This window comes from Tardiphaga sp., from assembly GCF_041424195.1.
Classification (GTDB): Bacteria; Pseudomonadota; Alphaproteobacteria; order Rhizobiales; family Xanthobacteraceae; genus Tardiphaga.
This window is the reverse complement of record NZ_JBGMOE010000169.1, coordinates 1-46,709: the sequence shown is the minus strand read 5'-3', so window position 1 is coordinate 46,709 and position 46,709 is coordinate 1. Positions and strand designations below refer to the sequence as shown.

Genomic DNA, 46,709 nt, shown 5'->3' with positions numbered 1-46,709 from the left:
TGCCGACCTGGGCGATTTCCTCGTTCGAGGTGACCTTCTTGGAGTTCTTGACGAGATCAGCGACCACGGCTTCCACAGCCAGGTCGATGCCGCGCTTCAGATCCATCGGGTTCATGCCGGCGGCAACCGACTTGGCGCCTTCACGGACGATGGCCTGGGCAAGCACGGTCGCGGTGGTGGTGCCGTCGCCGGCTGCGTCGGCCGACTTCGAGGCCACTTCGCGCACCATCTGGGCGCCCATGTTCTCGAACTTGTCGTCGAGCTCGATTTCCTTGGCGACGGTGACGCCGTCCTTGGTGATGCGGGGAGCGCCGAACGACTTGTCGATGACGACGTTGCGGCCCTTGGGACCGAGGGTGACCTTCACCGCGTTGGCGAGAATGTCGACGCCGCGCAGCATCTTGTCGCGGGCATCAACGCCGAATTTCACTTCTTTGGCTGACATGTTTTGCTTCCTTGAAAATTAAGGGGAGAGAGGAAAGGCGCTTAAGCGGCCTTCTTCTTGGCGGGAGCGGCGCCTTCGAGAACGCCCATGATGTCGCTTTCCTTCATGATCAGAAGGTCCTGACCGTCGATCTTGACCTCGGTGCCCGACCACTTGCCGAACAGCACGCGCTCGCCGACCTTCAGATCGATCGGGATCAGCTTGCCGGCTTCGTCGCGGCCGCCCGGGCCGACGGAGACGATCTCGCCCTGGGAGGGCTTCTCTTTGGCGCTATCCGGAATGATGATGCCGCCAGCGGACTTCTCTTCGGCGTCGATACGCTTGACCACAACGCGATCGTGAAGCGGACGGAATTTCATGCAGTCCTCCTAAGTTTCTGTAGATGCTTGAGAAATTTCAAATTGGCAGTCTGCGCCAACAAGTGCCAGCGCAGCTGGTCCGGACATAGGCCGAACGTTCCCCACCGGCAAGGGTCTGTATCAAATATTTTGGCACTCAAATATGACGGGTGCCAGAATTGGTTAAGAACCCCGAACGGTGGACGTCCAGTCCACTAGCACCCGCGGTAAGTGGCTGCTAACACTCGGCTTTCAACGCATTGTTAAACTTTTAAGCTTGTGATGAAGCCGTTGCTTGCGTCACATTTCATGCATCGTGTTGTCACGGGCGAAGTGGAAGCCGGTTCGCTGCAGCCAGCACGGTCACAGGAGAGCAGAGCGAAGTTCGACGCCAAACCGGAAATCCACTTAGCCGAATGCGCTCTGTCCATGGAGGTTGAACATGGTCTCGAGAAATGCAGCTTCTGACGATTTCAGAAAGCAGGTGCTTGGCTACGGCCTGACGACGGCGCAGATCCTCTACCGGATGCCCGACCACCCTTCGCTGCTGCAAACCTATGTCTGGCAGAACTACGATCTGTTTCCGAAGTTTCCCGCGCTGAAGGATTTCCTGGATTTCTGGCAAGAGAAGCTCGATGGCCCACTATTCGCGGTGACCGTCGCACATTCGAAACTGATCAAGCCGGCTGAGCTTCGTGCCGTCGATGGCGTGTTCCGGTTGCATTAACACGCGCCTCTCAACGCGCCGGATGAATTGCCGCTGTGCTGAACTACAGCTAGGTTCCCGGGTGCGCTTGCCGTTTGTTCGGCACTGCGCCGGGTGGGAAACACGACATGGCGAAGCAGAAGCGGACGTTAAAGAGCGCGGCGAAAACGGCTGCGACGAAGAAGCCAGCGAACCGGGCGGTCGCGAAAGCAGCAAACAAGCTCTCTGTTGGTAAGCCGACCAAGGCGGGTACAAAAGCTGTCGCCAAAGCCGTGGCGAAACCCGGCAAGCGTCGCAAGCAACGCGTTGCGATCAGTCATTATCTCGAAGAAGCATTTCTCGGCGATGGCCTGCGTGCCTACGCGAAGTATCGCGATCTCGGCGTCGCCGCTGCGACGGGCGGCTTGGCGCAGGCGCATGTCATCCGGCTGATCGGACCTTGCGATCCGAAAGAGGTCTCCAAGCTTCACTATCACGATGCCGAATTTCAGCTGGTCTATGTGCTGAACGGCTGGGTGAAGACTTACATGGAGGGCGAGGGCGAGACACTGATGCGCCAGGGCTCGAGCTGGACCCAGCCGCCGCGCATCAGGCATCTGATCCGCGATTATTCCGACAATTGCGAACTACTGGAAGTGATCCTTCCGGCGGAGTTCAAGACCGTTGAGGTCAAGGGCTGAGCGTCACGTCAGGACGCCCACGACCGCGCCCATCAGGCAGGTCGTCAACGTCCCCGAGACGATCGACTTCACACCGAGCGCGTTGATTTCGTCACGACGTTCCGGCGCCATCGTGCCCAAACCTCCGATCATAATTCCGAGGCTGGCAAAATTTGCAAATCCGCACAGCGCGTAAAGCATGATGAGGCGCGAGCGCGCATCTAGCGCATCGGGGCCGAGCTTCGCCAATTGAACATAGGCGATCAACTCGTTGAGGATCGTCTTGACGCCCATCAACGAGCCCGCGGTCAGCGCCTGGTCCCACGGCAGGCCCATCAGCCAGCACACCGGTGCCATCACGTAACCCAGCATGCGCTGCACGGACAGCGAGTTGCCTCCCACGGTCGGCATCATCATGAGGATCGCGTTCATGAGATACATCAGCGCCACGAAGACCAGCAGCAGGGCGATGATGTTGACGAGCAGTTCGATGCCGGCACTCGTGCCCTTGACGATGGCATCTATCGTGCTCGTGGCCGATGCGTCCGGATTGGAGAGCAATCCACCGGTGCGACGATCCTCCGTCTCCGGCACCATGATCAGGCTGACAAGGATCGCCGCTGGCGCCGAGAGCACGGAAGCAATCACGAAATGCGCCGACGCATCGGGGATCAGCGGGGCCATGAAAGTGGCGTAGAGCACCAGCACGGTACCGGCGATCCCCGCCATGCCGCCCGTCATCACCAGAAACAGTTCGCTGCGCGTGAGCTGGGAGAGGTAAGGGCGAATAAACAGCGGGGCCTCGACCATGCCCAGAAAGATATTCGCGGCCGTTGATAGCCCGACGGCGCCGCCGATGCCGAGCGTGCGCTCGAGCAGCCACGCCATGCCACGCACGATCGGCGGCAGGATACGCCAGTAGAACAACAGGCTGGTCAGCACGCTGATGACCAGCACCACAGGGAGTGCCTGCAGCGCGAGCACGAAATCCGCGCCGGGATTCTTGAGATCGAACGGCAATGCGCCGCCGCCGAGATAACCGAACACGAAAGAGGTGCCGGCGCGCGACGCCGCGGCGATGGTGCTGACGGCGTCATTGATGCTGCCGAAGGCGCGCGTCAGGACGGGAAGCTTCAGCAGGGTCACGGCAGTGACGATCGTCAATGCGAGGCCGATCGCGGCTTGTCTCAGCGACACCTTGCTGCGGTTCTCACCGAGCGCCCAGGCGATTGCCAACAGTGCGATAACGCCGAACGCCGATTGTAGCTGAAGCATGAATCCCCCGAAACCGCGGCGATGATGCCGCGGCTTCCCATGTCATGCAATCGCAATGCCGTTGAGGCGGGTTACGTTTTAGCCGCGTCCGACGAACGGCATCTTCGTGGCCATGACCGTCATGGTCAGGACGTTGGCATCGAGCGGCAGGCCGGCCATATAGGCCACCGCATCGCCGACGGCCTTGGCGTCCATACGTGGCTCCTGCTTCGAGGTGCCGTCGGGCTGCAGCACGCCGGGGCCGTTGACCATGCGGTCGGTCATGGGTGTAGCAGCATTGCCGATATCGATCTGGCCGACGGCGATGTCATAGGCGCGGCCGTCGAGATTGCTGGCCTTGGTGAGGCCGGTGATGGCGTGCTTGGTCGAGGTGTAGGCGGCCGAGAACGGGCGCGGCGCATGCGCCGAGATCGAGCCGTTATTGATGATGCGGCCGCCGCGCGGGGTCTGGTCCTTCATGATGCGGAAGGCGTGCTGTGTGCACAGGAACGGCGCGGTGAGGTTGGTGTTCACCACGGCCTGCCACTGCTCGAGGCCGAGATCCTCGAACGGGATCGCGGGCGCACCCATGCCGGCATTGTTGAACAGTACGTCGAGCCTGCCGAACTCCTGCATGGTCCTGGCGAACAGTGCTGCGATGGAAGCAGGGTCCGCCATGTCGGCGCTCACGGGAAGGCTCTTGCCGCCATTGGCCGCGCCGAGCTTCTGGGTCTCCTGCAGCAGTTCGATGCGGCGGCCGGCGAGCACGACGGTGAAGCCGCTGTTCATCAGTGCTAGCGACGCGGCGCGGCCGACGCCGGTGCCTGCTCCGGTCACGAGTGCGATCTTGTTGGTCATCTGTTTCGTCCCTGTTTTCTTTTTACGAGAGGTCTTTTTAAGCGAGGTCCCGGACCATGAAACGTGCGTTGTCGCCGTAGCTTTGCAGTTTCTGATCCAGTTCGGAATCGCGCATGATGGTGAAATCGTGCCGCTGCCAAAAATGAACCGAATTATTGACGGCAACAAGCGTCATATTGGGCAATTGCATCAGCCTGGCCCATGCCGCCATCATGTCGACGGCCATGGTCGCCGCGCCGGATCTGCGGGTCTCGGGCAGCAATGCAAGATCGTGAACGTAATAGGTCGATGGCGAAGCGGGCATCGTCAACAGGCTGTTCAGTTCCGGCGGCGCCTTGAACTGCCAGGGATGGCTGATGAGATAACCCTTGATCCCGTCTTCGGCTTCGAGCACGGCGCAACCGCCTGGATTCAGTGTCAGGCGGTTCGCGAACACGACCTCATCTTCGGGGAAATCGGGATGAACGGCATCGGCGATGGCGAGGACAGCCAGCAGGTCGGCCTCCGTCATGATGCGCCATTTTATCGGAGCTGCGGTCATCGCGGCCGCGCTCAATTGTCTTTCTTGTAGGGCGGGCGTGGAATGCTTTGATGTGCCGCGCGCAGTGCAGCGGACCAGCGCGAGCGCAGGTCGTGGAAATAGGGCTCGCCGGCTTCGATACGGTGGTTGAGATCGGCATCGCAGACATCGGCGCGTACCACCAGCACATCGATCGGCAGGCCGACGCCGATATTGGACCGCATGGTCGAGTCCATCGAGATCAGCCCCGTCTTGAGCGCCTCATAGAGTTCGACGTCGTAATGCATCGCGCGGTCGAGCACCGGCTTGCCGTATTTATGCTCGCCGATCTGCAGATAGGGCGTATCCACCGTGCATTCGATGAAGTTGCCGGCCGGGTAGATCATGAACAGTCGCATCTTGGCGCCCTTGATCTGGCCGCCGAACAGGAACGAGACGTCGAAATTGATGTCCTCGGCCTCGAGCGCTTTGCCTTCGCTGGCGTTGACGTGCCGGATCGCGCGGCCGATGCGCTGCGCGGCCTGAAACATCGTCGGCGCGTTCAGCAGGGTTTCCAATTCACCGGTCGTTGGATTCTCCAGCCCTTCGCTGAGCGTGGAGAGCACCGACTGGCTGATCGCCAGATTGCCGGCGGAGGCCACGGCCATGATGCGCTCGCCGGGCTGGTTGAAAATGTGCAGCTTGCGGAAGGTCGAAATGTTGTCGAGCCCGGCATTGGTGCGCGTGTCCGCGATCATCACCAGGCCGTCCTTGACGAGAATTCCGCAGCAATAGGTCATCTTGGGTCCCTTGCGAGCGCGATCAGCAAAAGTGGACCACGGTTTTGCGTCCGATCGCGCTCCAAAATAATACAGGGAAGCGTCTTACGCGGTGGGTCTCGACCGGGCAACCTCGGAAAACCAGTTTGACGTAGTTCAGGACTGGCTTTGCGACTGGGACTGGCCGCGGCCATTGGCCTGATCGACCTTGACGGCGACGGTCAGGGTTTCCGTGCCGCCGCCATAACGGGTGCCGCGGACAGGGGCTGCGCCGAGGTAGTCCAGCCCGATGGCAACGCGGGCATGGGCGTCGGTGGTGCAGATGGCATTGGCGGGGTCGAAGCCGACCCAGCCGAGATCAGGCACATAGGCCTCGGCCCAGGCATGGCCGGCCTGCTGGTTGATCTCGCCGTCGGCACGCCAGAAATGGCCGGAGACGAAGCGGGCGGGGACCCCGGCCGAACGGGCGCAGGCGATGAATATATGCGCGTAATCCTGGCAGACGCCGCGCTTGCCGATGAAGGCCTCGCTGGCCGAAGTACCTGTGCTGGTCGGATCGATGTCGAAGGTCATGTGCTCATTGATGGCCATCATCAGCGCATGCAGGAAGCCGAGCACGTCGGTCTCGGCGCTGGGCACGAGATCTTTGGCAAAGGCCTGCATCGCTGTGCTGGCGCCGGTCAGGTCGGTCTGGCGCAGGAAGAAGCTCGGCGGAAACCGCTCGTCGGTGCCCTTCAGCACGCCGCCAGTGTCCTGGGTATCGATCAGGCCCTCGACGGTCACGGTGAGGTCGGCGATCGGCCCATGGGTCAGCACATGGGTGACATTACCGAATGCGTCCTCATGCAAATCGAGGCGCGAATCCGTGGACACGTCGATCTGCCACTCGGCGACATACTGGCCGTCATGGCTGCCCGGCGTCATCCGCAGAATCTGGATCACGCCCGAAGCCGGCGGCTCGTAGCGATAGGTGGTCGAATGGGCGATACGCAGGCGCATGGCGACATGTCCGAATCTGCAGATGAGCCGGGACGCTAAAGCCTTTTCCGTTCCGATGAAATCAGAACGGGGCTTCAGCTTCTTGGTTTTGACGCGTTTTCTTCACGGGAACCGGTGCCCACTTCGCTTGAAAACGCTTTCACTCAAATCAGGTACTGTTTGGCAATGATGTCGCCCAGACGGCTGTTGTCTGCAATGAATTCCTGGATGAATTCATGCAACCCGTGCTGGAAGATATCCTGCATGTTGCTGTGTTCGAGCCGGTTTCGCACGCCGCGGGCGTGGCGTTGCGCAGCGCCCTGACGGCCATAAGACACGCCGATCTGGTCGAGATTGCGGACGAGATTGCCGTAGCAGCTCGCCAGCGAGCGCGGCAGCGTGTCGTTGAGGATCAGGAGGTCGGCAATCAGCCACGGCTTGAGCGTCTCGCGATAGACCCAGTGATAGGCCGTCAAGGCCGACACCGAGCGCAGGATCGAGGTCCATTGATAGTAATCGAGCGGGCCGCCGACATGTTCGTCTTCGGGCAGCAACAGATGATATTTCACATCGAGAATGCGCGCAGTGTTGTCGGCGCGTTCCAGATGCAGGCCGAGCCGCGAGAACCAGTAAGCGTCGTTGCGCAGCATGGTCCGGTAGGCCGAGCCGTCGAAGCGCAGCGAGGTCTCCTGCACGAAGCGCAAGAAATTCGCCAGCTGCTCGCGTGTCTTGGCGCCGCCGCTCCAGACCGACTGCAGCTCCAGCCACGCGCTGTTGATGGTGTCCCACATCTCGCCGGTCAGTGCGGTGCGGACGGAGCGCGAATTCAGCCGCGCGGCTTCGATGCAGTTGCGGATCGATGAGGGATTGGCCGTCGAGAACGAGAGATATTCGACGACGTTGGTTTCGTTGGCTTCCTCATAGATCTCGTAGAAGGCCGCGCTGACACCGGCAGTCAGTAGCGCCGAGTCCCATTCATTGGTCTGGCCGATATACGCATTCGGCAGCGCGGTGACGCGCAGAGTTGCTTCGATCGTGCGCGCGAGATATTCGGCGCGTTCGACATAGCGGGCTAGCCAGTACAGGTTTTCAGCAGTGCGGGAGAGCATGTGGGGTACCGGGCGAGGGGCGAATGGTGAGTAGCGAGTGGCGAACGGCGAGTGGCGAACAGGTGATGAAGGGCGACCATTGAGGCGCGGGTCCGTCAAATGTGGCATAGCGGCGGGCGCGCACTCGCCATTCGCCACTCGCTATTCGCATAACCTTATTCATCCAGAATCCACGTATCCTTGGTGCCGCCGCCCTGGCTGGAATTCACCACCAGGGAACCTTCCTTGAGCGCCACGCGGGTCAGGCCGCCGGCCACGATGGACACGTTCTTGCTGCCGGTAAGCACGAAGGGGCGGAGATCGACGTGCCGCGGCGCGAGACCTGACTCGGTGCAGGTCGGGCAGGTCGACAGCGCCAGCGTCGGCTGGGCAATGAAACCTTCCGGCTCGCGCTTCAGCTTGTCGCGGAACGCCTCGATGGTCGCCTTGGTCGCGGCCGGGCCGATCAGCATGCCGTAGCCGCCGGAGCCGTGGACTTCCTTGACGACGAGTTCGCTCAAGTGATCGAGCACGTAAGCGAGATCGCCGGGCTCGCGGCAGCGCCAGGTCGGAACGTTCTTCAGGATCGGCTCTTCGCCAAGATAGAATTTCACCACTTCCGGCATGTAGCTATAGATCGCCTTGTCGTCGGCGATGCCGGTGCCGACCGCATTGGCCAGCGTGACGTTGCCGGCCATATAGGCCGACATCAGACCGGGAACACCAAGTGCCGAATCCGGGCGGAAGGTGAGGGGATCGAGGAAATCGTCATCGACCCGGCGATAGATCACGTCGACGCGTTTCAGGCCTTCGGTGGTCCGCATGAAGACTTCATCGTTCTTGACGATGAGGTCGCGGCCCTCGACCAGCTCGACGCCGAGCTTGTCGGCGAGGAACGAGTGTTCGTAGTAAGCCGAGTTGTAGACGCCGGGGGTCATCAGCGCGACGGTGGGCTCCGTGGAGGCCGAGCGTGGTGCGACAGAACGCAGGCAGGACAACAACTCATCCGGATATTTCTCGACCGGCGCGACGCGATGCCGCGCGAACAGATCCGGGAACAGCCGCATCATGATCTCCCGGTTCTCCAGCATGTAGGAGACGCCGGAGGGCGTGCGGGCATTGTCCTCGAGAACGAAGAACTCGTCCGGATTGGTGCGGACGATGTCGATGCCGGCGATGTGCACATAGACGTCGTGGGGGACGTCCTGGCCGTTCATCTCCGGACGGAACACGGGGTTCTGGAAGATCAGGTCATCGGGGATCAGGCCGGCACGGAGAATTTCGCGGCCGTGATAGATGTCCTTGAGGAACATGTTGATGGCGCGGGTGCGCTGTTTCAGGCCCTTTTCCAGCAGGGTCCATTCCTTGCCGGAAATGATCCGCGGGATGACGTCGAAAGGAATCAGCCGTTCGGTGGACTCGGAATCGCCGTAGACTGCGAAGGTAATGCCGATGCGGCGGAACAACAGCTCCGCCTCCTGGCGGCGATGTTCCAAAGCGTCCGGAGGCGTCTCCTTGAGCCAGCGGGAGAGTTCTTCATAGGCCGGGCGGAGCTCGCCTTGAGGCCCGTTCATTTCGTCGAACGCGACTGCCATGTACCCTGACTGTTGTTTCGAGGCCGTACGGAGATTGCACGACTAAAAGGGATGGTAGCAAGGGGCGGGCCAGCACGATATGCATCCCACAAGAGCAATTCGTAGGGGATGCGCAAAAGGCTGCCTGAAAAAACGGCTGGACGCTGCACGTTTCAGCAGCAAAACCCCGTGACATCAGGACGTTGCCTGCGCATGGTCCCCGGAATGGTGAGGAACGACAAATGACCGAGATTGTAACCGCGGGCATCCTGGTGATCGGCGACGAGATTCTGTCGGGTCGGACCAAGGACAAGAACATCGGCTTCATCGCCGAGTATCTCACCAATATCGGCATCGACCTCAAGGAAGTCCGTGTCGTGTCCGACGACGAGCCGGACATCATCGCGGCCCTCGATGCGCTGCGGAAGCGCTACACCTACGTTTTTACCACCGGCGGCATCGGGCCGACCCATGACGACATCACCGCGGATGCGGTGGCCAAGGCATTCGGCGTCAAGATCGATCATCATCCGGAAGTGGTGGCCCGTTTCAAGGAGCGCTTTGGCGCAGACCTCAACGAAGCGCGGCTGCGGATGGCCCGCATTCCCGACGGCGCCGACCTGATCCAGAGCGCAACGATTTTGGCGCCCGGCTTCAAGCTCGACAATGTGATCGTTATGGCCGGCGTGCCATCAATCATGCAGGCGATGATGGACATCGTCGCGCCAAAGCTGAAGTCCGGCGTGCGGATGCTGTCCGACACCGTCAAAGCCAATGCGCGGGAAGGCGATGTCGGCGGTCCGCTGCGCGAGATCGCCAATGCCCATCCCGACACGATCATCGGCAGCTATCCGTTCCTGGACGATCAGGGCAAGCCGAACACCAATCTGGTGGTACGCTCGCGCGATCAGGATAAGCTCAATGCGGCAATGGAAGCCGTCAAGGCGATGTTGGCGACGCTCAACGCACCCAAGTGAAATTAAGAGTGAACTGCCGAGTAGATCAATATAAGTCCGGCCGCCCCAGGGCGACCGATGTAAGGAGACGAATATGGCCGATCATCCGGAATTGAGTGCGCAGGAGCGCGCCGGCAAGGCGTTCCCGGTGTCCTGGGATCAATTCCATCGCGATTGCCGTGCGCTGACCTGGCGACTGAACAGCGCCGGTCCGTTTCACGCGATCATCGCTATCACCCGCGGCGGCCTAGTGCCGGCAGCGATCGTGGCGCGCGAGCTCGGCGTGCGCGTCATCGATACGGTTTGCATCGCGAGCTATGAGCATAACAAGCGCGGCGAATTGCAGGTGCTGAAGGGGCTCTCGGCCGACGCGTTGAAACTCGGCGGCGGGGACGGCAAGGGCCTGCTGATCATCGACGACCTGGTCGATACCGGCAAGACCGCGCGTATCGTCCGCGACATGCTGCCCAAAGCGCACTTCGCGACTGTCTATGCCAAGCCGATGGGGCGACCGCTGGTGGATACGTACATCACCGAAGTCTCGCAGGACACATGGATCTTCTTTCCGTGGGATCTCGGCCTGTCATTCCAGCCGCCGATGCGCGAAGGCGCGGGCTAGGCGCTCGTTGCGAGGAGACGCGATTGCCGCTGCAAAATCGTGTCACGCCGGCAGGCGACATCGTCGCGACACCGGAACGCGGAACGTTCACTGGCAATCGTGGCATCATCCATGATCCCTCGAGCAAAACACTCCTGAACAGGCGCTGGTCCAATCCGGCCTGGATCACCTGCGTCTGCGAATTTCGCGGGCGTCGCCGCGATGTGATGGCGACGCGCAGCTGGACCGAGCTGTTCTTCCTCGACGAGGCCACATCCTTCGCCGCCGGCCATCGCCCGTGCTTCTATTGCCGCCGAAACGATGCCAACCGTTTCCGTGCGGCGTGGGAGGAGGGCAACGGCGTCACGCGTGTGCGGGCGACGGAGATCGATGCGGTGCTGCATCGGGAGCGGCTGGATCACAGGAAGAAGCGGTTGCATCCGGTGGATGGACCGATCGCCGCGCTGCCAAATGGGGCGATGGTGCAGGCGGGTGGTGAGAGCTATCTGATCGCGCAGGGGCGGGCGTTGCGATGGTCGTTTGCGGGATATAGCGCCTCGGTCGGCGAACTCGTCGACGCGCAATTGCTGACACCACCATCCACGCTGAATGCGTTTCGCGCCGGTTATCGTCCGGCGCTGCATGTGAGTGCTGCCGCAGGAAACTAGAATTCGTCATGGCCGGGCTTGTCCCGGTCATCCACGTCTTTCCTTGTTTGGCGCCAAGACGTCACGCCCGGCACAAGGCCGGGCATGACGGCGTTTGTTGCGGCGAAGTACCTTAGCCCAGCTTCTCTCTCGCCAGCTTCGCACCCGCACCCAGCGCCTTCAGCTTCGCTTCGGCAATATCGCGCTGCATCGGCGCCATGCCGCAATTGGTCGTGGGTACGATCCTGTCCTTCGGCACGTGCTTCATCACGGCCTCGATGGTGGCCACCACATCTTCCGGCGTCTCGACGATATCACTGGCGACATCGATCACACCGGCCTGCACGATCTTGTTTTTCAACAGCCCCAGCAATTCCAGCGGCACGCGCGAATTGCGGCACTCGATGGCGACCTGCTGGATCGGGCTGGCATCGATGGCCGGGAAGATCTCTTCGTACTGCCGCCATTCGCTGCCGAGGGTTTCCTTCCAGTCGGTATTGGCCTTGATGCCGTAGCCGTAGCAGATGTGAACGGCTGTGGCGCAAGTGAGGCCCTGTGCCGCGCGCTCCAGCGCCTTGACGCCCCAGTCGGCGGCTTCGTCCATGAAGACGTTGAAGGCCGGCTCGTCGAACTGGATCATGTCGACGCCGTCGGCCTGCAATGCGAGAGCTTCCTGGTTCAGCAGTTCGGCGAAGGCGAAGGCCATCTTCACGCGGTCGCCGTAATAACTGTCCGACAGAGTATCGATGATGGTCATCGGGCCGGGCAGCGTGAACTTGAACTTGTTCTTTGTGTGCGCACGGGCGGCCTGCGCTTCGAAGGCGTGGACGCGGCCCTTGAGCTGCAGCGGCGCGATCACCTGCGGCACCATCGCCTTGTAGCGATCCTTGCGGATGCCCATCTCGACCTTGTGGGCGAAGTCGATGCCGTCGACCTTTTCCAGAAAGCCATGGACGAAATGCTGCCGCGCCTGTTCGCCTTCGGTGACGATATCGACGCCGGCGTCTTCCTGTATCTTCACTGCCAGCAGCGTCGCGTCGCGCTTGGCGCGGGCGAGTTCGTTGCCCGACGAGCGCCAGGTGGGCCACAACTTGTTCGGCTCGGCGAGCCATTCGGGCTTCGGTAGCGACCCGGCGATGGTGGTCGGAAACAGCATTGTTCGCTCCCCGGAAATTGTGTTTTGCGGTGGCTTGTCTGCCACGTTCCTGATCCCGCGTATACGGGATTGCGCCCCCTTGGGAGAGGGCTAGGATCGGTTAAAACACGTCGAGGAAAGCCATGATCGATCTGCACTACGCGCCGACGCCGAACGGCTGGAAAATCTCGATCATGCTGGAGGAGTGCGGGCTGCCTTATACGGTCGTCCCCATGCAGCTCGGCCGCGGTGACCAGCATCAGCCGGAGTTCCTGAAGCTTAGCCCGAATGGCCGGATGCCGGCCATCGTCGATCGCGCGCCGGCCGACGGCGGCGATGCGGTGTCGATCTTCGAGAGTGGCGCGATCCTGATCTATCTTGCCGAGAAGTCCGGTCAGTTCATGCCGGCCGAGATGCGCAAGCGGTTCGACGTCTTGCAGTGGCTGATGTGGCAGATGGGCGGTCTCGGCCCGATGCTCGGCCAGAACGGGCACTTCCTGCTCTACGCACCCGAGAAAATTCCCTATGCGATCGATCGCTACACCCGCGAGGCCAGGCGGCTGTATGGCGTGCTGGATGCGCATCTCGGGGAAGGCCGCGACTACATAGCCGGCGATTACTCGATCGCCGACATGGCATGTTTTCCCTGGATCATGACCCACAAGGCGCAGGGGCTGACGCTGGATGATTTCCCGAACGTGAAACGCTGGTTTGCGCTGGTCCGCGCGCGGCCGCAGGTGCAGGCCGGGCTTGCGGTCGGCAAGCAGGAGAAGAAGCCGATGGATGAGCAGGCGCGCAAGATCATGTTCGGTGTCGATGCACCGGCGCATGCGCAGGCGCAGCAGCAATAAAATTCGTCATGCCGGTCACGCCCCGGAATGACAGATAAAAAAATACAAAGAGGAAACACCCATGATCGAATTCTTCTTCGACTGTTCCAGCCCCTGGACCTATCTCGCCTTCCACAACATCCAGCCGCTCGCCAGGGAGTTTGGCGAGGAAATCTCGTGGCGGCCCATTCTGGTCGGCGGCATCTTCAATTCGGTCAATCCCAGCGTCTATGAATCGCGCAAGACGCCGGTGCCGGCCAAGGCGCGTTACATGAAGAAGGACCTCGGCGACTGGGCCCGCTCGGCGGGCCTTGCCATCAAGATGCCGCCAACGGTGTTTCCCGTGAACAGCGTCAAGGCGATGCGCGGCTGCATCTGGCTTGGGAACGATGCCATGGTACCGTTTGCCCGCGCGGTGTTCGAAGCCTATTGGGGCGACGACAAGGATATTTCCAGGGACGATGTGCTGACCGGGATCTGCACGCGCACCGGCATCGATCCCGCCCAATTCTTCGCAGGCATTGGCGAGCAGGCGATCAAGGATCAGCTCAAGGCGAACACCGATGAAGTGATTGCGCGGGGCGGCTTTGGCTCGCCGACCATCTATCTCGACAAGACCGACATGTATTTCGGCAATGATCGCCTGCCGTTGATCCGTGAGGCGCTGCAGCGCCGCCGTGTTGGCGCCGCAAGCGCCGAGAGCGCCGCCTGATGCCGAAAGCGATTGTCTGCCGAGAGCTGGGACCGCCAGAAAGTCTGCGGCTCGAACAATTTACATCACTGCCGCTGAAGCCGGGACAGGTGCGCGTCGCCATCCGGGCCGCCGGGATCAATTTTCCTGACATTCTGATGGCGGCCGGGGAATATCAGCTCAAGCCCGAACTGCCGTTCACGCCGGGCATGGAAGCTGCGGGCGATATCAGTGAGATCGCCGATGACGTGAAGGGATTCAAGCCCGGTGATCGCGTCATCGTCAAGCTGCGCCATGGCGGCTATGCCGAGGAAGTCGTCGTCACGCCATCGCAACTCACGCCGCTGCCATCGACCTTCGATTATGCCGAAGGCGCGACCTTCCTGGCCGCCCACGGCACCGCGCATCATGCGCTGGTCGATCGTGGGCAGATCAAGCGCGGTGAAGTGCTGCTGGTGCATGGTGCCGGGGGGGGCGTCGGCCTCGCGGCGGTGGAGATCGGCAAGCTGCTCGGCGCCACGGTGATCGCCGCTGCGTCATCGGAAGAGAAGCTCGCCGTCGCCAAGGCGCGCGGCGCCGATCATGGCGTGCTGTATGGCTCCGGGCCGTTCAGGGATGCCGTCAAACGCATCACCGATGGCAAGGGCGTTGATGTGGTGTTCGACCCCGTCGGCGGCGAGATCTTCGAGCAGAGTTTGCGCTGCATCAATTGGGGCGCGCGGCTGCTGGTGATCGGCTTCACAGGTGGTATCGGCGTCGCGAAGACCAATCTCGTGCTGATCAAGGGTGCCAGCGTGCTGGGCGTTCGCGCCGGCGAAGCCGCGCGCAGGGATCCAGCCATCGGCGAGGCGCGGATTGCGCAACTGCTCGCATGGGCGGAAGCCGGACAGATCCGTCCCAATGTCTCGCATCGGCTGCCGCTCGCCAGTGTTGCACAGGCAATGCGCTTGTTGACTGATCGAAAGGCAATTGGGCGCGTAGCGCTGCTGTTGGGGTGACCAAAATTTAGTCACTCCAATCAGGCGATTCCTTTACGACTATACGCGTACAACGTGTGTCATAGGGGAGGGTGACCATGTTGAAGCACACCAGGATTCTTTATCGCATTGCTCTGTCCGCCATTCTTCCTTTGATCATCGTCGCCGCTTTGGCGGCTTATGAAATCGCCAGCAAGGCGAGGGTCTATTCCGAGATGGACCGGCTCGAGCCGGTCGCCGTAGGCGTTACCAAGCTTAGCCGCCTCGTGCATGAATTGCAGAAGGAGCGCGGCATGACCTCCGCCTTCCTCAACAGCAAGGGCGCGCAGATGCGCAGCGAATTGCCGGAGCAGCGCAAACGCACCGATGCGGAGCGGGTTGTCGCTGTCCCCGTCCTGGGCGAGTTGAAGCGCGCAGCAGCGAGCGATCTCGCGACGTTCGCGGATCGCGCCAGCGATGTGATGGGCAAGCTCGACGCGCTGCGCAGCGAAGTGGACAGCCTCGCCATCGCGCCGCCTGCCGCCGTCGGTCGTCTGACCGAGACCATCGCAAGGCAGATCGCCGTCATCACCGCCATCGCCAAGCTCAGCACCGACGACGATATCTCCAAGGCGGTTTCCGCTTATGCCAATCTGATCGAAGGCAAGGAGCGTGCGGGGCAGGAGCGTGCGCTCAATGCCGGTGGCATCGCTGCCGGCAAGTTTGAACTGCCCGCATTTTCGCGCGGCATTGGCCTGGCTGCCGGTCAGGAAGGTTTCTTCGCGGCCTTCCGCGCTTCGGCGACGCCGCAAGCGCTGGAGTTGTTCACGCGCACCATGTCCGGTCCGGCAATCGAGCGCGTCGATGCCATGCGCAAGACCATCGAGCAGGGCGGCCTTACCGGCGATTTCAAATCGCTCGACAGCAAGACCTGGTTCGACGCGAGCACCGCGCGCATCGATCTCCTGAAAGCAGTGGAGGACGGTCTCGCCGATCAGCTCGCGAAGACCGTCGCGACCAAGAAAGCCGATGCGGCCAGCACGCTCACCATGGCCTCGGTACTGATGCTGCTGGCGCTTCTGATCAGCGGTGCGGCGGTGCTGGCCATGGCGCGCAGCATCACGCGCCCGATCGGTGCGCTGTCGGCCTCGATGACCGATCTTGCCAATGGCGATGTGACCGCCGAGATCGGCGGCACCGATCGCCGCGACGAGATTGGCGGCATGGCGCGCGCTGTGGCTGTCTTCAAGGACAATATGATCAGGACCAATGAGCTGAGTGCACGCGAGGCCGACGAGATCAATCGCCGCAGCCAGCGCACCGCGCGTGTGACGGAACTCAGCGGCTCGTTCGACGACGAGATCAGCACCTTGCTGTCGGCGCTGACCACGGCATCGTCGCAGCTTCACGGCACTGCGGAGTCGCTGACGACCACGGCGGGCGAAACCATTCGTCAGGCGACCGTCGTGACTGCGGCATCGACCGAGACCTCCACCAATGTGCAGACGGTCGCTGCGGCTACGGAGGAATTGTCGAGTTCGGTGGTCGAGATCGGCCGTCAGGTCTCGCATTCTGCCGCCATTGCCCAGAAGGCGGTGGAGGAAGCCGGCCGCACCAACGATACCGTGATGGCGCTGTCATCCGCAGCCGAGCGCATTGGCGATGTCGTCAATCTGATCACCGAAATCGCCAGCCAGACCAACCTGCTGGCGCTGAATGCGACCATCGAGGCTGCCCGTGCCGGCGACGCCGGCCGCGGCTTCTCGGTGGTGGCGTCCGAGGTGAAGAGTCTTGCCGGCCAGACGGCGAAGGCCACCGAGGAAATCCGCGCCCAGATCGCCGCGATCCAGTCGTCGTCCGGCGATGCCGTCGATGCCATCCGCGCCATCACGGGCACCATCGGCAGTATCAACGAGATCGCATCCTCCATCGCGAGCGCGGTGGAAGAGCAGAGCGCCGCGACGCAAGAAATCGCGCGCAATGTGCAACATGCCGCGCTAGGTGCGAACGAGATTTCGCGCACCATCAGCGGCGTAGCGGATATGGCTGGCGATACCGGTTCGTCGGCAGGGCAAGTGCTGTCGGCCTCGGATGAGCTCGCCCGACAGTCTGGCAAGATGCGCGATCAGGTGGAGAGATTCCTGGCTGCGATCAAGGCGGCTTGAGACAAACATTAGTCGATCTGCCCGCAGATGCTTGGCGCATCGCGTATGGAACTGCTATCGGACCGTCTGGAATCGTCCATCCTTCAGGAACGCGATCGTCTGTGCGATCGCCTCCTTGTTCCGGATCATCAGTGCGTGCGAGGCGGGGATCACGATGTGATCGGTCATGCCGTCAAGCCTGGTGCGCGCGACGGTGACACGGCCGTCGTCTGCGCCGGGCAGCATGAAGCGTGAGGCGATGGGATCGAGCGAGCGGTCGCCGGCGATGATACCGACCGGATAATCCACGGCGGGCAACAGTGTTTCGGTGGCGGCATCGCGCGCGGTCACGAGCTGCTGCCCGGCGGGGCCGAAATACATCCGATACAGCGGCCAGTCCTTCAGCCGATCGGCGATCTCGCTGCCGCCGTTGGGCGTGCCCAGCATGACCACACGGCCCAGACGCGATGGACGGTGCCGCGCCAGATAGGCACGCGCCAGCAGGCCGCCCATCGAGTGGCAGACGAAATGCGTGCAGCCTTCGTTGGCTTCAGCGAACGGCATTATGGCCGGGTGGATGTCATCGGCCAGTGCCGACAGCGCCTTTTGGCGGCTGGGATAGCCGACGTTCCGTGTGGCGAAGCCGGCGGCTTCGACCGCCAGTTGCATCTTGATGAGAGATCGAAACGACCGGCTGATGCCGTGCAGAAAAACGACGCCCTCGGACGGACGACGGGAGGGCGTCGGATTCATTCGTTGTCCTACTTGTAGTCGCGCTCGTCCCACCACGGGAAATAGCTCGGCATATCCGTGCTGACCTTGTTCTTGAACTCGGCCGGGCGCTTTTCGAGAAACGCCACGACGCCTTCCTTGACGTCCTCGGAGCGGCCGCGCGCATAGATGCCGCGGCTGTCGATCTTGTGCGCTTCCATCGGATCGTCGGCGCCCATCATGCGCCACATCATCTGGCGGATCAGGGCAACCGAGACCGGCGCCGTCTTGTCGATGAAGGTCTTGGCCAGCGCACGCGCGGCCGGCAACAGATCGTCTGGCGCCACCACCTTGCTGACGAGACGGCCGGCAAGGGCCTCCTGCGCCGGGAAAACGCGGCCGGAATAGCACCATTCCAGTGCCTGCGAGATGCCGACGAGGCGCGGCAGGAACCAGCTCGACGCCGCTTCCGGCACGATGCCGCGCTGGGAGAACACGAAGCCGAAGCGCGCCGCCTCCGAGGCGATGCGGATATCCATGGCGAGCTGCATGGTGGCGCCGATGCCGACGGCGGGGCCGTTGACGGCGGCGATCACGGGCTTGAGGCATTTAAAGATACGCAGCGTCACCTGACCGCCGCCGTCGCGCACCATTGGATCGCTGTAATCGACGTCGCCATCGGCGAGCCGCTTTACCGGTCCGCGCCGCGCGTCGCGATCGAAGGTGTTCGCGCCCGATGAGAGGTCGGCGCCTGCGCAAAAGCCGCGGCCTGCGCCGGTCACGATGATCGCGCGCACATTGTCGTCGGCATCGGCCTTGTCGAACGCGTCGATCAGCTCGGCCTGCATGGTGGCGTTATAGGCGTTGAGCTTGTCCGGGCGGTTGAGCGTGATGGTGAGGATCTGCTCGTCGACGCTGTAGAGGATGGTCTCGTAGGCCATGGCGTTTCTTCCCTGTTTTTTTGTTTTCGTTTCACTCGTCGTTCCGGGGCGCGCCATTTGGCGCGACCCCGGAATCCCGAAGAGTCCAGCCACTTCCGGATTCCGGGTTCGCGTGCAGCTGACGCTGCTCGCGCCCCGGAATGACGATGTGGGGTGCACGATTGTAGGATGGGTAGAGCTCTTGCGAAACCCATCAATCGCAAACGCCGCAAGATGGGTTTCGCGAAAACGCTCTACCCATCCTGCGGAATGGCTTAGATCGGCAGCCGGGTTTCGACGATGCGGGCGAACATGCTGGCGCCGATGGGCAGGATCTTGTCGTCGAGATAATAGCCCGGATTGTGCACCGGCACCGAACCTTCATGGCCGACCCAGAAATAGGCGCCCGGCACGGCATGCAGCATGTCGGCGAAATCCTCGGAGCCCATTTTGGGCTTCGACGCGGTGATCACGTTGGCGTCGCCGACGATGGTGCGTGCGACGTCCTCGACGGCCTTGGAATGTTCTTCCTGATTGACCAGCACGCTGAAGCCGTCGCGGATATCGACCTTGATCTCGCAATCGAACGCCGTCGCCATGCCGGCGGCCAAGGCGTGCATCCGCTCGCGGATCTGCAGACGGACCTTCTCCGAGAAGCAGCGCACGGTACCGCAGAGCTTGGCGTCGTCAGGAATGACGTTATAGGCCGAGCCCGAATGGATCTGGGTGATCGACAGCACGGCGGATTCGAACGGATTGACGTTGCGGCTGACGATCGACTGCATCGCCTGACCGAGCGACATGGCAATCACGACAGGATCCTTCGAGCGTTCCGGCATCGCACCGTGGGCGCCGTAGCCGCGGATGGTGATGTCGAAGAAGTCGGCGGCAGCCATTGCGGGGCCGGGGAAGATGCCGACTTCGCCGTGATTCATGTCCGGTGCGTTATGCAGGCCGTAGATCTCGTCGCAGGGAAACTGCTTGAAGAGACCGTCCTTGATCATCGCGCGCGCGCCGCCGAGGCCTTCTTCGGCAGGCTGGAAGATGAAATGCACGGTGCCGTCGAAATTGCGGGTTTCGGCGAGATAGCGCGCGGTGCCGAGCAGCATGGTGGTGTGGCCGTCATGGCCACAGCCGTGGAAGCGGCCGGGAATGGTCGAGCGCCAGGCAAGGTTGGTGTTCTCTTCCATCGGCAGCGCGTCCATGTCGGCGCGCAGTCCGATGCGCTTGCTGCCCGAGCCCTTGCCCTTCAGCACGCCGACGACGCCGGTACCGCCCAGGCCGCGATGCACTTCGACGCCCCATGAGGCCAGCTTGTCGGCAACAATGCCGGAGGTGCGGACTTCCTCGAAGCCGATTTCCGGATGCGCGTGCAGGTCGCGGCGGATGGCGGTGAGTTCGTCGGCGAAGGCGTCGATACGTTCGAGTGTGGGCATAAGTTATCCGTTCACGGCACGAGGGCAGGTGATGAGGTCTGGGGCGTAAATGATTCGCCATTCGGCTTCAGGCGGATGCCCGGGCGCAAATGCTTCCACGGAAGGACCGACGTATCCGCCGGCATCGCGCCGGGCGCGGCGCAGATCATGAGCTGGCCGGCGATCGGCTCGAAGTCGGCGCGGAAATGCACCGAGCTCTTGTTGACGAGAATGTTCTGCTCGGTGGGCTCGATGCCGACATAGCGATACATCGATTGATCGGCGAGCTGCGCCTTGTGCGAGCTGATGACAACGCGCACATCGTCGATGCGCAGGCAGGCGGAGAGGCCCATATCCATGTCGCGGCCGCCGTAATAGGGGCCATCGGCGACGAACTTGCCGTCGGACAGTTTCTCGACCACGAACGTGTTCTCATAGGGCGCATCGCCGGGGATGCCGGACTTGCCGCCGATGGAAAGTTTGATCGTGGCGCCTTCGCCGGCCTCATGCGCAGCCTTTGCTGCAGCAGGATCGTAGATCACGCCGGTCGCGGCCTTGACCGCCTTGTTCTTCACCAGCGCGCGCAGCATGCCGGTGGTGTCGCTGTCGCCGCCGGCACCGGGATTGTCCTGGGTGTCGGCGATGACGACCGGCTTGGTGAGGGTCTTCGCCAATTCCATCGCATGCAGCACGCCTTCGTCCGGCGTGTAGATCTTGCCGTCGAAATCGTTCTCGTGTCCCATCACCAGCTTGACGATGGTGTCAGCTGCGGCATCGGCATCGGCCTGGGTCACGCCATAGGCGAACACGCTCGGGCAGCAATGCGGAAAATCCGCGGCTGGGAAGCCCGGGCAGAACGACAGCGTGGGGACCTGATCGTGTTCGAGCGCGGCCAGTTTCAGATAGATGCTCTTGGTCGGCTCGTCATTTGTGCATTGCCAGCTGATCGGAATCAGGAACGGCAATTGCCGGAAGGCCTTGGCGAAGCGGTTGCCGGCGAGCAGCAGTTCCATGTGGCGCGCGCAGGCGCGGCCGGTGTCGGCCATGTCCACATGCGGATAGGTGCGATAGCCGATCAGGGCATCGGTATATTCGACCGTTTCCGGCGAGATGTTGCCGTGCAGGTCGAGGCTGACCACGAACGGAATATCGGGCCCGATCACATCGCGTACGCGCCGGGTGATCTCGCCTTCGCCGTCGTCGAGATGCTCGGTGACCATGGCGCCGTGCAGATCGAGATAGACCGCGTCCAGCGGGAGCGCCGCCTTGATGCCGTCGATCATCTCGCCGACGATGCGCTCGAAAGCGTCCTTGGTGACATGCGCCGAAGGACTGGCGCCGCAGGCGATAGTCGGGATCAGGTCCCATCCGCGCGCTTCGGCTTCCTCGACAAAGCCGGCGAGGCCGACATTGATGCCACGCATCACCTTGAGCACGTCGGCGCCATGGGTCATCGACGGCCAGCCGCCGCCATGCACAAAGGCCTCATAGGTGGCCTTGGTCGGCGCGAAAGTGTTCGTCTCGTGCAGAAAGCCGCCGACAGCAATTCGGGTCATGAAGTCATCTCAACTTGAATTAAAGGTCGTCATCCCGGGATGCGAAGAAGTCAGCGAAACTGACGAAGTCGCATCCCGGAATCTCGAAGTGATGAGCACATCGGGATTCCGGGGCGCGCGCAGCTTGCGCTGCGCCCGCCCCGGAATGACGGGATTGGATTAGACGGCCGCCGGCACGGTGGTGCTGCCGTCGACTGCGCGGAAGTTGGCGAAATCCCATCCTCGTCCGGGCGCCGCGTCAAGCAGCTGGCGCGTATAGGGCTGTTGCGGATTTGCAAGGACTTCCGCCGCGGGTCCCTGTTCCACGACACGGCCATGCTGCATGACCGCCACGTCGTCGCAGATTTGCGCTGCAACACGCAGATCGTGGGTGATGAACAGGATGGCGATGCCAAGCCGGGTCTGGATGTCGTCGAGCAGCCGCAGCACCTGCGCCTGCACGGACACGTCGAGCGCAGAGACGGCTTCATCGGCCACCAGCACTTCCGGTTCGAGTGCAAGCGCGCGCGCGATAGCGATACGCTGGCGCTGGCCACCTGAGAATTGGTGCGGATAGCGCGACACGGCATCGGCCGGAAGATCGACGAGTTCGAGCAGTTCGCGCGCCCTGGCCATGGCCACAGAACGCTTGGCGCCGTAATTGATCGGCCCCTCGGCGATGGACTCGCCGACGGTGATGCGCGGGTTGAGCGAGCGATAGGGGTCCTGGAAGACGATCTGGATCTTCTTGCGATGCGGTTGCAGCGTATGGCGCGACAGATCGGAAATCTCGCGGCCGGCGAGGCGGATGCCGCCGGAGGTCGGATCGATCAGGCGAACGATGCAGCGCGCCACGGTGGATTTGCCGGAGCCGCTTTCACCGACGATGCCGAGGGTGCGGCCCTTGCGCAGTGTCAGCGTCACATCCTGCGCTGCGTGGACCTCACGCGGTTTGCCGAAGAAGGACCGCTCACGATAGACCTTGCCGAGCTCATTGGCTTCCAGCACGATCGGATTGAAGCCCGCTTCGATACGCGGCGGACGCGGCACCAGGCTCGGCACAGCCGACAGCAGGTTGCGGGTGTAGTCCATGGTCGGCGCGCTGAGAATGTTCTGCAGCGTTCCGGTCTCCACCAGGCGGCCTTGGCGCATCACCGCGACGCGGTCGGCAATGTCGGCCACCACGCCCATATCGTGGGTGATGAACAGGACCGCCGTGCCGTGATCCTTCTGCAGGTCGCGAATCAGCGTGAGGATCTGTTTCTGCGTGGTGACGTCGAGTGCGGTGGTCGGCTCGTCGGCGATCAACAGCTTCGGTTCCAGTACGAGCGCCATGGCGATCATGATGCGCTGGCGCTGGCCGCCGGAGAGGCGATGCGGGTAGGAGGCGAAGATGCGCTTCACGTCAGGAAGCCGCACCTGCTCCATCATGTCGAGGATGCGCGCGCGGCGTGCGCTGGCGCCGAGGCTGGTATGGGTCCGCAGCACCTCGTCGATCTGCTTGCCGACATGGACGACCGGATTGAGCGCGGTCATCGGCTCCTGGAAGATCATCGCCATCGTTGTGGCGCGGAGCTGGCGCAGCCGGCGGTCGCTCGCTTTCAAGACGTCTTCGCCGGCCAGCTTGATGCTGCCGCCGATGGCTTTCAGCGAATCCTTCGGCAGCAGGCCCATGGTGGAGAGCGAAGTCACCGATTTGCCGGAGCCGCTTTCGCCGACCACGCAGACGGTTTCGCCCTGGCGGACCTGCAGCGAGATGCCGTCGATGATCTTCTTGCCGGCGCCGGTCTTGCCGACACCGACGACGAGGTTGTCGATTTCGAGAACCATCGGGCGGGTGTTCACATCGGTCTTGTTGATATTGCTGTTCACGGCGTCGCTCACTTGCCTGCCTCCCGCTGTTTCATACGCGGGTCGAGCGCGTCACGCGCTGCGTCGCCGATCAGGTTGACCGAAAGAATCGCGATCGACAGCAGCAGGCCGGGCCAGAAGATCAGCGATGGCTTGATCTGAAAGAACGCGCGGCCTTCGGCCATGATGTTGCCCCAGGTCGGGGTTTCCGGGCTGATGCCGGCGCCGAGGAACGACAGGATCGCCTCGGTGAGGATCGCCGATGCCGCGACATAGGTGCCCTGGACGATCAGCGGCGCCACTGTGTTCGGCATCAGATGCCGCCACATGATCTTCGGCATACTGGTCCCGAGCGAGATCGCGGCTTCCACATAGGGTTCTTCGCGCGCCGACAGCACCACCGAGCGGACCAGCCGCGCGACGCGGGGAATTTCCGGGATCGTGATGGCGATCAGCACGGTGGTCAGGCTGGCGCCGGACAGCGACACCACGGCGATGGCCAGCAGCACGCTCGGCATGGCCATTAGGCCGTCCATCACGCGCATCATGATCGCGTCTACCCATTTGAAGAAGCCGGACACGAGGCCGATGAACAGGCCGATGCTGATGCTGGTGACGGCGGCACCGAGGCCGATCAGCAGCGAGATGCGGCCGCCATAGAGAATGCGCGCCAGCACGTCGCGGCCATAGGCATCGGTGCCGAGCAAATATTCCGAACTTGCTGGCTTCAGCCGCAGGGCAGGCGCCAGCAATTGCGGATCATGCGACGAGAGCCATGGTGCGAAGATCGCCGACAGGATCACGAGTGTCAGGCAGACCGTCGCGATTGCGATGATCGGCGTTGCCGTGAGAAAGCCGAGTGACGGGCCGCTGCGCGAGGGCAGGGCGGCATTGGGAAGGGAGTCGATCGCCATCAGATGAGAGTTCCTAGTAACGAATTCTGGGATCGAGCAGCGCGTAGGCAAGGTCGATGAGCAGGTTGACGCCGACATAGACGCCCGAGGTCAAAAGGATCATGGCCTGGATCACGGGAAAATCCCGCGCCAGCACGGCATCGACGGTCAGGCGACCGATGCCGGGCAGGTTGAATACGCTTTCGGTGACGACGACGCCGGAGATCAGCAGCGCGAAGCCCGTGCCGATCACCGTAATGACCGGCACGGCGGCGTTACGCAGCGCATGGCGGAACAGCACACCGCCCTCGTTGATCCCCTTGGCTCGCGCGGTGCGGACATAGTCTTCGCCGAGCACATCGAGCATCGCGGCCCGTGTCATGCGCGCAATCAGCGCGACATAGATGAAGGACAGCGCGCAGGTCGGCAGGATGATGCGCTCGAAGAACGGCCCGAAGCCGCGGAAGATGCTGCGGAAGCCCTGCACCGGCACCCAGCGCAGTTCGATCGCGAAGATCTGGACCAGCACATAACCGATCACGAAGACGGGCACGGAGAAGCCGATCACCGACAGCGCCATCACAAAGCGGTCGATCCAGGTGCCGTGCTTCCAGGCCGCGATGATGCCGAGCGGCACCGCGACCAGGATCGAGAGCAGCATGACGCTGAGTGCGACGCTGAGCGAAGGTTCGACGCGCTGGCTGACCATCTGCAGCACCGGCACGTTGGAAATCAGCGACGTGCCGAGGTCACCATGCAGCAGCCGCCAAACCCAGCTAAAGAACTGGGTATAGAGCGGTTCGTTGAGACCGAGCTGCGTCCGGATACGGTCGAGCTGCTCGGGTGTTGCGTTATCGCCGGCGATGATCGCAGCAGGATCGCCGGGTGTCAGCCGAAGCAGCAGGAAGACAAACAGGGCCACCACACCCATGACGGGTATGGCCGCAAGAATCCGGCGAATGAGGTATCCGAGCATGGCGCTTTCCTATTGGTGGTGTTGATCGAACGTAACTGGACCGCGTCGGTCAACTGGAAACGTCACGGGCTCGCTGCTCTTGATCGTCATTGTTCGCGAGAACACAGAATTCTTCGAGAAACACTGAATCACCGTCGCAACTTGCCTCAACCCGAAGTTCGCTAATGATCTGAGGGAGCAAATCCTGTGCCACCCACGGTTCGCGCCATGCCATGCACGACGCGAACCGGGCGACGATTGCATCAATCGAGGGTCGCCAGCAATCCCGCCATCAGGCGGCCGCGGTCGACCAGGCTCTGCGCAACGATATATTCGTTGAGCGTGTGCATGTCGGCGCCATGAACGCCGAGCCCATCGAGGGTCGGGATACCCATCGCGCCGGTAAAATTACCGTCCGAACCGCCGCCCTTGCTGCCATGGGTCAATTCGGGCAGTCCGAGGCTTGCATTGATGGCCTTGGCTTTCTCGAACAGCGCCATGGTGGCTGGGCTCGGTTCCCACACAGGACGGGTGACGCCGCGGGTGACCTTGAAGGTCACGTCATTCTCGGTTCCCGCGAGCGCGAGCATACGCTGGACGCCGGCATCCAGATCCTCCTGGCGCTTGGCCATGCTCAGCGCTTCGGCGGTGCAGGACGAAGCCACGCAATTGACCCATTGTCCGCCATGCACGACGCCGACGCTGAAGGTGCAATCCGGTCCGGTCATCTCGTCGATCTGCACGATTTTCTTCGCCATTTCGCGAATCGCGGAGCGACCATTCGACAGTGTCGCGCCGGAATGGCTGGGGCGGCCGATGGTTTCGAGATTGAAGCGGGCGATGGCGTAACGGCCGGAGGTGGTACCGTTGTTCGCACTGCCGGGCTCCGGCACCAGCACGTATTTGTTACGCGCGGCCTCGGCCTCGATGATGTCGCGGGTCGACGGCGTGCCGACTTCCTCGTCGGGCGTGAACAGGACGGTAATCGGCAACGGCGTCGTATAGGAGATGCGTGCGAGCTGGCGGATCGCTTCCAGCGACAGATAATTGCCGCCCTTCATGTCGCAGATTGCGGGGCCGTAGCAGAGCTCGCCGTCGCGGCGCCATTTCAGTTTCTCGATGGTGCCGATCGGGTGCACCGTATCCATGTGCCCCGCGATCAGGATGCCGGGCTCGCCGAATTTCGGATGTGGAAAACGTGCGCGGATGCAGCCGCCGAATCCCATGCGCCCCGCGATGCGCTCGATGGTCGCACCCATGATCTGCATGTCGCGCGCGGCGAGATCGAGCATGCCGTTGACCGCATTCGCATCCCATGTCGGGCTCTCGCATTCGACCCAGACGCGCAGGCCCTGCAACATGTTTTCGAGATCGAAGGGGAGATCGGCGGGGTTCATCAGGTCATTCCTCTTGAATGAGAATTTCTGTCGTGGATCGTCGGCAACAATATGCATGTTGCGCGCGTTCGGGGGGACTTAGCAGCAGCGCAATCGCCTTTGCAAATCGATGATGTGCGTCGCTATGCATCGGCGCACCGATGCATCGCAGCAAAGCACGATTGACCCGCATCGCGCTTGATGCAAGGCTTTGATGCCTAAATCATAAAGGCAATACGCGAAGCAGCCTAAAATTCTATCGCGCTGCACAATCGATCGTCGATCGATGATGAGAATCCAGTCAGGAGAGATTGAGTGTCTAATATGTCACGTTGGCAGCGTTCTGCTGCCTTCACGAAATTGTCGCTGCCGGGCCTGGCAGTGGCCGTTGCGCTCGCGCTGCCGGTGCTGTCGTCGCCCGCGCATGCTGCAGGCAAGACCATCACCGCAGTGATGCATTCCGATTTGCGCGTGATCGATCCCGGCATCACGACCGGCTATATCGTCCGCGATCACGGTTATATGGTTTACGACACGCTGCTCGGCATGAACTCGAAATACGAGGTCAAGCCGCAGATGGCGGACTGGAAGGTCTCCGACGACAAGCTTGCCTATACGTTCACCCTGCGCGACGGCCTGCTGTGGCATGACGGCCAGCCGGTGACGGCTGAGGATTGCGTGGCGTCGCTGAAGCGCTGGGGCCGCAATGACGGCATGGGCCAGAAGCTCATGGACTTCACCAAGAGCATCGAGGCGCCCGACGCCAAGACCATCGTGCTGACGCTGAAGGAGCCCTACGGCCTGGTGCTCGACTCCATCGCCAAGCCGTCATCGCTGGTGCCGTTCATGATGCCGAAGCGTCTCGCCGAGACGCCGGCAGGCAAGTCGATTGCCGAGCAGGTCGGTTCGGGCCCGTTCAAATTCGTGCAGTCCGAATTCCAGCCCGGCGTAAAGGCGGTCTACGAGAAGTTCAAGGAGTACAAGCCGCGCTCCGAGCCGGCCGACTGGCAGGCCGGCGGCAAGGTGGTGAAGGTCGATCGCGTCGAATGGATCACCATGCCCGATGCACAGACCGCGGTGAATGCGCTGCAGTCGGGTGACATCGACTTCATGGAAAATGGTCCCTACGACCTGCTGCCGGTCCTGGCGAAGGATCCGGAGCTGAAGATCGAAGTGCTCAATCCTCTGGGCTTCCAGACCTTCGGCCGCATGAACTTCCTCAACCCGCCCTTCGACAATCCGAAGATTCGTCGTGCCGCGTTTCTGGCGATGAACCAGAAGCCGGTGCTCGATGCGCTGGTCGGCGATCCCAAATATTACAAGGTCTGCGGTGCCGTGTTCGGTTGCGATACGCCGAATGCCACCGATGTCGGTTCGGAAAGCCTGGTGAAGGGCAACGGCGTCGCAGAGGCCAAGAAGCTGCTCGCCGAGGCTGGTTACGACGGTACGCCGGTGGTCATCATGGCCCCGACTGACGTGACCACGCTGAAGGCACAGCCGATCGTTGCTGCGCAGTTGCTCCGCGATGCTGGCTTCAAGGTAGAGGTGCAGGCCACCGACTGGCAGACGGTGCTCAGCCGTCGTCCGAGCCAGAAGCCCGTCAAGGAAGGCGGCTGGAACATGTTCTTCTCGAACTGGGTCGGTGCCGACATTCTCAATCCAATCAGCAATGTCGCGACCTCCGGCCGTGGCAAGAGCAATGGCGGCTGGTTCGGCTGGAGCGAAGATCCTGAGCTGGAAGTTCTACGCGACAAATATGCGCGCGCCTCCACGCCGGAGGAGCAGAAGAAGCTCGCTGCAGAGGTGCAGAAGGAAATCTACGACAAGGCGATCTACATCCCGCTTGGCGAATACAAGGTGCCGAGCATCTGGCGGACGTCGTTGACCGGCGTCACCCAGGGCGCTGCCATTCCGATGTTCTGGAACATCGACAAGAAGGACTAACCGGCGCCGCTGCGGCGGCCTGTTTGAAGTCATGGAACGCCGGCCTGAGTGATCAGGCCGGCGTTTGTTTTTTTGCGAAGGTGCTCCCTTCGTCCTTGCAAGCCCTGGGGACAACCGGCTCGCTGGTCCGAGCAAGGCGATGCGCTCGATGGTCGCAGCCATGATCTGCTTGTCGCGCGCGTTGATGCGTGACTTGGCAGCAGGGCAATCGCCTCTACAAGTTGATGATGGGTGTTGCGATGCAATCCTCAGCGCGCCGATGCATCGTGTCGAAATCACGATTGACGCGCACCGTGCTTGATGCAAGTCTTTGAAGCCTAAACGATAAAGACAATGCGAGGCGGCGCTTAAAAATGGATCGCATTGCATAAGCAATCATCGACCGATGGTCAGATTCCAGTCAGGAGAGATCGAATGTCTATCATGTCCCGTTGGCGGCAGTCCGCAGCCTTCACGAAACTGACGTTGCCGGGCATCGCTCTTGCGGCCGCGCTTGCACTGCCGTCGCTGTCGTCGCCGGCATTCGCGGCCGGCAAGACGATCTCGGCGGTGATGCATTCGGATCTGCGTGTGCTCGATCCGATCATCACGACGGCCTATATCGTGCGCGATCATGGCTACATGGTTTACGACACGCTGCTGGCCATGGACTCGAAGTTCAAGGTCCAGCCGCAGATGGCGAGTTTCAAGGTGTCGGACGACAAGCTCGTCTACACCTTCACGCTGCGTGATGGCCTGAAATGGCACGACGGCAAGCCGGTGACCGCGGAAGATTGCGTTGCGTCGCTGCAGCGCTGGGGCAAGCGTGACGGCATGGGCCAGAAGCTCATGGATTTCACCAAGAGCCTCGAGGCGACAGACGCCAAGACCATCACGCTGACGCTCAAGGAGCCCTACGGCCTGGTGCTGGAATCGATCGGCAAGCCGTCTTCGGTCGTACCGTTCATGATGCCGAAGCGCATCGCCGAGACCCCGGCCGACAAGGCGATCTCCGAGCAGATCGGTTCGGGTCCGTTCAAGTTCGTGCAGTCCGAATTCCAGCCGGGCGTGAAGGCCGTCTACGAGAAGAACAAGGACTACGTGCCGCGTTCGGAGCCGGCGGACTGGACCGCGGGTGGCAAGGTCGTGAAGGTCGACCGTGTCGAATGGATCACGATGCCCGATGCGCAGACCGCGGTGAACGCGCTGCAGTCCGGCGACATCGACTTCATGGAGAACGCGCCGTTCGACATGCTGCCGATCCTGCAAAAGGACAAGGAACTGAAGATCGAGGTTCTGAACACGCTCGGCTTCCAGACGCTGGGCCGCATGAACTTCCTCTATCCGCCCTTCGACAATCCCAAGGTTCGCCGCGCGGCATTCCTGGCGATGAGCCAGAAGCCGGTGCTCGACGCGCTGGTCGGCAATCCTGAATATTACAAGGTCTGCGGCGCTGTGTTCGGCTGCGGTACGCCGAACGCGACCGATGTCGGGTCGGAGAGCCTGACCAAGGGCAACGGTCTGGCGGACGCCAAGAAGGCGCTGGCCGAATCCGGCTATGACGGTACGCCGGTCACGATCATGGCGCCGACCGATGTGTCGACACTGAAGGCCCAGCCGATCGTGGCGGCGCAGCAGCTGCGCGATGCCGGCTTCAAGGTCGATGTGCAGGCCACCGACTGGCAGACGGTGGTCACCCGTCGCGCCAGCCAGAAGCCGGTCAAGGAAGGCGGCTGGAACATGTTCTTCACCAACTGGGTCGTTGCGGACATTCTGAACCCGATCGCCAACGTCTCGACGTCGGGCAAGGGTAAGGCCAACGGCGGCTGGTTCGGCTGGACCGAAAACGCAGCTCTGGAAGAGCTGCGTGACAAGTTCTCGCGCACCACCGATGCCGCCGAGCAGAAAAAGCTCGCGTCGGACATTCAGAAGCTCGTTTACGATGAGGTCATCTACATCCCGCTCGGCGAATATCAGAACCCCAGCGTCTGGCGCGCCTCGCTGACCGGCGTTCTGCCCGGCGCGGCAACCCCGGTGTTCTGGAACATCGACAAGAAGGAGTAACCGGCGCCGCTGCGGCGGACTGGTTTGATCAACATAAGCGTCGGCCTGAGTGATCAGGCCGGCGTTTCTGTTTCTGGACTGCAGAAATTTGACGCGAGTTCTTTGGTGACGTGTCTCAGCGCTCGGGCGAGGCGGCGGATACGACCAGCAGCACCTCGGCCTTGGGCTTGCCGACGCTGCGCACCCAGTGCGGCGTCTCGCCGGAGAAATACAGGCAGTCGCCTTTTTTCAGGCCGATTTCCTCGTCTTCGATCTTGATCACCATCTCGCCTGATATGACGAACAGGAATTCCTCGCCGGCATGCGATGAGCGTCGCGCGAATTTCAGCGGCGGCCGGATCAGGAACGGCTCCATCATCTTGCGGGTCCGGCCCGCCGCCAGCGCCAGAAGATCGACGCCGTCGTTCTGCATTGGCGTCTGCTGCTCGCTCTGGCGGAACAACGTGTAGCGGGGAGCTGGCGTCGGGTTAGGATCGAACAGATAGGTGACGTTCACATCGAGCGCCGCGGCCAGCCGTAGCAGCGCGTTGACCGATGGCGTTTTCAGCCCGCGCTCGACCAGCGAGATATAGCCGCGCGTCAGCTCGCTCTGGGTGGCGAGCTGATCCAGCGTCAATCCCTTCGCCGTGCGAAGCTGGCGCAGGTTGAAGCCCACAGCGTTTTTGCTGACATCGAGCAATGTCGGTCTCCTCGTTGAGCGCAGGCTCTTTTGGATAGCTGGTCTTTTAGAGAACGGGCATCGATCGCGGAAGGGCTGTCCCATTCCCATTGGCGTGACACAGGATGGGTGATGAGTGGCTGTTTCCCATGGAAAACACTGCTGCAGATATTTCCGGCATCGGCAACGATAATTTAGGCAAAGTCCGGCGAATTACGCGAAATTTCGCCTCGGATACGTGCAATCTGCGATTTCTGCCGCTTCCCTCATCAGATGCCGATTTTGGTGACGTTGATTTCCAGCAGTAAACATGTTGGATTTTGGACAGTCGTTGAGAGGTCGTCAGCCCCCGCTGAGGCGACCGAAGAATCAGAGGAAGTTCACGAGAAGACCCTGACTGCGCCGCGAGATGTCGCGGCGCGGAACGAGACCACGCGCCTGAAACTGAACATGTCTTTTGAAGGAGTGATCATGACCGTCGCAGAAGAATTCAATGCAGCCACGAGTGCTGCGAGTCCCGACGAGGCAGCAGCGCTGCGCAAGATCGTCTGGTCGAGCGTGATCGGCACCGCCGTCGAGTGGTATGACTTCCTGATCTACGGCGCGGCCACCGCGCTGGTATTCAATAAAGTATTCTTCGCCGCCGGTGATCCCGCGCTCGCAACCATTGCGGCTTTCGGCACCTATGCCGTCGGCTTCCTCGCCCGTCCGCTGGGTGCGGCGATCTTCGGTCACTATGGCGACCGCGTCGGCCGCAAGGCCATGCTGGCCATTACGATCATGGTGATGGGCCTCGGCACTTTCGCCATCGGCCTGCTGCCCACTTACGCGCAGATCGGCATCGCAGCGCCGATCCTGCTCATCGCGCTGCGCTTCCTGCAGGGTATCGGCCTTGGCGGCGAGTGGGGCGGTGCGGTGCTGATGGTGGTGGAGAATTGCCCGACGCATAAACGCGGCTTCCTGGGCAGCATGGTGCAGGTCGGTAATCCTGTCGGCAATCTCGCGGCCATCGGCATGTTCGCACTGGTGTCGCAACTGCCCGAAGAAGACTTCATGAGCTATGGCTGGCGCATTCCGTTCGTGCTCTCGATCCTGCTGGTCGGCGTCGGGTTGTGGATCCGCATGAGCATGGAAGAGACGCCGGCGTTTCGCGCGCTGAAAGCGAAGAACGAAGTCGCCAGGATGCCGATCGTCGACATCTTCAAGTATCACCGTCGTCCGTTCTTCACCGCGGTCGGCCTTAAGATCTCCGAAATCGCCTATGCCAGCATCGCCGGCGTGTTCATCATGTCCTATGCGACATCGAAGCTCGGCCTGTCGCGCGGGCTGGTGCTGAACGGCGCCTTCATTGCATCCTTCGTTGCGCTGTTCTCTATCCCGTTCTTCGGCTGGCTGTCGGACAAGGTCGGACGCAAGGCGATGTTCTATGCGAGCTGCGCGTTCTGTGCGGCCTTCGCATTCCCGATGTTCTGGCTGCTGGATACGCGCGATCCGACCATCGTGATCCTGACCATCGTTGTCGCGATCTCGTTCGGCCAGATGGTGATGTTCGGGATCGGCGCGCCCTGGTATTCGGAACTGTTCACCGCGAAGCTGCGCTATAGCGGTGCCTCGCTCGGCTTCCAGGTCGGCGCGGCCATTTCGGGCGGCCTCAGCCCGCTGATCGCGGCATCGCTGATGACCTGGGCCGGTGCGACCTGGCCGGTCTCGGTGTTCCTGATCGTCTGCGCCTGCATCACCGCGATCGCCACATCCTTTGCGCCGGAAATGGCCAACAAGGAACTGACCTGACGGCAACGGGGCGGCGGCACGTCTGCCGCCCCGTTCTTCCTTGGCCCGCCGATGACTGCGATGATGACATCCGCAGAAGGAGTTGAGCGATGCTCGATATGTTGACTGCCAAGCCCGTACCCGGCGCCGTGGTCCCGTCATGGACCGGCGTGGTGCGTTATCTTCACATCACGCCGCGCGCGTTCCTGCCGATGCGTGAAATGCCCGAACTCACCTTGATCGCCGGCAAGGGCATCGAGGGCGACCGCTACATGATCGGCCGCGAGGAGGGGTTCTATTCGCACAAGCCTGAAGAGGGGCGTCAGGTCACCTTGTTCGAATACGAGACGCTGATGGCCCTGAAGCGCGATCACAATATCGATCTCGCCCCCGCAGAACATCGCCGCAATGTCACCGTAGCTGGCGTGCCGCTGACGCATCTGGTCGGCCGCCGGTTCTGGCTCGGCGAGGTACTGCTGGAATCGACGCGGTTGTCGATCCCGTGCCGGCATATCGAGGAGATCACCGGCAAGGCGATCTTCGATCCGCTGATCAATCGCTCCGGCCTCAACTGCAAGATCCTGCAGGGCGGCACCGTGCGCGTCGGCGATGCCGTGCGGAACGTGCAATGAACGCGGTGCCGATCACCAGGGTCAGGACCATCGTCGACAAGATCGAGGACGGCGGCAGGGACATCAAGGTATTCTCGCTGGTCGATCCCGATCGCTGGGAGCTGCCGCCGTTCCGGCCGGGCGCGCATATCGATCTGCATCTGCCCGGCGGATTGGTGCGGACCTATTCGCTCTGCAACGATCCCGCCGATGACAGGCGCTATGTCGTTGCGGTGAAGCGCGAGGCCGGAGGGCGGGGCGGTTCGATCGTGCTGCATGACGAGGTCAAGGTCGGCGATACGATCGGCGTCACGCTGCCGCGCGGCGGACTCGATCTCGCCGCGGAGGTGACACGCTTTACTTTCGTTGCCGGCGGCATCGGCGTGACACCGTTTCTGTCGGCCGCGGCCTGGCTCAAGCGCACCGGCCGTTCGAACTTCACGCTGCACATGATTGCGCGCGGCGCGCCGCCGCTTGCCGATTTGCTCGCGCCGTTGCGCCAGTCCGGTCATGTGGTGATCCACGATACATCCGTCGGGCAACGTCCGGACGTGGGGGCGCTGATTGGCAGGCCGCTGTCGGATGTTGCGCTCGCCTGCTGCGGACCCGACGCCATGATCGACGACTTCGAGCAGGCGTCACGCGATTGGCCCGCCGACTGTGTTCATATCGAGCGCTTCGTGCCGCCACCGCTGCCGGTCGATCCGGATGCGAAGCCTTATGTGCTCGCGCTGGCGAGGTCGCAGCGGGAAATCACTGTGGCGGCAGGGCAGACCATGCTGTCGGCGCTGACAGATATCGGCATCGACGTGCCCGCATCCTGTTGCGGCGGCATCTGCGGCTCCTGCAAGGTGGACTGGCTGGAAGGGCAGCCGGTGCATCGCGACCGTGTGCTGTCGCCGGCGGAGCGCGAACGCAGCCTGTTGGTCTGCGTGGCAGGGTCGGCGAAGGATCGCCTGGTTCTCGACCTTTAATTCACCGGTCTGACAGGCAAACAGGCGGCAGCGGTTCACCCGTTGCCGCCTGTTTGTGTTCCACGCCGCGCATTGCAGGGCTCGCCGTTCCGGTCAGCGAAACGGTCGCTGTGGATAGCTTACGGAAATACCTTGGTCACTTAACTAATTTTTAGAAATTGCGCAAATTGCGCAAAAAGTGTTTGATGTCTGCGTAATTTGCGCATATCGGGCGATGTGCGCAGGGGCTCCTGAGGGAAATTGCGCAGAATAATCAGTGACGCGCAGGACGCGGGAAGGAAATAGACCATGCAGATTCCAATTAAGCGGGCGATTGAGAAGGTGCCGGGCGGCATGATGACGGTGCCGCTGCTGATCGGCGCACTGTTCGCGACTTTTGCCCCGACCACCCCGAAGTTCTTCGGCTCCTTCACCGGCGCGCTGTTCTCCGGCGGCGCCCTCAGCATCCTCGCCGTGTTCTATGTGTGCATGGGCGCGAGCATCGATTTCAAGGCGACCCCCTATATCGTGAAGAAGGGCGGCGCCCTGATGATCGTGAAGGTCGGTACCGCAATTATCTTGGGCCTGATCTTCGGCCGCTTCCTCGGTGAAGCGCCGGTCACCGCCGGCATCTTCGCAGGCGTGTCGACGCTGGCGATCGTCGCCGCCATGAACGACACCAATGGCGGTCTCTACATGGCGCTGATGGGCCAGTACGGCCGTCCGCGCGATGTCGGTGCCTACAGCATCATGACGCTGGAAAGCGGCCCGTTCCTGACCATGGTGACGCTCGGCGTTGCCGGTCTGTCGTCGTTCCAGTGGCCTGCCCTCGTGGGCGCCATCCTGCCGCTGGTGGCCGGCATGATCCTCGGTAATCTCGACCGCGAACTGCGCGACTTCCTCAGCAAGGCCGTGCCTGTGATGATCCCGTTCTTCGCCTTCGCGCTCGGCACCGGCCTGAACCTGACGCAGGTCTGGCAGGCAGGTCTGCTTGGCGTGGGCATGGGCGTTGCCGTCGTCATCGTGACCGGCATCCCGCTGTTCCTCGTTGACCGTCTCACCGGCGGCAACGGCGTTGCGGGTGTTGCTGCGGCGTCGACTGCCGGCAATGCGGCGGCTGTGCCTGCGATCGTCGCTGCAGCCAATCCGGCCTATGCGGATGCAGCCGGTCCGGCGACTATCCTCATCGCGGCCTGTGTGGTTGTGACCGCGATCCTGACGCCGATCCTCACCTCGTGGGTTGCCGGCATTGTCGGCCGCGATGTCGAGCCGGGCGAAGAGGCGGCGACGCCTGCTGCGCCGGGCGTCGCGTCCCCCGCACCAGTGGCTGGGCGCTAAGATGGCTGGTCGCTGGCTGATCCTCGCCGACGATCTCACCGGTGCAGCGGACTGCGCCATCGCCTTCGGTCGCCGGGGCCTTGCGGCTGCCGTGACCTGGGGCGAGATCGCAGGCGCCGGGGCGGCAACAGCCGGGGATCACCAGCATCCGGTTCTCTCCTATGATGCAGCGAGCCGCGGCCTCACGGCCGAGGCCGCTGCGCGTCGTCACGCCGACGTGCTGCAACAATTGATGGAGCCGGACCGGCTCCTGTTCAAGAAAATCGACTCCACGCTGCGCGGACAGCCGGCGTCCGAGACAGCGGCTGCGCTGGCGCATCTCAAGGCGCAGTCGGGTTCGGCCTTTGGTATCTTCGCGCCGGCCTTTCCGGCAACCAACCGGACCACGGTCGACGGCCGCGTCGTTGTTGGCGGTCGTCCGTTGGAAGAAGCCGAAGTGTGGAAGCGCGATCACACTTACGACACTGCCGACATTGCTGACGTGCTGGCGTCGGCTGGCGTGCGCAGCGAGAAGGTGCTGCTTGCGACCATTCGCGGCGGCGATCTCAAGGCGCACCTTGCGCGTATCGCGTCCGGTGACAGCGTCGTTGCCATCTGCGATGCCGAGACCGAGCACGACCTGCATTTGATTGCCGAAGCCAGTCTGAAGATTTCACCGGCGACGCTGTTCATCGGCAGTGCCGGGCTCGCGCATGCGCTGGCTGCGCTCGATGACACCAGTGCCGCCGAGAAGCTGGAAATTCCGACCAGCATCTACGGCACCCTGATCGTGGTCGGATCGCTCGCGGGTGCGTCGCGCTCCGCAGCGCGCAAGCTGGTCGCCAGCGGCACCGTCGCTCATCTGCCTGTCACACCCGAAGTCCTGCTCGGCGACAAGGCCGGACAGGCGGCACTGGCCGCGCGCGTGACCGAAGGATTGACCGCAGGCGGCGACGTGCTGGTCGAGATCGTGATGGATGACAATCCGAAAATGTCGCTCGGCCCGCAGCTTGCGCAGAATCTCGCCGATGCGCTGATGCCGGTGGCGTCCAGCATCGGCGCCTTTGCCGCCACCGGTGGCGAGACCGCCGCGGCATTGCTGTCACGCTTCGGCGTCAACGGCATCCGTCTGGCCGACGAGATCGAGCCCGGCGTTTCGCTCGGGCTGACGCTTGGTGCATTGTCCGTTCCGATCGCCACCAAGGCCGGCGCCTTTGGCGACGAGAACAGCCTGATCAAAATTCGCGAACGTCTTCACACTGTCCGAACGCAAGGAAGCTTCACATGACCCGTCCGACCATTGCGATCACCATGGGCGATCCCGCAGGCATCGGGCCCGAAGTGATCATGAAGGCCTTCGCCCATCCGGAAATGCTGACGATGTGCAATCCGCTGGTGATCGGCGACGCCAATCGCCTGCGCAAGGCCGGCGAGATCGTCGGCGCCAGGATCGGCGTCGACTCGCTCGCCGATGCAAGGGCGGCGAATTTCGCCTCGAACAACGTGCAGTGCGTGGATCTGAAGATCGTGCCCGAAGACCTGCCGTTCGGGCAGAACTCCCCGATCGCAGGCGAGGCGGCCTACCGCTTCATCGAGAAGGCCGTCGAGATCGTCCAGGCCGGCATCGCGCAGGGCATCTGCACCGCGCCGCTGTCCAAGGAAGCGCTGCATGCGGCCGGTCACAAATATCCCGGCCATACCGAACTGCTCGCACATCTGACCGGCACGCCGGAAGTCTCGATGATGCTGGTGTCGCCCAAGTTGCGCGTGATTCACGTGACAACGCATATCGGCCTGATCGACGCCATCAAGAAGATCGAGCCGGGTCTGGTCGAACGCGTCATCACGCGTGGCCATGAAGTGCTGGTCAAGGCCGGCATCAAGAATCCGAAGATCGGCGTTTGCGCCATCAACCCGCATGCGGGTGAAAACGGCCTGTTCGGCTATGGCGAGGAAGCCGAGAAGATCACGCCGGCCGTGGAAGCCTGCCAGAAGAAGGGCTGGGACGTGCGCGGTCCGCTGCCGGCCGATACGCTGTTCTTCCTCGCCGGGCGCGGCGACTACGACATGGTGGTGGCGATGTATCACGATCAGGGCCATGGCCCGATCAAGGTGCTGGGTCTGGAATCCGGCGTGAACATCACGGTCGGTCTGCCGGTCATCCGCACCTCGGTCGATCACGGCACTGCCTTCGACATCGCCGGCAAGGGCATCGCCGATGAGCGGAGCCTTCTGGAGGCATTGCGGCAGGCGGTGGATCTCGCGCCGGGCGCCAAGGCGGCGTAACTCGGCGCTGTCATTCCCAGGCACACCAATTGGTGTGCCTGAGGGCACACGCTCTTGCGCGCGAACCTCAGCCACTCCAATAGGAGTGGCGGGGAATCCCGTTGTGCTTGAGCCATGCTGAGCTTCGTCGCCGCGATGGCGACGGCGACGCCCTCGGGCAAACCAATTGGTTTGCCGGGGAACGACGAGTGTGATGAGAGGGCAGGGACATCCATGTCGATGCGCAGCAAGGAACGTCGTGCACGCCTGCTGGACGCGCTGAATGCGGGAGAGATCGATGTCGACGATCTCGCGCGGCGCTTCGGAGTGTCCGGCTCCACCGTGCGGCGCGACCTGCAGCATCTCTCCAAGAACAATGCGGTGCGCCGCACGTACGGCGGTGCGATTCTCACCGGCCATGTCGCAGAGACCACGCTCGACCAGCGCATCTCGGTTCAGGGCAAGGAGAAGCAGGCCATCGCGCGCGCCGCAATCGAGCTGATCGAGGATGGCGACACGCTGATCCTCGATGCCGGATCGACAGTTGCGGCTTTCGGCAAGCTGCTGCTGCAGCGCCGTCTGCGCATCATCACCAATAATATTGCGCTGCTGCCCTTTCTCGCCAAGGCACCAAGCATCGAGCTCGTGGTGCTGGGCGGCGCGCTGCGCTCGACCAGCATGAGCACCATGGGACCCTTGGCCACCGAGGGGCTGCGGCGTCTCACCGCCGATCGCGCCATCATGAGCGCCGACGGCGTGGTCAGCGGCCGTGGGTTGTGCGAGGCGGATCTCGATCAGGTCGCGCTGAAATCGCTCATGATGGAGCAGGCCAAGGACGTCATCGTGCTCGCCGACGCCGGCAAGCTCGGCCGCGCCGAACAGGACGCCTGGGCACCGTTGCCGCCGCGCTGGACGCTGGTGACGGGCGCGGGTGCACCAGCGGATCAGCGGAAGCTGATGGAGGGGGCAGGGGCGCGGATTGTGGTGGCGGGGGCGTAATTATTCTAGATATTCCACCGTCGAACAATTGTTGTCGTTTTCGGCTTCTTCATTTTTTGGTCCTCTGCGGCGGCCTCCGAGGTCTGTGGACACATACATTGAGCTTTACTATTTAAGGTTGTGTTTTGCGGTTCTTTCGGAGCGAAGTATGGCCTTCTATTTCTTCCCGCCAACGCGAGTGGCAACCACGCAGATTACGGAGATTTTTGATTTTGTTTGGCCAACGGCGGCTGCTCTCTGGAACCTGCGTTGGCAAGTCGGAGGATTTTTACAAGAGATACCCGACGCGACGCCGAAGCAGCTGCACGACCGTTTCGTCTTCGGCAGCGCCATTCATGGAACCGATTTAAAGAAGGCGTGTGTTGAGACGAGATGGGACGACCAGAAACATCATATGTCGGGATTATTGCTTACCAACGCGTTTGCGGTCTACGAGCACTGGGCCGACGAGATACTGAAATGCGTCGGGATGCCCAGCGGCAGAGGGAAAAGACTACAATTCAATGATCGTCCAGGTAAGCCGGGTTTATCAGCGACGCTCCAGCAGCTGTGCGAGACCGAATCTGCGACGATAAAGGCAGCTTTCTATCCAACATATGCAAGCAGTCCTAAATGCTCCCTGCCAATTATTGAAAATCTTGTTACGTGCTATCGATTCTTCAAGGAATTGAGAAATGCACAGATGCATAACGGCGGGTTAGCCACCAGAGAGGCCGTGGACGCTTACAACGCTTTTGTCCCTGTTTCTGACAAAGTGTCATTGGGGATGAAGGGAGATTTGGTCTTCGACCCGGTTATTGAAGATCAACGAATAACCCTTCATCTGCGAGGTGTGGTTGGCTTCTGCGACGTGCTCTTCCGGTTGATAGTAACTGTCGATGCGCAACTTTGCCGATGTGTTGCCGCCGAAGATGTGCTCGAGAAGGCATTGCGAAAAAATAGAAGCAGAACGCTCAGCAGCAAGCCTGCCCGGAGGAATTTACAGCTGCTAAATCACATACATGCGGCTAGGCTGCCGAAGCCGCTCGATGTGGATGTGGTCAGGCAATTCATGCTGTCAAAGAAGATTATCACCATTTAACTCGTTCAGGCGGAGTTGGTGCGGGCGGCCGGACTCGAACCGGCACAGCTCTCTCGAACCGAGGGATTTTAAGTCCCTTGCGTCTACCATTTCGCCACGCCCGCTGTCGTTCTATTGATTCCGATAGATCGACGTCCATCTTGGGGACGCTATCTGCATAACGGAGGCGCGCGCTGAAAGCAAAACCGGTCTTTCCGATAGATTCAGGGGCCGTTTTGCTCAGCCTCAATCCGGCCACCGGCGGCTGCTTTACGCAACGTCAATCCTGCCCGGCTAGAAAGTCACGATGATCGCATCTCTGCCCCGTTTCCGCCTGCCGACGCGCGCCGCCGCGATGGCGTCGTTGCTCGTTGTGGCCGGATATCTCGGCGGCTGCGCCAGCATGGGTGACGGCATGGTTTCGGGCGCCTTTGTCGATCCCGCGAAATACGATCTTTATGACTGCAAGCAGCTCGAGGCCGAACGGAAGTCGCTTGCGACGCGGACGGCGGAATTGCAGGGGCTGATCGACAAGGCCCAGACCGGTACGGGCGGGGCGGTGGTCAGTGAACTCGCCTATCGCAACGATTACATCTCGACGCGGGCGCAGGCCAAGCTGGCGGAAGAGAACTGGCACAAGAGCAAATGCGTGGAGAGCCCACCGGCCGCTCCCGTCAAGCCAGCGCCTGCCGCGGCAAGACGATCAGGCGCGCGCTCCTGAGCCGTCCGGCTCAAAGTCTCCAGTTATAGATCCAGTCCTGCCGCGCCTGCAGGCGCTCGGCGCCGAGCGCGCGCATGGCGAGGTCCCGTGCCAGCGCCATCGGGCCGCGCAGGTGATAGATCTGGCCCGATTGCCGAGCGGTGCGCTGGACGCGCGCGACGCGCGGCTGGCGCAGCGCCGCGTAGCGCTCCAGTGCGGGCGCAATCGCTGCGGCATCGTCACCGACCGGGCCAAGACACGCCGCCAGCACCGCCGCATCCTCGATGGCCATGCCTGCGCCCTGCGCGGCGAAAGGCAGCATCGCATGGGCGGCATCGCCGAGCAGCGCCACGGCGCCTTCATGCCACATGCCGCCATCCGGCAGTGTGAACAGCGGCCAGCGCCGCCAGTTATCGACGCTGTCGATGATGTTGCGTGCCCTGGCGGGCCAGCGCGAGGCTGCAAAATGCCGGCGGATCTCGCTGGCATCGCCAGCATCGCTACTGCCGGGCTGCATCACGGCGCCGGGCATGATGGCGACCATGTTGATCCGCTCGCCTGATGACACCGGATAGACCACGAGATGGGCCTTCGGACTCATCCAGAGCTGGACGCCGCGGGAGATCAGGTCGCTTTTCAGCCGGCGCGTTTCCAGCGTGCCGCGCCAGGCAATGAGGCCGGAGAAATGCGGCTGCGTTTCGGGAAACAGTTGCCGCCGCACGAACGACCACGCGCCATCGGCGCCGATCACGGCCAGCGCCGGCTCGCCGTTGACGATGATACCGGCCGGCGTGGCGCGGAGACTGTCCACGGGGCAGCCAAGGCGCAGTTCAATGTCGGGATGCGCAGTGACTGCGCCAAGCAAGGCGGATTGCAGATCGGCGCGATGCACCAGCCAGTAGGGCGCATCATGATCCGGGCGTCCGAGCGGCAGGCGGATCACCTCGCCGCCGCTGCGTGCGGTCATGATGCTGACATTGGCCGGCGTGGTGACGTGCGGAGCGAGTCGCGCCTCGAGCCCGAGGCCGATCAGTATCCGAGTCGCATTGGGCGAGAGCTGCAGTCCGGCGCCGGCTTCTTCGAGCCGCCCGGTCTTCTCACAGATGAGAACGCGAAAACCCCTAGCGGCCAGCGCCAGCGCGGCCGTCAGTCCGCCGATGCCCGCACCAGCGATGACGATGGTGCGCGGCGCCGTCACGGCCGGGAATCAGGCAACCTTGTCTTTCACCACGCATTCCGGCGGGCGGGACTGGCCGGCAGCGAGATCGGCGGCAAAGCGATACAGGGTCGAGCAATACGGACAGATGATTTCGTTGTCATTGCCAAGGTCGAGAAAGACATGCGGATGATCGAACGGCGGATTGGCACCCACGCACATGAATTCCCGCGAGCCGATCTCAATGATCGGAACGCCGGCGTCATTGTGAAAGTGCGGAACCACGTGGTCGGACATCTTCTCTACCTTTGCTCGCAACAGCCGCGGGCGTATGAGCCGGCGCGCCATTCAGTGCGGCGCACCATACTGGTCCGGAACCATGATTCCTAGACCGCGCAGGGGTCATTCATTCGTGGAAATTCGACACAATTCAGGTGTCTCCGAACAGCCCTTCTTTCGTCGGGGCAGTTGTGCCCCGAACATGACGCACCATGTCTGAAGAGGTGCAGGAATAGGGATGAATAGGGTTTTTTCACGATGTGGTTCCGACTCGACACAGCTTTGACGGGGATCGCGGTCTGCGCGACCGCCGGCCTGCTGTTGCTGCCGCATGCCCGCGATGCCGGTGCCGTGCTGGCCGCGCAGGATGACCCTGTCGCCCTGGCCGATGCGCAACTCAGCTCTGCATTGCGGAATGATCCCGCACTGCTCGCCCGCAATATCGAGGAGGCGCTCGCGGCCAGGGATGCCGACCTCGCCAAGAGCTTTGCCGATGTTGCGGCTGCCAGAAATGTTCAACTGCCGGACGATCTTTCCAGGCGTGTGACGGATGCGGTCGCCGACGAGAATTCGGCGTCCCATTTCGCCAGCCGCTTTGCCACCGGTTTTGTCACCGGCAATGCCGACGATGTCGGCAGCCTGTCCGGCACCGTCGCCGGCGATCTGTTCGTTTTCGGCGATATCCGCGACGTGGTGCGCGAGGGCAAGCATCTGGCAATGGGTGAGGACACCGATCACCTGATCCTCGGCCTTGCCGCTGCCGGTCTTGCGGTGACGGCCGCGACCTATGTCAGCGTCGGCGGTGTCGCGCCCGTGCGTGCGGGTCTCACGCTGGTGAAGGATGCGCGCAAGGTCGGGCGGATCGGCGAGGGACTCACCGCCTGGGCGGCACGCTCGGCGCGCGGCGTGGTGGATGGTCCGATGCTGCGTGCGGCGGTGGCCGATGCTTCCGTGCTGCGTCCGGGCCAGACCATCACCGCGGTGAAGGCTGCTTTCCGCACCGAGAAGGCCGGCGGCATCGTGCGTCTCGCCGGAGATGTCGGCCGTGTCGGCGAGAAGGCCGGCACGCGCGGCGCGCTCGATACGCTGCGCATCGCCCAGAGCCCGAAGGATGTGACGCGCGCGGCGCGCCTCGCAACCGCCAAAGGCGGCCAGACCCGGGCGATCATGAAGATGTTCGGCCGTGGTGCGCTGGTGCTGGCGGCTGGCGCGTTCAATCTGTCGATGTGGGTGTTCTGGGCGCTGTTCGCACTGCTCGGATTTGTCGTGTCCATCAAGGCGACCACCGAGCGCATCACCTGGTCGTGGCTGCAGCGCTCCAGGGCGAAGCGCGCGCGCCGGGACCTGGCGGTCCGTCAGGACGCGCTGCTTCAGGATATCTCACGCAAGGATGCATTGCTCAGGGACCTGGCTCTCCGCCATCCCGCCCCGGCCTGCTCACTGGCGCCGGTCCTCGCCCACGGGTAAACTACACGCTTCCCACCACATTCCTTCTCTCAATCACCGATCTTCTCAACAATAACGGAATTCTGAATGCCGAGCTTTCACAACGGCGCTGTCGAAATTGCTTATCTCGATGAAGGCGAGGGCGATCCGATCGTTCTCGTGCACGGCTTTGCGTCGAGCAAGAACGTCAACTGGGTCTATCCGACCTGGGTGTCGGAGCTGAAGAAGCACAATCGCCGCGTCATCGCGCTCGACAATCGCGGCCATGGCGAGTCCAGCAAGCTCTACGATTCCGAACAATACAGCATCGGCGCGATGGCCGCCGATGTGCGCGCGCTGCTCGCGCATCTCGGCATCGCGCGCACCGACATGATGGGCTATTCGATGGGGGCGCGCATCACCGCCTATATCGCCTATAGCCATCCCGAGCTGATCCGCAGCGCGATCTTCGGTGGTCTCGGCATCGGCCTCATCAAGGGCGGCGGTCCCGGCGAGAACGTTGCGCTTGCGCTCGAGGCGGACTCGCTCGACGACGTCACCGATCCCGTCGGGCGCACCTTCCGCGCTTTCGCCGATCAGACCCGTTCGGATCGCCGCGCGCTCGCAGCCTGTCTGCGCGGATCCCGCCGCCTGATGACCAATGACGAAGCTGCGGCGATTAAAGTACCGTTGCTCATCGCCGTGGGTACAACCGACGAGATCAGTGGCTCCGCGCAGGAATTGCAGAAGGTCATTGCCGGCTCCGAAGTGCTGGACATTCCGAACCGCGATCACATGCGTGCGGTGGGCGACCGGGTCTACAAGGAGGGCGTGCTGGATTTCCTGTCCCGCCGGCCGTGACGACAATCTCCGGCACGCATCTTGTTTTGATCACACGAGCGCCCACTTCTGATGCACGCCCGGTTTGTGGGCGGGCAGGCTCGCGCCGGAAATATCCGCTGTTTCAAAGTGTTAGGGGTTGATCTCCGGGCGGGCCGACGTTCACGATGGCAGCAGCCGTGTCACGACAGCGACGCGTCTTGTGCTATAATCGACGCTGTATTCAGGAAATTGCGAGTCCGCCATGGCCGTGCAGAGCATCAATCCGCAGAATTCAAAACTCGCAACGCTGGATCCGATCTGGGATCGAATTCGCACCGAGGCGGAAGACATCGTCCATCGCGAGCCTGAGCTGGCGTCCTTCATCTATTCGACGGTGCTGCATCACAATCGTCTCGAAGACTCGGTGGTGCACCGCGTCGCCGAACGTCTCGATCATGCAGCGCTGTCCGGGGACCTGATCCGCCAGACCTTCGACGAAGCACTGCGCGACGAGCCCGATCTGGGTAACGCCTTCCGCGCCGATCTCGTCGCTGTGTTCGACCGCGATCCCGCCACCACGCGCTTCATCGATCCGCTGCTGTACTTCAAGGGCTTCCACGCCATCCAGGCGCATCGTCTGGCGCACTGGCTCTACCACAAGGGCCGCAAGGACTTTGCATGGTACATGCAGAGCCGCTCATCGGCCGCCTTCCAGACCGACATCAATCCCGCGGCAAAAATCGGCCGCGGAATCTTTCTGGACCATGCAACGGGCTTCGTTGTCGGCGAGACGGCCGTCATTGAAGACGATGTGTCGATCCTGCATGGCGTCACGCTCGGCGGCACCGGCAAGGAAAACGAGGATCGCCATCCGAAGATTCGTCACGGCGTGCTGATCGGCGCCGGCGCCAAGATTCTCGGCAATATCGAGGTCGGCCATTGCGCCCGCATCGCCGCGGGCTCGGTCGTCGTCAAGCCCGTGCCGCACAACGTCACCGTGGCGGGCGTGCCTGCGAAGATCGTCGGCGAAGCCGGCTGTTCGGAGCCGTCGCGCACCATGAACCAGATGCTGAATGCGACAGGACTTTGATTTTTGAGCCTGTGATTTTTTCGGCTTGCGATTTTCAAGCGCTGATATCGCACGCGTTTTCGTTCAGTTGTGGGATCGCGTGATTTTTCGAGAATCGGCCTAGCCGTGGCCGTCATCTCGCATTAAAGCTTCTCTCCATCAGCTCAACAGACATTAACTGCATTGGAGACACCTGTGGACGTTCAGGAAGTCAGAAAGCTCGACGCCTATCTCAAGCGCGTGTTCGGCAACCAGAAGCTCCGCGTCGTGCCGCGCCCGAAGAAGGACGACTCCGCCGAAGTCTATATCGGCGAGGAATTCATCGGCGTGCTGTTTGTCGATGACGAAGACGATGATCGCTCGTTCCAGTTCCAGATGGCGATCCTGGAAGAAGACCTCGTCGACAACGGCTGAGATCGTATCGAACCTGACTGCTGCGGGTGACCCATCCGCGGTGGTCCGGCCTTGATCACGCTGCGCATCGAGTCCCGCTCCGGAGTCGCGACGCCACGCGCGCCACTCCACCTGGCGCGGCACTTGGCGCGGCGGGAAATCCCGATCCGCACGCGTCATTCCGGGGGCGCGATACGCCGCCTTCGGCGTCTCCCTCGCGTCCCGGAATGACAGTTTGGGACTGGCAAACGCCGCCAAACATTTTTTCCTATTGCTATTGACAGCATCCCTATCTTGATTATTTTCTCCTTCGTCCTGCCCACCGAGAGGGGCGATCGCGATCGTCACGATTGCGGGGCGGGAGGCGGTGGACGCCGGAGATGCGGCGTCACGGGATGCGTGGGTACCGGCTGTCTGCGGGCAGGCCGCATCGCCTGTGGTCAGGATACCACTG

Annotated in this window: 46 protein-coding genes and 1 tRNA gene; 25 read left to right on the top strand and 22 right to left on the bottom strand. The window is 62.3% G+C overall.

The genetic code is table 11. The features are described 5' to 3' along the window. Window positions 1-445, bottom strand: a 445-nt coding sequence (locus ACEK02_RS23215; RefSeq protein WP_371423896.1) for a TCP-1/cpn60 chaperonin family protein, incomplete at its 3' end; no start/stop codon positions are given. A 41-nt stretch (window positions 446-486) separates the two neighbouring features. Further along, window positions 487-804 carry a co-chaperone GroES gene (locus ACEK02_RS23210; RefSeq protein ID WP_089264960.1) on the bottom strand — a complete coding sequence of 106 codons (318 nt, stop codon included), beginning with the start codon at window positions 802-804 and terminating at the stop codon, window positions 487-489. Between the two features lie 421 nt (window positions 805-1,225). Between ACEK02_RS23210 and ACEK02_RS23205 the strand changes: the two genes are divergently transcribed. Beyond that, entirely contained in the window at window positions 1,226-1,510 is a 285-nt protein-coding gene (locus ACEK02_RS23205) for an usg protein (protein WP_068736319.1), read from the top strand. Between the two features lie 107 nt (window positions 1,511-1,617). Further along, window positions 1,618-2,169, top strand: a complete 552-nt coding sequence (locus ACEK02_RS23200; protein WP_371423895.1) for a cupin domain-containing protein — start codon at window positions 1,618-1,620, stop codon at window positions 2,167-2,169. Between the two features lie 3 nt (window positions 2,170-2,172). Here the strand turns inward: ACEK02_RS23200 and ACEK02_RS23195 are convergent, their stop codons facing one another. From ACEK02_RS23195 to ACEK02_RS23165, 7 genes are all read right to left on the bottom strand, one after another. Further along, on the bottom strand, window positions 2,173-3,423 hold the full coding sequence (locus ACEK02_RS23195; RefSeq protein WP_371423894.1) for a NupC/NupG family nucleoside CNT transporter: 1,251 nt from the start codon (window positions 3,421-3,423) through the stop codon (window positions 2,173-2,175). Between the two features lie 78 nt (window positions 3,424-3,501). Next, window positions 3,502-4,260 carry an SDR family oxidoreductase gene (locus ACEK02_RS23190; protein WP_371423893.1) on the bottom strand — a complete coding sequence of 253 codons (759 nt, stop codon included), beginning with the start codon at window positions 4,258-4,260 and terminating at the stop codon, window positions 3,502-3,504. Between the two features lie 37 nt (window positions 4,261-4,297). Beyond that, complete coding sequence (locus ACEK02_RS23185; RefSeq protein WP_371423892.1) at window positions 4,298-4,801, bottom strand: GNAT family N-acetyltransferase; 504 nt, start codon at window positions 4,799-4,801, stop codon at window positions 4,298-4,300. Window positions 4,802-4,812: 11 nt separating this feature from the next. Then, window positions 4,813-5,559 (bottom strand): peptidase, encoded by a 747-nt coding sequence (locus ACEK02_RS23180; RefSeq protein ID WP_371423891.1) that lies wholly within the window; start codon window positions 5,557-5,559, stop codon window positions 4,813-4,815. A gap of 135 nt (window positions 5,560-5,694) precedes the next feature. Then, the gene (locus ACEK02_RS23175) at window positions 5,695-6,537 is read right to left on the bottom strand and encodes a transglutaminase domain-containing protein (protein WP_371423890.1); all 843 of its coding nucleotides are present in this window, start codon (window positions 6,535-6,537) and stop codon (window positions 5,695-5,697) included. A gap of 143 nt (window positions 6,538-6,680) precedes the next feature. Further along, entirely contained in the window at window positions 6,681-7,625 is a 945-nt protein-coding gene (locus ACEK02_RS23170) for an alpha-E domain-containing protein (RefSeq protein ID WP_371423889.1), read from the bottom strand. Window positions 7,626-7,780: 155 nt separating this feature from the next. Beyond that, window positions 7,781-9,199 (bottom strand): circularly permuted type 2 ATP-grasp protein, encoded by a 1,419-nt coding sequence (locus tag ACEK02_RS23165; protein WP_089264954.1) that lies wholly within the window; start codon window positions 9,197-9,199, stop codon window positions 7,781-7,783. Between the two features lie 221 nt (window positions 9,200-9,420). Here ACEK02_RS23165 and ACEK02_RS23160 point away from each other — a divergent pair, with 221 nt between their 5' ends. From ACEK02_RS23160 to ACEK02_RS23150, 3 genes are all read left to right on the top strand, one after another. Beyond that, entirely contained in the window at window positions 9,421-10,155 is a 735-nt protein-coding gene (locus tag ACEK02_RS23160; protein WP_371423888.1) for a competence/damage-inducible protein A, read from the top strand. A 73-nt stretch (window positions 10,156-10,228) separates the two neighbouring features. Then, window positions 10,229-10,753: a xanthine phosphoribosyltransferase gene (gene gpt, locus ACEK02_RS23155; protein WP_371423887.1), complete on the top strand. Its 525-nt coding sequence runs from the start codon at window positions 10,229-10,231 to the stop codon at window positions 10,751-10,753. Window positions 10,754-10,776: 23 nt separating this feature from the next. Continuing rightward, a complete protein-coding gene (locus ACEK02_RS23150; protein WP_371423886.1) occupies window positions 10,777-11,400 on the top strand; it encodes a hypothetical protein in 624 nt (207 codons plus the stop codon). A gap of 112 nt (window positions 11,401-11,512) precedes the next feature. On the opposite strand, the gene ACEK02_RS23145 is transcribed toward ACEK02_RS23150, so the two are convergent. Further along, window positions 11,513-12,535, bottom strand: coding sequence for a methionine synthase (locus ACEK02_RS23145; RefSeq protein ID WP_371423885.1), 1,023 nt, complete (start codon window positions 12,533-12,535; stop codon window positions 11,513-11,515). 122 nt (window positions 12,536-12,657) lie between these two features. Between ACEK02_RS23145 and ACEK02_RS23140 the strand changes: the two genes are divergently transcribed. From ACEK02_RS23140 to ACEK02_RS23125, 4 genes are all read left to right on the top strand, one after another. Then, window positions 12,658-13,365, top strand: coding sequence for a glutathione S-transferase N-terminal domain-containing protein (locus ACEK02_RS23140; RefSeq protein ID WP_371423884.1), 708 nt, complete (start codon window positions 12,658-12,660; stop codon window positions 13,363-13,365). Window positions 13,366-13,426: 61 nt separating this feature from the next. Then, a complete protein-coding gene (locus tag ACEK02_RS23135; RefSeq protein ID WP_371423883.1) occupies window positions 13,427-14,056 on the top strand; it encodes a 2-hydroxychromene-2-carboxylate isomerase in 630 nt (209 codons plus the stop codon). Next, entirely contained in the window at window positions 14,056-15,033 is a 978-nt protein-coding gene (locus ACEK02_RS23130) for an NADPH:quinone oxidoreductase family protein (RefSeq protein ID WP_371423882.1), read from the top strand. Before ACEK02_RS23135 ends, ACEK02_RS23130 begins: the two co-directional genes overlap by 1 nt. A 77-nt stretch (window positions 15,034-15,110) precedes the next feature. Next, window positions 15,111-17,156, top strand: coding sequence for a methyl-accepting chemotaxis protein (locus tag ACEK02_RS23125; RefSeq protein ID WP_371423881.1), 2,046 nt, complete (start codon window positions 15,111-15,113; stop codon window positions 17,154-17,156). A 54-nt stretch (window positions 17,157-17,210) separates the two neighbouring features. On the opposite strand, the gene ACEK02_RS23120 is transcribed toward ACEK02_RS23125, so the two are convergent. From ACEK02_RS23120 to ACEK02_RS23085, 8 genes are all read right to left on the bottom strand, one after another. Beyond that, window positions 17,211-17,888 carry an esterase/lipase family protein gene (locus ACEK02_RS23120; RefSeq protein ID WP_371423880.1) on the bottom strand — a complete coding sequence of 226 codons (678 nt, stop codon included), beginning with the start codon at window positions 17,886-17,888 and terminating at the stop codon, window positions 17,211-17,213. Between the two features lie 8 nt (window positions 17,889-17,896). Next, complete coding sequence (locus ACEK02_RS23115; protein WP_371423879.1) at window positions 17,897-18,787, bottom strand: crotonase/enoyl-CoA hydratase family protein; 891 nt, start codon at window positions 18,785-18,787, stop codon at window positions 17,897-17,899. Between the two features lie 254 nt (window positions 18,788-19,041). Next, window positions 19,042-20,202: a M20 aminoacylase family protein gene (locus ACEK02_RS23110; protein WP_371423878.1), complete on the bottom strand. Its 1,161-nt coding sequence runs from the start codon at window positions 20,200-20,202 to the stop codon at window positions 19,042-19,044. An 11-nt stretch (window positions 20,203-20,213) separates the two neighbouring features. Continuing rightward, the gene (locus tag ACEK02_RS23105; protein ID WP_371423877.1) at window positions 20,214-21,737 is read right to left on the bottom strand and encodes a M81 family metallopeptidase; all 1,524 of its coding nucleotides are present in this window, start codon (window positions 21,735-21,737) and stop codon (window positions 20,214-20,216) included. A gap of 159 nt (window positions 21,738-21,896) precedes the next feature. Then, window positions 21,897-23,546, bottom strand: a complete 1,650-nt coding sequence (locus ACEK02_RS23100) for an ABC transporter ATP-binding protein (protein ID WP_371423898.1) — start codon at window positions 23,544-23,546, stop codon at window positions 21,897-21,899. Between the two features lie 50 nt (window positions 23,547-23,596). Beyond that, the gene (locus ACEK02_RS23095) at window positions 23,597-24,481 is read right to left on the bottom strand and encodes an ABC transporter permease (RefSeq protein ID WP_371423876.1); all 885 of its coding nucleotides are present in this window, start codon (window positions 24,479-24,481) and stop codon (window positions 23,597-23,599) included. Between the two features lie 13 nt (window positions 24,482-24,494). Further along, window positions 24,495-25,436, bottom strand: coding sequence for an ABC transporter permease (locus tag ACEK02_RS23090; RefSeq protein WP_371423875.1), 942 nt, complete (start codon window positions 25,434-25,436; stop codon window positions 24,495-24,497). 242 nt (window positions 25,437-25,678) lie between these two features. After that, window positions 25,679-26,812: a M20/M25/M40 family metallo-hydrolase gene (locus ACEK02_RS23085; RefSeq protein ID WP_371423874.1), complete on the bottom strand. Its 1,134-nt coding sequence runs from the start codon at window positions 26,810-26,812 to the stop codon at window positions 25,679-25,681. A gap of 303 nt (window positions 26,813-27,115) precedes the next feature. Here ACEK02_RS23085 and ACEK02_RS23080 point away from each other — a divergent pair, with 303 nt between their 5' ends. Both ACEK02_RS23080 and ACEK02_RS23075 read left to right on the top strand, forming a co-directional pair. Next, complete coding sequence (locus tag ACEK02_RS23080; protein ID WP_371423897.1) at window positions 27,116-28,735, top strand: ABC transporter substrate-binding protein; 1,620 nt, start codon at window positions 27,116-27,118, stop codon at window positions 28,733-28,735. A gap of 414 nt (window positions 28,736-29,149) precedes the next feature. Beyond that, complete coding sequence (locus ACEK02_RS23075; protein ID WP_371423873.1) at window positions 29,150-30,778, top strand: ABC transporter substrate-binding protein; 1,629 nt, start codon at window positions 29,150-29,152, stop codon at window positions 30,776-30,778. 115 nt (window positions 30,779-30,893) lie between these two features. On the opposite strand, the gene ACEK02_RS23070 is transcribed toward ACEK02_RS23075, so the two are convergent. Beyond that, complete coding sequence (locus ACEK02_RS23070) at window positions 30,894-31,457, bottom strand: helix-turn-helix domain-containing protein (protein ID WP_371423872.1); 564 nt, start codon at window positions 31,455-31,457, stop codon at window positions 30,894-30,896. 128 nt (window positions 31,458-31,585) lie between these two features. On the opposite strand from ACEK02_RS23070, the gene ACEK02_RS23065 reads away from it, so the two are divergent. From ACEK02_RS23065 to ACEK02_RS23025, 9 genes are all read left to right on the top strand, one after another. After that, window positions 31,586-31,744, top strand: coding sequence for a hypothetical protein (locus tag ACEK02_RS23065; RefSeq protein WP_371423871.1), 159 nt, complete (start codon window positions 31,586-31,588; stop codon window positions 31,742-31,744). 163 nt (window positions 31,745-31,907) lie between these two features. Then, on the top strand, window positions 31,908-33,227 hold the full coding sequence (locus tag ACEK02_RS23060; protein ID WP_371423870.1) for an MFS transporter: 1,320 nt from the start codon (window positions 31,908-31,910) through the stop codon (window positions 33,225-33,227). 89 nt (window positions 33,228-33,316) lie between these two features. Continuing rightward, entirely contained in the window at window positions 33,317-33,838 is a 522-nt protein-coding gene (locus ACEK02_RS23055) for an MOSC domain-containing protein (protein WP_371423869.1), read from the top strand. Next, entirely contained in the window at window positions 33,835-34,791 is a 957-nt protein-coding gene (locus tag ACEK02_RS23050) for a 2Fe-2S iron-sulfur cluster-binding protein (protein ID WP_371423868.1), read from the top strand. The genes ACEK02_RS23055 and ACEK02_RS23050 overlap by 4 nt, the downstream gene beginning before the upstream one ends. Before the next feature lie 288 nt (window positions 34,792-35,079). Further along, the gene (locus ACEK02_RS23045; protein WP_371423867.1) at window positions 35,080-36,108 is read left to right on the top strand and encodes a 2-keto-3-deoxygluconate permease; all 1,029 of its coding nucleotides are present in this window, start codon (window positions 35,080-35,082) and stop codon (window positions 36,106-36,108) included. Between the two features lies 1 nt (window position 36,109). Next, complete coding sequence (locus tag ACEK02_RS23040; RefSeq protein ID WP_371423866.1) at window positions 36,110-37,375, top strand: four-carbon acid sugar kinase family protein; 1,266 nt, start codon at window positions 36,110-36,112, stop codon at window positions 37,373-37,375. After that, window positions 37,372-38,373: a 4-hydroxythreonine-4-phosphate dehydrogenase PdxA gene (pdxA, locus tag ACEK02_RS23035; protein ID WP_371423865.1), complete on the top strand. Its 1,002-nt coding sequence runs from the start codon at window positions 37,372-37,374 to the stop codon at window positions 38,371-38,373. The genes ACEK02_RS23040 and pdxA overlap by 4 nt, the downstream gene beginning before the upstream one ends. A 213-nt stretch (window positions 38,374-38,586) precedes the next feature. Beyond that, window positions 38,587-39,351: a DeoR/GlpR family DNA-binding transcription regulator gene (locus ACEK02_RS23030; protein ID WP_371423864.1), complete on the top strand. Its 765-nt coding sequence runs from the start codon at window positions 38,587-38,589 to the stop codon at window positions 39,349-39,351. Between the two features lie 148 nt (window positions 39,352-39,499). Continuing rightward, entirely contained in the window at window positions 39,500-40,432 is a 933-nt protein-coding gene (locus tag ACEK02_RS23025; RefSeq protein ID WP_371423863.1) for a hypothetical protein, read from the top strand. Window positions 40,433-40,448: 16 nt separating this feature from the next. Here the strand turns inward: ACEK02_RS23025 and ACEK02_RS23020 are convergent. Then, window positions 40,449-40,536: transfer RNA gene (locus ACEK02_RS23020), tRNA-Leu, on the bottom strand. A 182-nt stretch (window positions 40,537-40,718) separates the two neighbouring features. On the opposite strand from ACEK02_RS23020, the gene ACEK02_RS23015 reads away from it, so the two are divergent. Further along, window positions 40,719-41,132 (top strand): twin-arginine translocation pathway signal, encoded by a 414-nt coding sequence (locus ACEK02_RS23015; protein ID WP_371423862.1) that lies wholly within the window; start codon window positions 40,719-40,721, stop codon window positions 41,130-41,132. A 10-nt stretch (window positions 41,133-41,142) separates the two neighbouring features. Here ACEK02_RS23015 and ACEK02_RS23010 read toward each other — a convergent pair whose 3' ends face one another. Continuing rightward, complete coding sequence (locus ACEK02_RS23010) at window positions 41,143-42,309, bottom strand: FAD-dependent monooxygenase (RefSeq protein WP_371423861.1); 1,167 nt, start codon at window positions 42,307-42,309, stop codon at window positions 41,143-41,145. Window positions 42,310-42,318: 9 nt separating this feature from the next. Further along, window positions 42,319-42,564 carry a zinc-finger domain-containing protein gene (locus ACEK02_RS23005; RefSeq protein ID WP_371423860.1) on the bottom strand — a complete coding sequence of 82 codons (246 nt, stop codon included), beginning with the start codon at window positions 42,562-42,564 and terminating at the stop codon, window positions 42,319-42,321. A 240-nt stretch (window positions 42,565-42,804) separates the two neighbouring features. On the opposite strand from ACEK02_RS23005, the gene ACEK02_RS23000 reads away from it, so the two are divergent. The 4 genes from ACEK02_RS23000 to ACEK02_RS22985 all read left to right on the top strand — a co-directional run bounded on the left by ACEK02_RS23000 (window position 42,805) and on the right by ACEK02_RS22985 (window position 46,276). Further along, a complete protein-coding gene (locus ACEK02_RS23000; protein ID WP_371423859.1) occupies window positions 42,805-44,013 on the top strand; it encodes a hypothetical protein in 1,209 nt (402 codons plus the stop codon). A gap of 66 nt (window positions 44,014-44,079) precedes the next feature. Then, the gene (locus ACEK02_RS22995) at window positions 44,080-44,832 is read left to right on the top strand and encodes an alpha/beta fold hydrolase (RefSeq protein ID WP_371423858.1); all 753 of its coding nucleotides are present in this window, start codon (window positions 44,080-44,082) and stop codon (window positions 44,830-44,832) included. A gap of 223 nt (window positions 44,833-45,055) precedes the next feature. After that, window positions 45,056-45,883, top strand: a complete 828-nt coding sequence (gene cysE / locus ACEK02_RS22990; RefSeq protein ID WP_371423857.1) for a serine O-acetyltransferase — start codon at window positions 45,056-45,058, stop codon at window positions 45,881-45,883. Window positions 45,884-46,057: 174 nt separating this feature from the next. Beyond that, on the top strand, window positions 46,058-46,276 hold the full coding sequence (locus tag ACEK02_RS22985) for a DUF3126 family protein (RefSeq protein ID WP_068736180.1): 219 nt from the start codon (window positions 46,058-46,060) through the stop codon (window positions 46,274-46,276). The last annotated feature ends 433 nt before the right edge of the window (window positions 46,277-46,709 follow it).

What these genes read in the sequence shown, in the direction of transcription:
- ACEK02_RS23160 (WP_371423888.1), top strand. Translation starts at nt 9,421, where the DNA reads ATGACCGAGATTGTAACCGCGGGCATCCTGGTGATCGGCGACGAGATT.
- gpt (WP_371423887.1), top strand. Translation starts at nt 10,229, where the DNA reads ATGGCCGATCATCCGGAATTGAGTGCGCAGGAGCGCGCCGGCAAGGCG.
- ACEK02_RS23210 (WP_089264960.1), bottom strand. Translation starts at nt 804, where the DNA reads ATGAAATTCCGTCCGCTTCACGATCGCGTTGTGGTCAAGCGTATCGAC.
- ACEK02_RS23140 (WP_371423884.1), top strand. Translation starts at nt 12,658, where the DNA reads ATGATCGATCTGCACTACGCGCCGACGCCGAACGGCTGGAAAATCTCG.
- ACEK02_RS23205 (WP_068736319.1), top strand. Translation starts at nt 1,226, where the DNA reads ATGGTCTCGAGAAATGCAGCTTCTGACGATTTCAGAAAGCAGGTGCTT.
- ACEK02_RS23065 (WP_371423871.1), top strand. Translation starts at nt 31,586, where the DNA reads ATGGAAAACACTGCTGCAGATATTTCCGGCATCGGCAACGATAATTTA.
- cysE (WP_371423857.1), top strand. Translation starts at nt 45,056, where the DNA reads ATGGCCGTGCAGAGCATCAATCCGCAGAATTCAAAACTCGCAACGCTG.
- ACEK02_RS23060 (WP_371423870.1), top strand. Translation starts at nt 31,908, where the DNA reads ATGACCGTCGCAGAAGAATTCAATGCAGCCACGAGTGCTGCGAGTCCC.
- ACEK02_RS23120 (WP_371423880.1), bottom strand. Translation starts at nt 17,888, where the DNA reads ATGAATCCGACGCCCTCCCGTCGTCCGTCCGAGGGCGTCGTTTTTCTG.
- ACEK02_RS23090 (WP_371423875.1), bottom strand. Translation starts at nt 25,436, where the DNA reads ATGCTCGGATACCTCATTCGCCGGATTCTTGCGGCCATACCCGTCATG.
- ACEK02_RS23025 (WP_371423863.1), top strand. Translation starts at nt 39,500, where the DNA reads ATGGCCTTCTATTTCTTCCCGCCAACGCGAGTGGCAACCACGCAGATT.
- ACEK02_RS23145 (WP_371423885.1), bottom strand. Translation starts at nt 12,535, where the DNA reads ATGCTGTTTCCGACCACCATCGCCGGGTCGCTACCGAAGCCCGAATGG.
- ACEK02_RS23110 (WP_371423878.1), bottom strand. Translation starts at nt 20,202, where the DNA reads ATGCCCACACTCGAACGTATCGACGCCTTCGCCGACGAACTCACCGCC.
- pdxA (WP_371423865.1), top strand. Translation starts at nt 37,372, where the DNA reads ATGACCCGTCCGACCATTGCGATCACCATGGGCGATCCCGCAGGCATC.
- ACEK02_RS23040 (WP_371423866.1), top strand. Translation starts at nt 36,110, where the DNA reads ATGGCTGGTCGCTGGCTGATCCTCGCCGACGATCTCACCGGTGCAGCG.
- ACEK02_RS23165 (WP_089264954.1), bottom strand. Translation starts at nt 9,199, where the DNA reads ATGGCAGTCGCGTTCGACGAAATGAACGGGCCTCAAGGCGAGCTCCGC.
- ACEK02_RS23170 (WP_371423889.1), bottom strand. Translation starts at nt 7,625, where the DNA reads ATGCTCTCCCGCACTGCTGAAAACCTGTACTGGCTAGCCCGCTATGTC.
- ACEK02_RS23115 (WP_371423879.1), bottom strand. Translation starts at nt 18,787, where the DNA reads ATGGCCTACGAGACCATCCTCTACAGCGTCGACGAGCAGATCCTCACC.
- ACEK02_RS23085 (WP_371423874.1), bottom strand. Translation starts at nt 26,812, where the DNA reads ATGAACCCCGCCGATCTCCCCTTCGATCTCGAAAACATGTTGCAGGGC.
- ACEK02_RS23050 (WP_371423868.1), top strand. Translation starts at nt 33,835, where the DNA reads ATGAACGCGGTGCCGATCACCAGGGTCAGGACCATCGTCGACAAGATC.
- ACEK02_RS23100 (WP_371423898.1), bottom strand. Translation starts at nt 23,546, where the DNA reads ATGGTTCTCGAAATCGACAACCTCGTCGTCGGTGTCGGCAAGACCGGC.
- ACEK02_RS23135 (WP_371423883.1), top strand. Translation starts at nt 13,427, where the DNA reads ATGATCGAATTCTTCTTCGACTGTTCCAGCCCCTGGACCTATCTCGCC.
- ACEK02_RS23180 (WP_371423891.1), bottom strand. Translation starts at nt 5,559, where the DNA reads ATGACCTATTGCTGCGGAATTCTCGTCAAGGACGGCCTGGTGATGATC.
- ACEK02_RS23105 (WP_371423877.1), bottom strand. Translation starts at nt 21,737, where the DNA reads ATGACCCGAATTGCTGTCGGCGGCTTTCTGCACGAGACGAACACTTTC.
- ACEK02_RS23195 (WP_371423894.1), bottom strand. Translation starts at nt 3,423, where the DNA reads ATGCTTCAGCTACAATCGGCGTTCGGCGTTATCGCACTGTTGGCAATC.
- ACEK02_RS22995 (WP_371423858.1), top strand. Translation starts at nt 44,080, where the DNA reads ATGCCGAGCTTTCACAACGGCGCTGTCGAAATTGCTTATCTCGATGAA.
- ACEK02_RS23095 (WP_371423876.1), bottom strand. Translation starts at nt 24,481, where the DNA reads ATGGCGATCGACTCCCTTCCCAATGCCGCCCTGCCCTCGCGCAGCGGC.
- ACEK02_RS23030 (WP_371423864.1), top strand. Translation starts at nt 38,587, where the DNA reads ATGTCGATGCGCAGCAAGGAACGTCGTGCACGCCTGCTGGACGCGCTG.
- ACEK02_RS23185 (WP_371423892.1), bottom strand. Translation starts at nt 4,801, where the DNA reads ATGACCGCAGCTCCGATAAAATGGCGCATCATGACGGAGGCCGACCTG.
- ACEK02_RS23175 (WP_371423890.1), bottom strand. Translation starts at nt 6,537, where the DNA reads ATGCGCCTGCGTATCGCCCATTCGACCACCTATCGCTACGAGCCGCCG.
- ACEK02_RS23190 (WP_371423893.1), bottom strand. Translation starts at nt 4,260, where the DNA reads ATGACCAACAAGATCGCACTCGTGACCGGAGCAGGCACCGGCGTCGGC.
- ACEK02_RS23000 (WP_371423859.1), top strand. Translation starts at nt 42,805, where the DNA reads ATGTGGTTCCGACTCGACACAGCTTTGACGGGGATCGCGGTCTGCGCG.
- ACEK02_RS23075 (WP_371423873.1), top strand. Translation starts at nt 29,150, where the DNA reads ATGTCTATCATGTCCCGTTGGCGGCAGTCCGCAGCCTTCACGAAACTG.
- ACEK02_RS23005 (WP_371423860.1), bottom strand. Translation starts at nt 42,564, where the DNA reads ATGTCCGACCACGTGGTTCCGCACTTTCACAATGACGCCGGCGTTCCG.
- ACEK02_RS23200 (WP_371423895.1), top strand. Translation starts at nt 1,618, where the DNA reads ATGGCGAAGCAGAAGCGGACGTTAAAGAGCGCGGCGAAAACGGCTGCG.
- ACEK02_RS23045 (WP_371423867.1), top strand. Translation starts at nt 35,080, where the DNA reads ATGCAGATTCCAATTAAGCGGGCGATTGAGAAGGTGCCGGGCGGCATG.
- ACEK02_RS23125 (WP_371423881.1), top strand. Translation starts at nt 15,111, where the DNA reads ATGTTGAAGCACACCAGGATTCTTTATCGCATTGCTCTGTCCGCCATT.
- ACEK02_RS23015 (WP_371423862.1), top strand. Translation starts at nt 40,719, where the DNA reads ATGATCGCATCTCTGCCCCGTTTCCGCCTGCCGACGCGCGCCGCCGCG.
- ACEK02_RS23055 (WP_371423869.1), top strand. Translation starts at nt 33,317, where the DNA reads ATGCTCGATATGTTGACTGCCAAGCCCGTACCCGGCGCCGTGGTCCCG.
- ACEK02_RS23130 (WP_371423882.1), top strand. Translation starts at nt 14,056, where the DNA reads ATGCCGAAAGCGATTGTCTGCCGAGAGCTGGGACCGCCAGAAAGTCTG.
- ACEK02_RS23080 (WP_371423897.1), top strand. Translation starts at nt 27,116, where the DNA reads ATGTCACGTTGGCAGCGTTCTGCTGCCTTCACGAAATTGTCGCTGCCG.